The following is a 57,671-nucleotide window of genomic DNA, read 5'->3' on the forward strand; positions in this document are numbered from 1 at the left end:
GTCTTTGTGGAACAGAAAAGACACAGCAAAGAATTCAACACATGTTAACCACAGGTAAACCGTTACGGAATTAACCTTAAAGTTGTAAGGAGGATTATATATGGAAAAAGCATATATTGTAGCAGCATGTAGGACTGCCGTAGGCAAATCAAAGAAAGGGAGTGCCATTGCACATGTCCGCCCGGATGATTTATTAGCGGCAGTATTAAAAGAAGTTGTGAAGCGTTCTGGTATTCCAGCCGAGCGATTTCAGGATTGTATCATCGGCTGTGCGTTCCCTGAAGCCGAAGCAGGGATGAATGTCGGTCGTATTGGTTTGTTAATTGCTGGTGTGCCAGACACTATCTCTGGCGAGACCGTAAATCGTTTTTGCTCTTCGGGATTGGATACGATGGCAATTCTTTCTTCGAAAATTGAGTGCAATATGGTAGATGTAGGTATTGCGGGTGGTGTGGAATCCATGAGTGTGATTCCAATGGGCGGAAACAAAACCTGTCCGAACCCCCGCCTGATTCGTGCAAATCCGCGTGCCTATACCTCTATGGGACAATGTGCAGACAATGTTGCTAATGATTTTGGTATTACCCGCGAAGAATGCGACCAGTGGGCTTTGCGTAGCAATCAATTAGCGGTTAAAGCGATTCAAGAAGGTAAGTTCAAAGAAGAAATTGTTCTCATAGAAGTAAAAGGTTTGGATGGTAAAACCTTTATCTTTGATACAGATGAAGGTCCTCGTCCCGATACAACACTTGAAGGATTAGCCAAGTTGAAATTAGCATTTCAGGGTCCCGCAGGAAAAGGTGTTACAACCGCAGGAAATGCAAGTCAAACCAGTTGCGGTGCGGCTGCAACAGTAATTGTGAGTGAGGATATTGTCAAAGAATTCAACTTAAAACCGCTGGCACGGTTAAGGGGATACGCCGTTGGCGCTGGGGACCCGGGATACTTAGGACCTGCTCAAATTCCTGCAATTCAAGAAGCATGTCGTCAGGCAGGAATTAAACTAGAAGACATTGGTTTAATAGAGTGTAACGAGGCGTTTGCTTCTCAGACACTTTATGTTATTAAGACCCTTGGTTTAAATCCGGATATAATAAATGTCAATGGTGGTGCGATTGCTCTTGGACATCCGTTGGGTTGCACCGGTGCAAAACTTGCCTGCACATTGATATATGAAATGCGCCGTCGTGGCGTGAAATGGGGACTTGAAACGATGTGTATTGGTGGTGGTATGGGTGCTGCTGGTGTCTTTGAATTGTGTGAATAGTTAATACCTAAAAGTCCTTGATTGCCTTCAACCTTTGCCTCGTGTTACGGGGCAAAGGTTGATTTTTTGAAGGTTTAAATAAGCAAGTCGAGAGCTATTCGTCATAAGGTCTTAATGGCCTTGCCCAGCGTTCCATACGCCAATCAGCATTTTTTATTCTCCAGCGTAAAAGTAATGATAGATAATGGGGTATGAGATGTCGGTATTTTTCATCCGCTGCTAAATTATTTAATTCTCCATGAGGAGAAGAAATATCGAAAAGTCGAGGTGATAATTTTTCCTCTCCAAAAAAGACACATTTATATTTTGTATCGCGAACCGCACAAATTAGGCACTTTTCCGCTTCTGTTTTCTCCTGTTCTTCCGGAGTAAGATGGTAGTAATAGTAATACTCGTAAAATAGAGCCTTACGATTGATGGCAGGTATATCATTATGAATACGAGGCAATAAATTTTCCCCCTGAAAAAGAGGATAATTGGGGATATTAAGGTAATTGCAGATTGTAGGTGCTATGTCAATTAATTCGACCAAGTCGTTTATTACCTGTCCCCGAGTAGCATGGGCTTGTTCGGATGGGTCGTGGATTATCAGGGGCACATGATAGGCACTATCAAAATAATGACATTTTCCTGTTAGGAAGTGGTCTCCGAGATGTTCTCCATGGTCAGAAGTAAAGATGAGCAAAGTGTTGTCCCACAAATTATGAGACTTTAAGTAATCAAATAATATTCCTAAATTGAAATCCAATTCGGTTATCATGCCGTAATAAGCAGAACGAAAATCTTGTAGATGTGTTGGGTTAATAAGAGAATTGCAAGTATCTTTCCCTAATCGTTTGAAGTAGGGGTCGTTTTGGTAGTAATTCAAATCGGCTCGTATAGGAGGAGGAAATAAAGTGTCTCTATAAAGTTTAAGGTATAGGTCAGAACATAAATTGGGACTATGAGGTTTTATATAGTTTAAACATAAGAACCAAGGGGTATCTTTTTGACTGTCAATATATTCAATTGCTTTTTCTGTAATGAACCTGCATTCACTATGTTCTGATTTATATCGAGCGGGATAATATTCCGGGAGATGTGCTCCGGGTCCTTCTGGAGGAACATCAGGCTGGCACATATATTCACGATTACACAGTTCTTTGGGATACCCTTTTTCTCTTAGATAGGCATACCATTCAGGTGAATCATATTCATGTTGGAATAAATGATCGAACCCGGGTAAGGCATATTCGTAACTTAATGAAGAACGATGAGGATGATGGGGAGGAAGAATACTTGGGTCTTTGGCATAATCATTGTAGCCAATTAAAGTAGGATTGTAGCCGTAATTTTTCAAATAAAAAGCGATGTTTTCTTCAGCACAGCGTAAAGGGGTCTTATTCCAGACACACCCGTGGGAAAACATGTATCGCCCCGTAAACATACACATACGAGTGGGTGCACAGGGAGTTGCCTGAGCGAAGCAGTTGGAGAAAACAGCACTTTCTTCGCATAGGTTGTCTAAATTCGGTGTTTTTATAATGGGATTTCCTAAATAGCCAATACAATCGGCCCTGAATTCATCACTAATTATCCAAAGAACATTAAATGAGGACATAGACTTCCTTAATAAATTATTTCCCAAAGATGTTTCATAATTCCCTTGTTTTGAATTTGGTTATATTCATAAATTTTTTGCAAAGTTCCTTCTTCATCTTCCATTACTTCACAAGTTTCTATGAGGAGGTTCCAAGCAGGGAGATAGTAAGGGAAACTTTTTATGGCTTCCTCGAGCCTGTTATTTGCTTCTTCCACTTTCCCATTATCAAACAATTGTTCTGCTTCTAATGTAAGTAGTCGTGAGAGTTCGTAATAGTTACTAATTTCTTGGCTTGGAATAGAAATGGCTTGTCGAATCATTTCTATTGCCTGGGAAATTTCTCCTTCGTCTTCATAAATGAAAGAAAGAAAGTTAAAGGGGAAAGGGGAAGTCGGTTTGTCATTTACAATCTCGACAAGGATTTTTTTGTATTCATCAATTTTCCCCGATTTTTTGGAAGTCTGATAAACAAAGTTAAAACTGTCCCATGACCATTGAGATTTCTGTAATATGGATTTCCATTCCTGAAATTTTGTATCAGAAGATAAAGCGGGATTTTTTTCTATAAGGAAACATTGAGGCAGTGCCTTTTTCGTTCTGGAATTAAATGGACTGGAGATAATTTTATTACTTAATATAGTTGCTTCGTTCCAATCCTCTTTCAAGATTGCGTATTTGAGCTTATATTCTGAAATGTCGAGGAAAGCATAATTCTGTTGGAATTTTTGGAGCACATTATCCAACTGAGGATATTTTTTACAATTCAAATAAAAGTCAATGGCAAGGTAATAATAATTTACATTGTTTTCTTTATCTTTTAATAACTTTTCTATTGTCTCTGTTCCTTGTCGAAAAGCTCCTAATATTTTCAAGGTTTCTAAATATTTTATTATAAGTCCCTTAGTTTTATTTTCATCTTTAAAAAAATCGAAATGATGTATGAGGTACTCCATAGTAGAAAAATTAAAATTTCTAGGGGAAAAAGACTCTTTTTTAAAAGAATCAGGTAAGAATCTTTTTTGCATGAGAAGCAAAAAATCAGTCATATCTTTTACTTGACCAGTATCTAAATAATGGAGCAAATGATTGAAATCAGGATTAATCATAAGAAATTTTCCGGGAAATTCATTTTCATTGGATGGAATACCTAAAAGTAATTTTGCTTCGTCATAAGCAAGAATTGGCATAGTATTGAAATTTGTGATATCGGTGAGAGAAAGAGTAGTTGCGTGTTTTATAATACTCTTTAAATAGACATTAGCAGTCAAATAGGCTCCGTAGAAATTAAAATGACATGAATCAATAAACATTTCATTTCCTGGAGCACTTGCAAATGCATTGAAAGCGAGTTCTTGCTCGACAGGCACGAGAAAAACTCTTTTAGACTCTCCATACTCTTTCGTGATTTTTTCTATAGTATCGTTTATAAATTGTTTCGCACGGACAAAGCCAAATCCGTCTTTCTCCCTTGCCTCAATAAAGTTTTTTCGGGCTTCTTTATAATTTTTTTCTGCAATAAAACACCAACCCAACAGAAAGTAAGATAGTGCCGGGGAATTGTCAATATCAATTGCTTTCTTAAAATCCTCTTTTGCTTCTTCAATGTTGTTTCCTAAAAGTTTTTCTATCCCATCGTTAATCTGAGAATCCCATTGAGATACCTGCTCCATGCTAATGTTGGGTTTAAACCAGGAATCTTTGGGAGGCCAGTCGCGGAGATTAGAAGCCATCGTCCCTACGAATACCGGTATTCTTCGGTTTGTAAATGTATCTATAATAGCCTTGAGATTTTTTTCAAAATAATTATTCACTTTGGTCAAGTTGGGATTATCGAAACGAATTAGGTTAGAGGAAGTAAAGGGTTTTTTTAGAAAAGAGGAAATTCGTTTTAGATTTTGTGTGAGGAAAAGATTTTGGAGTTGAATTTGTAGTTGAACAAGCCAGGGAGGTTGAAGAATGGAATTTTTAAAATCATGAAGCAGACCAAAAGTGCCATGGACCTCATTATTGCCCATGTAAATTAATACTATATCGGGCTGTAAAAAGAGGCTGTTTTGTGCAACATAGCGTAATACATGGGAGTTGATTCCGGCGAAGCATAAACTAAAAACTTCCCAATGGTATTGGGGATACATTTGATTTAACATGGCTTCTAGAAATTTCCCGAATCCATACTTTGCATCAGGCCAGCCCAATGCAGCAGACTCACCAAAAACAAAGATGCGGATAGTGCCTTGGGGTTTAGGAAGTCGAATAGATGTGATATAGGGTTCAAATTCGCCCGGATCAACGGGATGTTCAAAAAACTGTTGGTAGAAATCGAGATTCTTGGTATATACCTTCCCTTGTTCCGTTATATGTTCGACCCATGGAGAAAGGTCTCTTCCCCACCCTTCATAGCGTAAAAACAGTTCTATGCCTGAAAGTAAAAGTAGAGGGATAACAACATAGAAAAGAAAAGATTTTAAAAGGAGCCTTATTAAGTTCATATAAGTGTTTTAATTACTTACTTGTATCTGCTTTTGTTTTTTCTATGAAACACAATTTTATTTTGGAATATATGGCTTTTAGTTCTGGAATATTACCATCAGGCAACCATAAGCCAATAATTCGATTTTTATATAAGGTGGCAATTGCGGTTTCGGAAGCGGGAGCCATGATTTGGATTTCTTCCTGCTCTGTTTGATATTCAGCACCCATTTCATCCAGATAATTTTTATAATTCTCCCAACCCTTTTTTGCTGTTTCATTATTATCGAACAATATTATAAATGCTGTGGCATTGCCCTTGCTTGTTTTGAACAAAGCAGTTATACCGCGTGGAAAGAAGTTCTGTGCCAGAACATCTTTGGCTAAATAGCATTCGCTTCTTTCAATTTTCTCAGGAATATTGAGACATTCTAATTCGGGAGAATTGAGTTTTTCTGAGGGTAAAAGTTGAGATATAACTTTTCCAAAAAGTTTAAGGGGCGATGATGAATTTTGTAATTGAATACCGGACAACTTAATAAAGTATTGTGATTGATAGAAAATCGCTTGATTTTGTCCTATTGTTCCGTCATTCCCATAAGGAAAAATTTCTTTGTCTCGGTTCCGATGGACAGAATAGATACCAAAGGCGTCTAATGGTGTTTTCATCTGGTAAATTTGTATTTCAATTTCCTCGTCCGGTTGGTTCTTATTTTTATAAAACACAACGGTTAATTTTTGAAAATTATAGGGGAGATAACGGTCGGCATCGCCATCAATGTAATCAAACAAATTTTCAGGACCAAATTCTAATACTTTGGTATCCTTATACCAATTTTCGATGGTTTCGGGTAGTTTATCTTGAATGAGTAATATTGAATTGCTACCCAAACAAAAAAATAGGAACACTGTTATTAGAAGTATATTAACCATAAAAGTAAACCCTATAATTAAAAAATCATGAACATTTTGTTTATAATATAAGTAAAGGGTGTTTTATTTCATCTTTTAATGGTGGAATTTTCCCTTTGTTATATACGCTGGAACGAAAGGAGTATTTTTATGCTTTATAAGGAATATGGCAAAACAGGTTTGAAAGTATCACGATTAGGTATGGGAGGTATGCGATTTGAGGAACCATATAAGACAGAAAAGATGGCAGAGGTTCTTATCCGTGCGTATGAATTGGGGATTAACTTTTTTGATACGGCTCCTTCTTATTGTGAAGACCAAAGCGAGATAATCTATGGATATGCTTTCAGGCAGATGCAAAAGCCAAGAAATAGTTTTGTTGTATGTTCAAAAACAATGGCGGATAATCCGAAAGAGATACGCGAAGCCTGTATGCGTAGTTTAGACCGATTGGGATTAGACTATATTGATATTTATTATGTATGGTGTTTGGTTCATCCAGAAGATTTGCCCAAACGGAAGAAAAATGGCGTTTTGGATGGATTTCGACAATTAAAAGAAGAGGGATTAATCAAGCATATTTGCGTATCTACCCATCTGGAGCATGGAAAGATAGCAGAGATGTTAGACCAGGGAGAGGGATTTTTCGAGGGAATTTTAATTGGATTGAATGCTGTTAATTTTTCACTTCGTTATCCGGGTGCCGTAGAAGCACATAAGCGGGGTATGGGAGTGGTTACCATGAATAGCCTGGGAGGTGGAATAATAACCCAATATCCGGAACGGTTTTCATTCTTGATTCGAGAAGGAGATAAAAGTATTCTGGACGCTGCCATCCGATTTAATTTGTCTTTGCCAGAGATTACAGTGGCTTTGGTTGGTTTTCGGAATGTGCAAGATGTAGACAGTGCTGTGGAAAGTGTTAAACGATTCCAGCAAATGAAAATGGAAGAGATAGAATTGTTACAAAAACACATAGCCGAGGTACAGCATGATTTCTGTACCCAATGCGGTTATTGTGAAGAAGGATGTCCTGCGGAAATACCGATTGTGCGGTTAATGGATAGTTATAACTATCGGTTGCTTTTTGGACCAGAAAAAGCAATGGACCACTTAAAATGGCATTGGTGGACTGAAGACATTCGTGAAATTGTAAGTAAATGTACTCAATGTCGTCAATGTGAAGAAGAATGCACCCAAAACCTTCCTATCCTTGACCGTTTTAAACAACTATGTGAAGATTATGAAAAAATGAAGAAATAATCTCAATTTATTTTGAAGGTTACGATTTTCCATGATGGAAGAAGGTACAAAAGATTTTCTTAGGTTTTTTTACTGATAAGATAGTGGAAACAAAATATATTGAATCTTGTATTAATTGGTAGGTTCATCTTTCCAATAAGTGGTATATGAAAGAGTATAGGTTTTTCATTTGAAGAAAATATCAGTTTTAGATAGATTATTGGTATTGTTCATAGAATAGTTATGTTATGTGCGTAGAGATTATTTATGATGTTGCAAAAAGATACGCATGTTATGTAAAGATAAATAACCTTGATAAGAAATCGAATGGTTAAGTTTTCTTGCAACAGGAGCATAATTCGTAGTAATATTATATAAACTGAATTTATTGTTTTATGCGGCGTTATATATAGGATTGATTCCTTTTACTATCTTGAATTCGTTTTTTAAATAAAGGTTTTTTTCTTTTGAAAAAATTTTTATCTACGATAATTGTCTATCTTTTTGTTATTACCCTATCTATTTCTGTATATGGGGAGGCATTAAAACCTGTAACTATCCGTTTTCCTGCAATGGGAACGGAGTTTGTGTTTATTATCTATCCTCCATCCGAAGGTATGCTTGAAGAAGATATTCGTAATTTATGTGAGCCTGCTATTAATGCTATTTATAATCTTGAGAAACATATCAGTCATTACTTGCCTGACAATGACCTTGCACGATTAAATCAATCAGCTGGTTCAGGTGTTCTTAAAGTGAACAATGACCTTTTAGAGGTTATCCGTTGTTCAAAACAATATTGGGAACGAACGGATGGAGCCTTCGACCCGAGTATAGGTCCTTTATTAGACCTGTGGGGATTTTATAGAAAAAATAGAGATGACCTTCCTTCGGATGATGAAATTTCTGAAGCACTAAAGAAAGTAGGTATGGATAAAGTAATCATTAATGAGAATGAGCAATCTGTGGGATTGACCGTTCCCGGAATGCGTCTTGATTTTGGTGGAATAGGAAAAGGACTGGCTTTGGACCGTGCAAAGACGATACTAAAAGAACAGGGGATAAAATCGGGTATATTGCACTCAGGGACAAGTTCTATTGTTGCAATTGGTACACCTCCTAATCAGGCAGGTTGGAAAATAGGTATCCGTTCGCCTTATAATAAAAAGGAAACAATCGAAGAATTTTTAATTAATGACGAATCACTTTCTACCTCTTCCGTTTCCGAACAATTTTTGGAACGGAAAGGTAAAAAGTATGGTCATATATTTAACCCGAAAACAGGTCGTCCTGTAGATAATAATATTGTGAGTGCAACTGTTATTTGTAAAACAGCAATAGAAAGTGACGCCTTAAGCACCTCGTTTTTTGTGCTTGGTGTTGATGAAACACAGGAGTATTGTAAAAAATTCCCAAATGTGAAAGTTTTTCTTGTGTCCGAAAGTAATAATAAATTAGATAAACAATATATTAACCTTAAACAAAGCGAGGAATAGCCATGAAATCCAATGTCTCTCGTAGAAATTTTATCAAAACAGCAAGCACTGCCACAGGACTTTTAGTAATGGCAGGAAAAGCCCCGTTCTCCTATGCCCTCAACGACAAGGTGAAGGTTGGTTGTATTGGTTGTGGTGGACAAGGAAGTTATCATATTAAAGATGGTCTGATGGGTGCATCCGATATTGTCATCACTGCGGTATGTGATGCTTATGGTCCCCATCAACGGTTAGCCGTGCAATTAGCCCAGATTTCAAATGCAGGCATAGCACTGGAACCCGGGCAAGGACTAACTGAGGAGCAACGGCAAAAGGCTCTGGCTGCTTTTAAGCCGAAGAGTTATTATGATTATCGGGAAATGTTAGAGAAAGAAGAACTGGACGCTGTTGTTATTGCCACTCCACTTCATACGCACTATCAAATAACCATGGATAGTTTGAGTGCTGGCAAATATGTATTTTGTGAAAAGACGATGTGTTATGAAATTGAACAAGCGCGGGATGTCGTAAAGAAATGTCACGAAACAGGCAAATGGGTTCAGGTAGGACATCAACGGAGATACAATCCTTTGTATAATAAAGCCTTAATGATGATTTGGGAGGAAGGGACTATTGGGCGAATTGTTCATATAGATGCCCAATGGCACCGTAATAATGATTGGCGCCGTCCGATTAACAAAGACCATAAACTCAACTCTCAAGAAGCACGCTTTATTAAAGATTTAGAACGATATATGAACTGGCGTTTGTATAAGGAATCCTCTCGTGGTTTGTTAACGGAATTGGCAACTCACCAATTGGATATCGTAGCCTGGTTCTTAGATGCCATGCCCAAACGAGTTTATGGTTGCGGTAGTTTAGATTACTGGAGAGATGGTCGCGAAATTCATGACAGTATAAATATGATTTATGAATTTGATATTACCCCTGAGAATCGTGGTTATCGGGCTATCAACGCTCGTAGTAGTTATCAAGATAAAATGGCAATCAATCAGCCTTATACAGTCCAGCTGGCATATTCCAGTATTACTGCTAATGCGAAGAAAGGATGTAATGAATTAATACAAGGAGATGAAGGGACTATTGAATTGAGCGAAGAAGGCGGCAGTTTCTATCCCGAAGCAACATCGAAAGTCTCTTGGGGTGAATCGGGCAGTGCCGAACAAACAGCGACAGTTATCACTTCCGGTGGGACTTTGAAGTTGAGCAATAAAGCCCTGCAAGAAGGCAAACCGATTGTTGTAGATAATACGCGTTCCGTTGACCAACTTCAATTTATGCGTTTTGCAAAAGATATAAAAGAAGGTGGCGTTCCGAAGGCGAATCAGATGGTCGGATTACGGGCTACCATTATGGCTCTTTCGGGTTATCAGGCAATAGAGGAAAAGCGGATGGTGGAAATAGACCCGGCTCTCTATACATTCGATTTTCCAACCCCTGACCCATCAACGGTTAGTTAATATTATAAATTTTTATAGAAATAGATTAAAGCAATAAAATTATAAACATATAAAAAGAGAAAGTGATGCCATGAGCAAATCGTGGAGAAGATGTATTCCATTATTAGTATTCACTTTAGGTTTTCTGCCTGTCCTTCCTATTTCGGCAAAGGATTCAACGGAACCTTTACAAAACATTATAGAAAATTATGATAAATATATAGGAAGAGACCTTGTAATTAATAATCGTGCTCCTAACGCAAAAGTCATTCGCACTCTCCCACTTTCGTGCCCTCCCTTCCATTTAAGGGATAAAAACGGGGATATTATCGACCCTACAAAAAATGCAGATGGGACACCTGTTGACCCAAATCTACCGGTTCAACAACAAGGAATTCCCAGAGCGGTAAGCACGAAACAAACCTGTGGAGCTTGCCATCCTTATGACCGAATTACTCATGGCTATCATTTTCAGATGGGAAGAGATGAACTTTATCCGCCTACAGACCCTAATAGTGGAATTCCTAAGGATAAAAGCCCAGGCTTCTTCGGGAAATGGCTCTCACTATATCAGCGGGAATTGGTTGGAAAACATTTTGAAAATCCCGAACAGGTAGATATGACTCCTTTTGACTGGATTGTGAGTTGTGGAGTATGTCATCCGGGTGGTGGACCTGCTGAATATGACCGTTCTGGAAAAAATTATGCAACGGTTAAAAAAACGAGTCCTTTGACAGGGTCTTTTGGTGATGGAGATTACCATGAATCTCCCTGGGAAAAGACAGGTGTGATTGAAGCAGATTGTTTCATTTGCCACCTTGAAGATTATGAATATTCCCTCCGTGCTCAACAGATTAAAAAGTGGAATTTTGAATATGCCGCGACTGCGGCTGCAGGATTTGGTTATGTTTGGGGTTCAACGATTGATGGACAACAACCCAAAGTTTACTATAACAAGAGCCTTTTCCGTGCTGATGGAACGGTTCACTTGCATATTCGCCGTCCAACGGACCGTCAATGTATGTTCTGCCATGATATGTCCAGTGTTCAAAAACGCGGAATTTCATGGCATTCTCCGTATATGCAGGATGTTCATACAGAACAAGGTTTGAAATGTATTGATTGTCACCACGGAGATATTCGCCATAATTTTGCTAAGGGAAGTTCTTCCATACAAACGGTTCGCGATGATTTGGACAATACAACTTTATCTTGTAAGCAGTGTCATGAGAATCAGGAGAAAGGGGCGCCTTATCCTGAACATAAAGGGCTACCTCTACTTCATCTGGAGCGGATAGATTGCACCGCATGCCATATAACACATCGTCCCTTCTTGCCTGTATCCATTATTGACCCATTGACAGGTAAAGCAATGACCTTACCTGAAATTCAGGATATGACTTATTGGGGAGCCTTTGAGTTCGGTGGTTTCTGGGGTTGGTCGCGTAGTAGAGACGATGCGAACCTTATCTTTCCCTATACAAAAGAACAATTACAGCAAGCCAAGGAATATATTATTTCCAGCGAAGATAATATCCGTAAACTGTATAAAGAAGCATTTTTGACAGAACTACCCGAAGGAAATATTAAAGTTGCCGATTTCGTCCAGCAAAAACAGGGACTTGAGAACTCCGAAGCCCGTGGATTAATGCTAATTACATTATCCCAATTAGTTCGTCCTGCAAAAGAAGCCTTTCCTGTTGTCGTTTTCCGCAATCAAGCCTATTCCTATGATGCCGGACAAATACGAGAGTTAAAAGCAACTCCACAACCAAAACGCCCCGGGGCAACCATTATAGAATCTTCATTTGATTTAGGAAGAAGTAAAACCGACGGAAAAATCTATGCTCAAAATACGCAGGTTTCTGCATATTGGGTTTATCTTGAAAAAGAGGAAGTTCGTCCCGTATTGCTTAAAGATATGAAGAAGGCTTATGATTGGTTAACATCAGAGGAATATAGTTTCCGTCTTTATCCAGCACAACCTCAGAATGGACAGGCTTCCCCGGCACTTCCGGAAAATCCTCTCAAGCAGGCACAACAGACACCTACAACGGAAAATACAGGAGCATTACAAGCACAAGTGCCAGCACCCGCCGATACAGCAGACCGAAAAATGACAGCCGAAGAAGCCCGTCAAATAGCAGATATGGAAGAAAAACTGAAATCTGCTATACAGGAAAAAGTAAAAGTATATTCTGCCTCAGATACTCGACCCTTAAAAATTTATGATGATAACAATGATACCTTCCCGGAGGTAAATACGCAGGAAGAAATAGGATTGTTTGCCTGGGCTCTTAAACAGAATGTCCCATCGCTACGCGATAAGGATTTGTATTATCTGAGAGGGACAACTGTTTTCCGCGTTAATGTCAAAGGTGGAGATAATCCCTATGACTGTGAATTTTTAGATATGGACCGTATTGGTGAGAATAAACCTTTCATTGCAATTACAAGATACGAACAGAAAGAGGAACCCGGTGAATATAGTTGGGATAAACCTAAACAAGTCTGGAAACCTGTGGAAATGCGGCTTTGTTCGCCCTATGAAGCAGAAATTGTCCCGATTGACCCCAAAGCATACCCATCAATTATGGCTATGGCAAAGCCATTAGAATGGACTGTTTCTCACGGTGTAGAACCAGCGACTCGTGCGTATGGTGCCAAAGGCTGCACGGATTGCCACTCTGAAAATTCTTCATTCTTTATGGGTAGTATGCTTGTAGACCCATTCTCAGAAAATGGCACTCCAAAATATGTTCCTCTATGGAGTGTTTTAGGTTATGATATTTCTAACTTAAAGTTAGGTGCATGGCGTGAAGGCGTATTGAAAAAATATGCTCCATGGATAGTACTTATACAATTGTTACTAATCCTTATCCATTATGTTCTTATCGGTAGAAAAGAAGGTACTCCTGTTGGAAAACCGAATGTCCTTCGTTTTCGCGGCTATGAACGGATAGCTCATGCAATCGCTATGATTAGTGTTACATTCCTGGCGATTACAGGGTTCTTCTTCCTCTTGGGGCAATACGACCCCTTAGGACCGTGGGCAAGAGTATGGCATACATGGTTCGGCTATGTAGCCTGTGCTGGTGTTGTCTTTATCTTCTTATCCTGGGTAGCCTTTATGTTCCCTGCCAAAGGAGATTTTAGTTGGTTGTTGAAAGCCGGCGGTTATTTAGGCGGTGTTAAAGGACATGTTCCAGCGGGTAAATTTAATGCGGGACAGAAAATCCTGTTCTGGTTAGCCATACTCGCGTCAGGGACTTGTGGAGTAACGGGGGTTGTTATGGCATTAAATCGTGGTGCTCACTTTACAAATCAGGAGATATACTATACCATTCACGATATATCAGCACTTGTTATGATACTGGTACTCATTGCTCATATTTATTTGGCTGCTTTCGTTGTCCCTCATAGTCTACGGGCTATTTTCGGTGGGAAAGTAAGTGATATATGGGCCAAAGAACATCATTCGCTCTGGGCTTTTACTGTTATTGATGATAAACACAATTCATCAGAACACTAATTCCCCTCACAATTAAATCGTATAATATTATTTTCTAAATTAACATGAGGAGTAGAGTATGAAAATCCTGTCTTTATTGGGAAGTCCTAAAAAGAATGGAAATACAGCCTATGCGTTAAACTACCTCGAAGAACAACTAAAAAAACAAAATCATGAGGTAAAACATGTTTATGTTTCTTCCTTATCCATTGAGGGATGTAGAGAATGTTATTGGTGCAAACAGGAAGGGAACTTTTTGTGCTGTAATAACGACGATGCAATTCCTATCTTAAAAGAAATGATTGATGCGGACGCTATTATCTTTTCTGCACCAACTTTTTGTTGGGGATTTCCTGCTCAAATGAAAGCCCTTCTTGACCGTATGTTTTGCCTAATTTCATGGAAGGAAGGGGATACAGAAAGTCAATCCCTACTGGCAGGGAAAACCATGGCACTTATTGTAACCGCTGGTGGTGAAGTAAAAAATAATGCAGAACTATTGGGAATAGCCTTTAACAACATGATTGAATTTATGAATGGTAAGTCTGCAGGAATTGTTTACATTGCTCCCTGTGAAGGTATCCATTCTATCAATGATACAATTAAACAACAATTAGATGAATTATCTAAAAATTTCTAATCCCTTCTATTACAAAGTAGCACTTGTAATATTCTGAAAATATTACTTTATTAATTATGTTTTTCTAAAAAAGACTTTAAAAGAATACTTTCGTCCATTCCAAAACATTTTTTTAAGGGGCAGAAGTCCTTTTACTACCTGAAATCCTTAATTTTCTAATTAGGAAAGATTAATTAGTTGAGCCTTTATTCTATCTATTGTAATAACACTCTATATTACTGTTCTTTTATCTTTTCATATATAACGAAAAGGGCGGAGGGTTTTTCTGGGAGTGTTAGGGGAACACCATAATCCATTAATTCTTTTCCTGTAAGTTCTAAGGTTTTTGCTTCTTTATGAAGTTGGGTAATACGATATTTCGCTTTTAATTCCAAACCGTGTAGGGGTAACCGCATACTTTCTGTGTCGGATTCTTCACGGCGGAACGCCTGTATCATACCCGTGCCTTTGCTTGGTAAATTAAACTGCCATGCTATCCAGGCATTTTTTTCAAGTGAGTAGGGGGTTAGTGGATAATAATCACCGTAATAATTTTCAGCATAAAGTTTTCGTTGTTCTATCATATTCATTAGCCTTTGCCAATCAATATCATCCTGTCTCTGGTCGAAACAGGCTGTAAAACTGGGGCATAGCACACTCATGACTTCATAATCGGATGTTTTAGAGGTGCCTGTGCCAAAAAATGGGAACCACTCAGATAATGCCCAGGTATGACATTGATTTCCGATGGGTTCCATAATGTAATCACTTCGTAGTAAAGGAACAGCCCGTCGTAAAGTTTCTAAATCATTGCGTCTGCCGCCACTGGAACAGGAATCTATCAACATATTGGGATGACGACGCAATAATTCATCCCAGTATGCAAAATAACCTTCTACATGTCGTATCTCTGTAATTCCCTGTCTGTCCGGGGCATCATTTTTTCGCCAGAAGTCCAATGGGTCCATATTAAAATCCTGGCGGTATAAATCAATTCCTTCTTTTGTAAGAATATTGTCTATATGGTTTGTTAACCATTCTCTAGATTGAGTGTTTCCAAGGTTCAACAATCCCCCCTCTTTCCCTCCTAAAATCCATTCTGGATGGGTTTCCGCAAGCCAAGTTCCTGAATGCACACGCTCCGGCTCAAACCATACAAGTATTTTGACCCCTTTATTATGTGCAAAATCGGAAATAGGCTTGAAACCACCGGGAAACCGCGTCTCATCTACAACCCATGTTCCTGTTTTGGGCCATTGACCATCGCAAGGATACCAACCTGCATCCATCCACCAATAATCGAGGGAAAAACCTCGTTGTAAATATTTTTCAATAAACATTAATTGTGTGTCGGTATTTGCATTAACCATTTCTCCGTATTGATGAGAACTACAAGCGAAAAGCATGGGCACCTTGGGAGGTTTTCCATAAGGATGGGGTAAATTATGGGCAATCATCCATTGCCTCCATAAATTCTGTCCGCGTTGTTTATCTCCTAAATAAAATAAAAGCACCACCATAGGTCCACGGACTTCTTCTCCGGGATATAAAGTAAAATGGGTAAGTTCCTGTCCTCCTTGAATAGATAAAGCACCTTCCTTATCTCGATAAAACCGACAGGACCATTGACCTGCCCAACTGATAGCAAAAATAAGTCCAGCATTTTCCCTTTGAAAATTGAAATAGGGGAATGTTGTCTGTGTTGGGCGTCCCCCTGTATTGGCAAGTTTAATTTCGAAGTCCCTATTCATCGGTTCAATTATAGGTTCATAACTATCTGGAGTGCAGTTATCCCCTTTGTTTCGATAAAGCACGGTGCGTTGGTTTTTAAACTCAGGAAATAGAGTATCTATTGTTTTTAAGTTTTGTAATATGGGAGTATTTTTATCCCCACCATTCTTGTAATACGCAGTCCATTCAATTACAGGGAAATGCAGATATTGAATGGCCTTATATTGAACAATCAAACCTGTTTGAGTATGTGTCAACTTCAAAGTGCAGGTTATTTTATCAATAGATTTCTCTTTTGTAATTTCCCGTGTCCATTCATCTGGAATCTGGCTTGTGGGTGTATCGCCAATAAGTAAGGAACCGGGAAAAAAGTCTGCAGGACGGGACACTTGTTCGCCGAACCATCGTTCAAAAGATGTGCTGGCTGAAGATAACTCTTCCGGTAAAGAGGTTGTTTGTGCATATAAAACACAACTTATACTAAGCAGAAAAAAAATCATTGCACATGTTTGTTTCATAAAACAATCCTTTTAATAAGCATGGATAAAATTACATGTAATTTTAAGTTTAGTTATCAAATTGAATATCGTTGGTGATTTCGATAAGGAATTCTACATCCTGTTTTAGAATTTGTCTTTTTTGAGTAATGTCCTCAAAATGTCCCAGGGATTCATCTTCAATACATAGCACACCATCATAATTGGTTTTTTTAAGTTCTGTTAATATTGTCTCTATATTTATGTCCCCTTTGAATATAGGACAAACATAGGTATCATATTCCCAGCCAGTTTCACGGTAAATTTCTTGTGCCGTTTTGGGGTAAGCAATGTTTTTGATATGGGTGTGTTTTGCGTATGGAGCAAGTAATTTTAATATTGCTTCTGTTTCAGATAAGGGGTAGCCACGCCAATAGAAATTACCGAAATCTAATGTTAATCCCAATCGGGGGTCATCAATTGTATGCACCACAGATAAAAGGAAAATGGGATTATTTCCTTCTTTTCCATGATTTTCAATAGCAAATTTTATAGGGGTATCCTCTATTTCAGCAAACAATTCTGAAAAAATATTAGAGAACAATTCAATTTTCTTCCCGAAGGTATATAAATGCTCTTGTTGAAGGAGCGAATCAATACGGATAATCGGAGTTCCTAATGTGCAGGCAATGTTTACTGCATTTTTTAACCAATCTATAGATTGGTTTTCTGTATGCATACTTATATCAAAATCTGTGAGTAATGCTGACACGATGATATTTTGTTCTTGCAATTCTTTTTTTAATGAAAGCAATTCCTCTTCCGATTTTAATGAAATCTTATGGTTTGAATTTAAAGAATAAGATTGAAAATCATTATTTAGATGTAATTCAAACTGATTAAGATTAAGGGAATTAAGTCCTTCTGTAATGCATGGAAAAGATTCCAACAGAATTTCATCACGAATAGCAATTTTCATCCGCTATTTCCTCCCGTTGCTTTTGATGCTACTGTTAAAAATCTTTTGATAAGAAAAATTCTATGTTCTTCTTGAGATAAAGGTCCTATATGATACCTGTTGATATGAACAAAACCATCCTCACTCAAAGGGAAAGAGTCTGTGGAATCTGTTTCGATAGGTGATAGGACACGGATAAGGAATGAGGAATTATTTAAAAGACTTGCTAATGAAGAAGGAGTAAAAAAGTGAAATCTGGTTTTACCTTCTTCAAGGGTTTCGTCCCATGTCCCTTGAAGCAATTTTAGTACATGTCGGTAATATTGCACATTAGGTTCTGCAGTTATAAGGATACCATCATTTTTTAACACACGATGGAGTTCATTAATCGTTTGTGCCAGACTAAAACAGTCTGAAAGGATGTTTTCTCCGATAATAAGCGTGAATGAATTATCCTCAAAAGGAAGTCCTTCTTTCCCCAATGTTGTATAGTGCAGTGAGTCGAATTTGTCTTTATAATGGACATTCTGAATATCGTCGGTCAGTATTCCTTGAAGAGAAGTCTCCTTTTTCTGTTTTACCTATGTAATAAAATTCTCGTCAAAAAAATTAATTGTTAAGACTTTGGAAAAGATATTGGGAAATTGATTAACAATTTCGTCTTTCAAGACATTTTTTATCATTGCGTTTTAGGGTCTTTCCGGGATTTCTTCCCAGTTCATTTTAAATGCTTCCGCAACTGCTTTATAAGTAATTTTACCTTTATATAAGTTTACACCTTTGCGTAGTGCTTTGTCATGTGCAATCGCTTTGTCAATACCTAAATCTGCAATCATCAAACCATACCCTAATGTAACATTGGTTAATGCGTAAGTAGAAGTTCTGGGAACAGCACCGGGCATGTTGGTTACACAGTAATGTATTACATCGTTGACGCGATAGGTAGGGTTATCATGAGTAGTAGGCTTTGAGGTTTCAATACATCCTCCCTGGTCAATGGCAATATCCACTATAGCAGAGTTAGGTTTCATATTCTTTATCATATCTTTTGTAACCAATCATGGTGCTTTTGCACCCGGAACTAAAACAGACCCAATCAATAAATCCGCCTGAGATACTTCTTCCGCAATATTAGCACGATTTGACATTAAAGTTGTTAAGCGTCCCTGCATGATGTCTTGCATATACCTTAATCGTGCCGGGTTAATATCAATAACTGTTACATGAGCGCCCATCCCTACGGCAATAGTGCATGCATTTGAACCTGCTACGCCTGCACCCAGTATAACAACCTTTGCAGGTTTTACCCCGGAAACACCTCCTAATAAAACTCCTATACCTCCCTGAGTGGCTTCTAAACAGCGGGCACCGATTTGGACAGATAAACGACCTGCAACTTCACTCATAGGTGTTAGCAATGGGAGGGAACCATCATCCAATTGAATAGTTTCGTATGCCACACCAATTATCTTTTGTTTCAGCAATCCACGCGTTAATGCTTCGTTTGATGCTAAATGAAGATAGGTATACAAAATTTGTCCTGGACGGCATAGTTTTATTTCATTTTCCAGAGGTTCTTTTACTTTGATTATCATGTCTGCCTGTTCCCAGATTTGTTTCGCAGATGAAATAATTTTTGCTCCTGCATTACGATAATTGTCATCAGATATGCCACTACCTACTCCTGCTCCTTTTTCAACAAGAACAGTATGTCCATGTGCTACAAAGGCAGAAACACCTGAAGGAACGATACCTACTCTTTTTTCACCTGGTTTAATTTCTTTGGGTACTCCAATAATCATAATACTACTCCTTTAATTTTTTGTTTAATAAAAAATTAGAAACATTATATTATACATTTATTTGTTATTCATATTATTGGTTTTTATCATGAAATTCAAGTTTAAAGATATATTTTTTATCTAATTTATGATTAAAAAAGGAGTAATATCACGGATTTCCTTTCGATTCAAATCTTGTTCGTGAAGTGGAAAAGGGCAAATAATTAAGTCTATATATCCTCGTAAGCCTAACCAGATAGATTTCCGTTTGTAGTGAAAAGGTAAGGAGGGGTGAAGAAATACAAATCGTGAAAGAAAAGTTTCAGAACTCCCATTCCATTCCTTCTGAATTTTTTTGTAGTCTTCTATGTCCTGATATTTCCAGAGGATATAATCTTCAAAATAATATTCAAATACATTGCCTAACAATGAGTTACGCGAAAAAGCAAGTTTCCGATACATCCCTTGCATATTTCCCAAACTCCATGGGACAAACTGTTCTGAATGTATCAGTTTTGTTTTTACAATTAAATCGTATAGGTCTATAGTTATATTTTGCATTTATTTTTTGGACAGGTTTAATTGGTTGTTATTCTGATATATTATTATCCTCTTCTTTATCAAGGGTTTCATCAGTATCGGTAGATAATCCATATTTTTGAAGTCGGTAACGGAAAGAACGGGGGGTTAAACCGAGGATTTTGGCAGATTTTTTTTGAGAATATTTTGTATATGCTAAAGCCTGTTCTATCAATCCTCGTTCTATCTTTTCTATAAATTTTTCCAAATCGATTCCTTCAGGAGGTAACTTAATCTGTTCGATATTGTTTATTCCTACTTGTTGTATTGATTTATTCACGAGGATTTGTTTTAGCGAATCAGGAATAAGTTTTAAATCAATTTCCGTTTCATAACATAAAGCGAGAATTCGTTCGATGAAATTAGAGAGTTCTCGAATGTTTCCAGGCCAGGAATAATTTAGAAAAAGTTCAACAACATTGGGGGTAACTTTGGGTGTTGGCAAACCCATCCTTGAGGAATGCATTTTAAGAAAATGATTTATCAATAGAGGGATATCCTCTTTTCGTTCTCGTAGCGGAGGAACAGTAATCGGAATGACATTGAGGCGGAAAAACAGGTCATTTCGGAATAGACCTTTATTTACCATTTCTTCCAAATTCTTATTGGTGGCAGAAATTATGCGTATATCTACTTTTATTTCCTTTGTTCCACCTACGGGTGTCACGAGATTATTATCTAAAACACGCAAAAGTCGAGCCTGCAAACTTACAGGCATTTCACCGATTTCGTCGAGGAAAACTGTCCCACCATTAGCAACAACTAATAACCCTTCTTTATCCTCTATGGCTCCTGTGAAGGCACCGCGTTTATACCCAAATAATTCACTTTCTAATAATGTCTCGGGTATCGAGGCGCAGTTTATTGCAATAAAAGGTTTATCCGCACGGGGGCTTAGACGGTGTATTCCTCGTGCTATTAATTCTTTACCAACCCCGCTTTCACCATAAATAATAACAGTGCTTGGTAGTTGTGCTACACGATATATTGTTTCTCGAATTTTTTTTATGGCAGAACTGGTTCCGATAATTTCTTCAAAGGGTTGCAATAAAGCCCGTTCTGTTCGTAATGCTTTATTTTCGCGGAGTAAATGATATTGTTCGATAGCCTTCTGAACACGCAAACAAACTTCTTCATTACTTTTAAAGGGTTTCTGGATATAATCCGTTGCTCCTGCTTGCATGGCTTCTATGGCGTTTTCAACGCTACCGTATGCCGTAACCATAATAGTTGGTAACTCTGGAATATTTTCTCTTATCCATTTTAAAATTTTCATTCCAGCAAGGGAGTCATTATTCATTACCAAATCTGTAATAACAGCATCGAATGTTTGTTCTTTTAATATTCTTATGGATTCTTCTACGCTTTCAGCCGTTTGACAAAGAAAGCCACCTCTCTCGAGAATAATAGCGATAACCTCACGCATACTCTCTTCATCGTCTATTATCAGAACACGGAATTTATTTGTTGCCATCCCGCCTATCCTTTGTTGTTGATGTATTGGGAAATAATTTGTTAATTATGTATTTTCTATATATCGGGGTAATCGGACAATCATTGTAGTTCCTTTTTTTAAGTTGGATGCCACATGAATGGTGCCATCATGGGCAGATATAATTCGAAGACTTATCGTTAGACCCATACCAATCCCATGTTTTTTCTCCGTATAAAAAGGATTAAAAATTCGTGAGATTTTTTCCGGTGAAATTCCTGTGCCTTCATCTTTGAAATGTATCTCTATAGGTCCTTTATCTTTCTCCCCTGTTAAAAGGATAGTCAATTTTCCTCCTTCGGGCATTGCTTCAATAGCGTTCTGTGCTAAATTTTGAAATACCAGAATTATTTGTTCATCGTCTCCCTTGATTTTGCAATCTTTTGTCTGAGGCTCAATAATTAATTCTACTTTATGTCCTTTATCCTTAGGGATACTATTCTGAAATTGTTCTACAAATCGAGTTAATAATTCGCTCAGATTTATGATTTCTTTATTTTGAGAGGGTTCGCGAGCAAAATTTAGGAAAGATGTAATAATATAGTTTAATCGGTCGCATTCCCGTATAGCAATGGAAGACAAGCGATTGAGTATATCTATGTTGTCTATATTTTTGGGAATTTCTGCGACAGCACCGCGTATAGAAGCCACCGGGTTTCGGATTTCATGGGCTAAACCCGCTAACTGTTCTCCAATAGCCACAAGTCGGTCATGTCGTCGTAAGTCCTGACGAATCTGGTCTAATTCACTTAGGTCCGAACAGGAAGCGATAAGAGCAATTATGCGTCCTTTGGAGTCTAACAATCGGTTTGTAGTTAATCCTATCAATTTTTGTTTTTTACTTGGGGTATATATATAGAATTCATAACTGGTAAAGTCCCGATTTAATCGCAATGCGGTTGTAATGGGACACTCAAACTCAGAGATAGTTTTAATCAACCCTTCTACATGTTTACCTATAATATCTTCTTCATCTACTTCGAAAATCCGACAACCCGCACGGTTCAAACTTCGAACAATCCCATTGGCATCGGTAATAAGGAAGCCACTATTCATATTGTTTAATATATCTTGTTGAAACTGTTTCAGGATGGAGACTCGTTGATTCCAGTAACCACTGATAAAACCTGTAAAAATGAAGGACATTGACTGGATTAGAAAAGAATACCAATATTGGAGAGATGCCAAACTTAAATTCCCTTCCAATGCAAATTGCAAACCCATGAATACCGTTGAAAATAAAGCAAAGAGAAATCCCTGGTAAATTCCTAATAGGAAACCGGCTTCCATAATAACGATGACAAGTAGGAAAGTAAAGGAACTGGCATATCCTTCTGTAATGCTAATGGTGGCACAGACGATACCAAAATCAACAAACATCTGAGCCCATAACAGAAAATTAAGTCGTTGTGACCCTTTATACAGTTCATACAAGTGCCAGATGCTTAATATTAAAGCAACGACATAAATGGGGAGGAAGAAATAGAAGAAAGAAGGGTTCAGGTAAAGATAAAATCCTGCGGTAACAAGAAATAAAACAAAAATCCTACCAATACCGACAATCCATAACCAGCGAACAGGTCCTTCATAAGTTGTTTTTGTGAGAGAAAAAATACGGGTTTTCACCCCGCTGAACCTCCTCGTTCGATAAGATTTAATAATCCTTCTGGATTGGGACTGCGTTTGAAGGCCAGATCTTTTGTAATCAGTCCTCTTCGATATAAACGATATAAGGATTGGTTCATTGTCATCATCCCTTCCCCTTTCCCAATTTCAATCATGGAAGGAATTTGTTCTAATTTTTGAGCCCGAATGAGGGAACGAATAGCGGGATTGGGTACCATTACTTCTGTAGCAAGCACACGGCCCTGCCCGTCAGCACGAGGAATGAGTTGTTGCACAATAACCCCTTCAAGCACGAAGGAAAGTTGGGTTCTCACCTGTTCTTGCTGTTCCTGGGGGAATACATCAACGATACGGTTAATTGTCTGAACGGCGTCGTTTGTGTGCAATGTAGCAAAAGTAAGGTGTCCTGTTTCTGCAACGGTTAACGCTGCCTGAATAGTCTCGGTGTCACGCATTTCACCAATCAAAATTACATCGGGGTCCTGTCGGAGCACGCGTTTTAAAGCACTGGCAAAGGTCTTTGTATCCACATTAACTTCACGCTGATTAATGATAGACCTTCGGTGTGAATGTAGATATTCGATAGGGTCTTCAATAGTTATGATATGCACATCGCGTTCCACATTAATTTTATCAATAAGTGCCGCCAGAGTGGTTGATTTACCGCTGCCTGTGGGACCACATACAAGGATTAGTCCATAAGGACGGTAGGCAAAATCTGCTACAACGCGTGGTATGCCTAATTGTTCAAAGGACATGATTTCATAAGGAATAGCACGGAATGCGGCGACAACAGACCCACGGTCGCGATAGACATTCAGACGGAAACGACTGAGTTTTTCTACTCCAAAGGACATATCTAATTCTTTTTCTTTTTCAAATTCTGCTATCTGGTCTTCATTCATTACGGAGTAAATAAGTTCTTGTGTCATTTCCGGGGAGAGACGAGGGTAGCCCGGCATATATTCCAGCCTACCATGCACGCGAATTACAGGTGGAACACCCACAACAATATGCAAATCGCTTGCCCCTGCTTTTATCATTTTTTCTAAAAGTTCGCGAATATCAAATGCAAGTCTCATAATTTCTCCTTTTTTATGTTGAAATTGTTATGCCCATGTAACAAGCCCTACTTCAAATTTATTTGCAAGATTGGGACAATATGGGAAAACACGGACAGAATAGCCTGATAATCCTGTTTCTTGGCAAGAAATGGTTCCTTTGAAACGAAATACTCGGTCTTCGATCTTCTTTTCAAAATCCATATTAACTGCAGTACCTTCTTTAATAGAGCCATCATGGTTTAGATGACCAACATACGCTTCTACACGCACATCTTTTTCAGAAAGATTGTCGAGATATACATCTGCTTCAATAGGAATTTCTGTTCCTACCGGGATATCGCCATGTAGTTTAGTCTCAACATGAACAAACCGAATATTATTCCATGCAGACCGAACTTTGTTTTTCCATGCGGCTAACTCAATGGCATATTTGCGGTTATCTTTGCGGAAAATGATACGCCGTTCGGAGAACGGAATATAGGCTTTTTCTGCATATTCTTGAACCATTCTATAAGTATTAAAGATTGGACAAATTGTGCGAATGGCTTCTTTCATTCGCAATATCCATTCGCGAGGTAATCCATCCGATCCGCGGTTGTAAAACATAGGAATAATTTCCTGTTCCAGTATTTCATATAGAGCAGAACTTTCTACCCGATCCTGTTCTTCCGTAGATTCGTAAGTTTCACCTTTACCAATAGTCCAGCCGTTATGTCCTAATTCGTTTGCCTCACACCACCAGCCATCAGGAATACTGATATTCAAGGCGCCATTTGCAGCCGCTTTCATTCCACTGGTGCCACTGGCTTCCATAGGTCTGCGGGGTGTGTTGAGCCAACAATCTACACCCTGAACCATATATCGAGCTACATTTATGTCATAATCTTCGAGAAACACGATGTGATTTCGCACTTCAGGATCCATAGCGAAATGAACAATTTGACGAATAAGTTCTTTCCCTTGAATATCCTGGGGGTGGGCTTTACCCGCAATAATTATCTGCACGGGTTTATCTTTATTAAGTAAAATCTTTTTTAGTCGTGCAGGGTCACGGAATAAGAGGGTCACTCGCTTATAGGTAGCAAATCTTCTCGCAAATCCGATAGTTAAACATTCCGGGTCTAAACATTCACTTGCGAAGTTAATTCCAGAAGGAGGAGCCCCACGATTAATTAACTGTTTTTTTAGTCTACGACGCGCAAAATCTACCAACCGTTCTCTACGGCGTTCATGAGTTCGCCATAGTTCCGTTTCAGGTATCTCTTTAACTTGTTCCCATATAGAATGGTCTTCGGGACTATTCAGCCAACCGGGTCCTAAATAACGGTCATAAAGGTCTGCGAGGTCACGAGAAATCCAGGAGCGAATATGAACGCCGTTTGTTATAGAAGTAATAGGAATTTCATGCTGTGGAAGATCTTTCCACACACGGGACCACATTTCACGGGATACAATTCCATGCAACTTACTAACTCCATTTGCACCAGCACACAATTTTAAGGCGAGAACCGTCATGCAGAAAGGTTCACGAGAATCATTGGGGTCTTGCCTGCCTAATGCAAGAAATTCATTTAAACTTATCCCAACATCTTGACAATACTTGCCAAAATATCGCTCAATTAAGCCGGGGTCAAACATATCATTTCCAGCAGGAACGGGGGTATGTGTGGTGAAATAACTCCCCGCCTTGACAGTTTCAACTGCCTGAGCAAAGGTCAGTTTCTCATTCAATACCAATTCTTTAATTCGTTGAAGTACCATGAAAGATGCATGTCCTTCATTCAAATGGAAAATAGTCGGACGTAGTTTTAATGCATGGGCTGCAATAACACCTCCCATGCCTAACATAATTTCCTGTTTGATACGCGTTTCACGGTCACCACCATATAACTGCCCTGTAATAGCACGGTCTGCAGGAGAATTTTCCTCATGGTCTGTATCTAAAAGATATAAAGGAACACGGCCTACCTGACATTTCCATATATATGCCTTGACCATGCGTCCCGGATACTCCACCTCTATAACCATGGATTCCCCTTTTTCATCCTTTACTTTCTGTATAGGCATATTGTAAAAATCATTGGGCGGATAAAGTTCTTGTTGCCAGCCATCTGGATTGAGATACTGATGAAAATATCCCTCACGGTAGAGCATACCTAATCCAACCAGAGGCATGCCCAAATCACTTGCTGCTTTTAGGTGGTCTCCTGCAAGAACACCTAAACCACCCGAATAAATATTTACACTTTCATGAACACCAAATTCCGCGGACATATAAAGAATGCACATATCTTTAGGGGCATCGGGGTTACGCTCGAAGTAAGTATTGGTATTCATATAATCTTGCAATTTTGAATAGACCCGTTCCATGTGAGATAGAAAACTATCGTTCTTTGCCAATTCATCTAATTTTTTCTGACTTATTTTTCCCAATAACATTTTTGGATTTTGTCCACATTCTACCCATAAATCACGGTCCATGCGGAAGAATAAGTCAATCGCTTCCGGGTTCCAGCACCACCAGAGGTTATTTGCAATTTCAAGAAGTTTTTTTATTCGTTCCGGTAAATTAGGAATGACATTAAACTGAAAAATATTATGCATTATTTATAACTCCATTATGGGCTATAATTTTTATAAAAATTATAATTTACAGTTTTAATTTTGACTTATATTGTGGTAATCTATTTTACATGAAGTGAAAATATAATATCACAATTAAAAACCTAAAGTATATAAGGAGGATTTGTTATGAATTCTAAACACACACACTCATCTACTTGCAGTTGCTGCGGTATTTCCCGCAGATGTTTTCTTGCTTCAACTGCTGCCGCAGGTTTGACGATACCTTTAATCACATCCGCACAAATGGAATTCCCAACAGAAAGTGAATTGAAACAACCTATAAATTTAGGAGATTTCCGTCCTAAACCTGCTGTTCGTATTGTCGGTGTGGTTGTTCGCGAGAAACCTCCATATTGGTTAGGCTGGCCCGGGACCTCGTATGATGTAGAAGGAATGAGAAAGCAATTTGAACAGGCTTTTATCAATTCAGCCAACAAAGTCGGCGTTCAGTTTGAAATGCTACCTGACCCTATTGAAGATGATACTGCATTGGAGAAATTTATTAATCAAATGTCAACGGAGAAACCGGAGGCCATTCTTGTTCATGTTCAGCATTTAAATGAATGGGGTAGGGTAGATAAAATCCGTAGTGCTAAGGTTCCAATGATTGTTTGGGCTCCATTGGGCACTGTATTTACGACACAGGTTCATGAATTTGCCCGTAGGGAGGGAGTATGCTTGTTATCTACATTAGATACAAGTTGCCTTGAACAAGCTATGCGTATGGTGCGTGCTAAGAAACAATTTGAGATGTCCCGCATACTGGTGGTGCATGGAAAAGAACGAAAAGATGAAGTGATTGAGCGTTATGGGACAAAGATTCGGCATGTACCTCGAGATATGATGGAGAAAATGTTTGAGCGTGTTCCGATAACAGAAGAAGTAAAAGAAGTTGCAGAAAGTATGAAAAAGAAAGCCCAGAAAGTTGTAGAACCTACGGATGAAGATATGATAAATGCGGCTCGAAGTTATGTCGCGGCGAAACATTTGTTGCGTATGGAAGATGCGAATGCGATAACAACCGATTGCTTAGGGATGGTTACCATGAAAACGGTGCCGACACCTCCGTGTTTAGGTGCTTGTATCTTTCAGGATGAGGGTGTAACTTATGGCTGTGAGGCAGATGTCTATGGTGCTATGTCATTAATGTTAACCAGTTATCTTTTCGATAAGCCCGGTTTTATGAATGACCCTGTTCCCGAAACAATCAAGAATGAACTCATTACAGCCCATTGTGTCTGTGGAACAAAACTAAATGGATTTGATAAACCTTCCGAACCATTTATCATCCGTTCCCATTCCGAGTCGGCTTTAGGTGTGTCCTTACAAGTATTGTGGAAGATAGGGCAAGCAGCGACATTGGTTCGATTGCAAAATCCCAATGAACTTATTTTAGACAATGGAACTGTAACCGCAAACATTGATACACCCCCCGCCGGTGGTTGTAGAACGCATTTTTCCTTGAAAATGGATTACATTGAAGAAGCCAAAGATACATTAGGTTTCCATCAGGTTGTATTTTATGGCAATCATCGCAGAGATGTGAAAAACTTCTGTCAGATGTATGGTATAAAAGTTATTCACTCTCCGTCACAAGCCAATCCTATGATACCGATGGAAGCATAAATAAATTTGTAGCACCTCTCCTTAAATTGTTCGGGTCTGTCGGAAGTATCTGGCAGGCCCGACTTATTTGATGCGTCCAATCTATCTGACTATCTATTGTGATTTTTTAAGAGGTTCGCCAGAGAGATAACGATGAATGGATACGGCAGCAGTTTTTGCCTGTCCCATAGCGCTGATTACAGTTGCGGCGCCAGAAACTATATCGCCCCCTGCGAAAATGCCAGGAACGGAGGTTTCCATTGTTTCTGGGTCTACGACAATAGTGCCGTGTTTGGTAGTTTGTAATTCAGGCATAGATTTAGGGATGAGAGGATTGGGTTGATTGCCAATAGCAATGATGACCGTGTCTACTTCCATAATAAACTCAGACCCTTTAATAGGGACAGGTCTGCGTCTGCCAGAAGCATCCGGTTCACCCAATTCCATTCGGATACATTCCATTCCGACAACACGATGGCGTTCATCGCCAAGGATACGGACAGGATTATTTAAAAGGAGCATTTTTACCCCTTCTTCTTCGGCATGATGAATTTCTTCAGCACGGGCGGGCATTTGTTCACGGGCACGACGATAGACGATACTTACATCTCCGCCCAGACGCAAAGCAGTGCGTGCTGAGTCCATAGCCACATTGCCACCACCAATCACAGCAACTTTATTCCGTTTGATAGGAGGTGTATCGTATTTCGGGAAGAGGTAAGCTTTCATAAGATTAGAACGGGTAAGATATTCGTTTGCAGAATAGACACCTACCAAATTTTCACCAGGAATACCCATAAAAGAAGGGAGACCTGCTCCTGTTCCGATAAATACCGCATGATAACCTTCTTCATCAAACAATTCGCGGATTGTGCAGTTCCGTCCAATGACGAAATCCATTACAAATTCGACACCCAATCGTTTGAGATATTCCACTTCCGCACGGACGATTTCTTTAGGAAGACGAAATTCGGGTATACCATACATAAGCACGCCACCGGGTTCGTGTAAGGCTTCAAAAACAGTAACCTCATACCCTAATTTAATAAGGTCGCCGGCTACAGTAAGTCCTGCGGGACCTGCACCGATTACGGCTACGCGTTTACCCGTTTTGGGTGGAATTTCAGGCAGTTGCACCTGTCCACTGGCTCGTTCGAAATCTGCACAAAACCGTTCTAACCTACCGATGGCTACCGGCTCACCTTTGACACCTAATATACATTTGCTTTCGCATTGTTCTTCCTGCGGGCATACGCGTCCACAAACTGCAGGAAGGGCATTTTGGAGTTTGATACGCTGAGCCGCTTCAATGAATTTGCCCTCTTTGATGAGATGGATGAAACCCGGAATATCAATATGAACAGGACAACCCTCGACACAGCCGGGTTTTTTACATTCGAGACATCGGGATGCTTCTAGCATAGCCAATTCCGGGGTATAACCAAACGGTACTTCTTCAAAATTGTAGCGACGGTCTTCCGGTGCTTGTTCCGGTATGGGTTGGCGTGGAACTTTTTCCTTCTTTTTAGGTTTTGCTTCCTGCGAAGGGTTGTTTTGTGTCTTTATTTCAGAATTTTCGGATTGTGTCATGGTCTATTAACCTCTTTCCATACAAGAACAATGATGGTGATGATGTTCTCCCTGAACGGTTGTAGAAGGCATGGTGAAACTTATGGCTTGAATTTCTTCGGCACTGTAGGCTTCTCTTCGGTCGCGAACCTCATCCCAATCAACCTGGTGTGCATCAAAGAAAGGACCATCAACACATGCAAATTTTGTTTCACCGCCGATACTAATTCGACAGGCACCACACATGCCGGTACCATCTAACATAATGGGGTTTAAGGCACAAACTGCTTTGATACCTGTATTGCGGGTCTCTTCCGCAGTTATCATCATCATAAAAGGACATCCTACAGCGACAATTAGATCTATCTTCTCGCCGGCTTGAAGTAATCGTTTTAATGCATCAATGGCATGTCCCTTTTCGCCTAAGGATGCGTCTATGGTAGTTTGAATAAATTGGTCGCTGACTGCGGAAAGTTCCTTTTCGTAGTATGCAAGATAATGGCTTCGTGCTTCAGAGATTACTATAACTTTATTTCCTTGTTCGCGTAATGAACGCGATAAACGAACCACAGCACCAATACCGTAACATCCCCCTAATATGGCAACGGTTCCATAATGCTGAACTTCAAATGCAGTGCCTAAAGGTCCCACAACATGGGCAAGACATTTACCTTTGGATACAGAAATCATTTTTCGGCTGGACAATCCCTTTTCCTGGATGACTAATGTTATAGTCCCTTTTTCCTCATCCCAATCGCTCAATGTATAAGGAATGCGTTCTGAGTTTTCATCAACCATAACAATAACGAATTGCCCGGGTAGCGCCTTTTTTGCTATAGCAGGAGCATAGATAATAAATTCATAAGTATTGGGAACTAATTCCCTACGGGATAAAACCATAAATGGTTGAAGTTTCTCGGGTAATTTAATTTCTTCTTCTACCAAAGTATCTTCTTTATGGTCTTTGCCATCTTCAAAATTTCTTATGGCTACTAAACCGGTTACATAGTCCTCTATCTTATGTCCTTTGAACCATTTGCGGCGTTCCGTTAAGTTTTGAGACGCTGGTGGTGCAGTTTGTCGGTCAAGGTTTAGTTTGGCTGTATCTAAACCTAACTCACGAGATATTTCCTCGACGGAGGTATATTCCTTCCATGTCTCTGATGAAAGGTTTTTTGCTATTTGTTGGATAATATTCCATTCGGGGATGGCTTCCCCCGGTGGATTACATGCTTTTATTAAAGGTCGCAACTGATTGTTCCTATCCAGAACTGTCCCTGAAACTTCAGCAAAGACAGCCGTTGGATATACCACATCCGCTGATTTTGTCCATTCCGAAGGGAAGATGTCCAAAGAGATAACTACATCGAATTTATTTCGGAATTCCTGTGGGATGAATAAGCCTGTGGTAATAACCGCTTTAACTTCGTCGGGAATGTTTGTAAGTTTTGAAAAACCTTTTTTGTCCGGTACAATCTCAAAGTAATACGGAGATTGCATTATTTCCTGTGTAAATTTTTTAAATATATGTCTATCTTCCAATGTGCTAGATGTATCACAAACAAAGGCAAATGATTTGCCTGTATAATTTTTCAATAATTCGACACATCGCTGTATGGTTTCTTCAGATGTTACAGGTCGCAATACTTTATTAATGCGTATTTGTGGAGTACGAAGACGATTGGGGCTATTCAAAAATTCAGGAATTGCGAAATGTCCTAAAACACATATAGGCAGATGGTCATAAACTCCTTTTGCCATTACAGATTTGTTATTCACCGCATATACCGCTAAAGCACAGGCTTCATCACAATAGATGCAGGTAGTTTCGGTCTTCATATCCGGTCGTCCAAACCACTTTGCATATCGGTCTGATAAAGTGCCTGTAGGACATACATCTATACATGACCCACAAAAAGTACAACCTGCTTCATGTAGGTTTCTTCCAAATGCCTGTCCAATATGGGTTTGACTACTGCGATGAACAAAATCAATAACAGACCTACCTTGATGTAATTTACAAACGCGGACACATCGTCCGCAGAGGATACATAGATTTAGGTCTCGGTCAATAAAAGGCTCAGAACGCTCTATAGGTTTATAATGATATTTAGGAGCGACCATAATTTCTGCCAGACCCAAATCTGCAGATAATTCACGCACTTCACATACTTCTTTGTTGTTGCAGGTATGACAACCTGTTGTGGCTCCTACTTTTTCCGATTTGGGACGGTATTTATCGCACAGTTCGCGTCGTTCGCATACAAGGCAGGCACTGGGATGTTCTAACATCATAAGTCCCAAAATATTTCTGCGTAATAGACGCAGTGCCTCTGTTTGTGTGCGGATAACCATCCCTTCGGCTATAGGTGTGGAACAGGATGTGGGATAACCGCGCATACCTTCCACTTCTACAATACATATACGGCAGGCACCAAAAGGTGGCAAAGCAGGATGTGTGCATAGATGTGGAATAGATATTCCATGTCGTAAAGCACATTCCAATATTGTTTCACCCGCTCGACCTTCAAGTGTTTTTCCATCAATAACTACATTCACAATCAAATCACCTCTTTAATATATAACACTTTAATCTGTTTTCTTCTTTCTTTCTTTAATAGGTTCATAACGAACTCGAGAACCGCTACGCCGATATACGGCTGAATACATAGCAGGGCATACCCGCAGACACTGACCGCAACGGATACATTTTTCCTGGTCAATCACATGGACTTCTTTCCTTTTGCCAGATATGACTTTTACCGGACATGCCTTGGCACACATCGTGCAACCGACGCAACGCTCCGGGTCTATGTGATATGAGATAAGAGGACTGCAAACAAAAGCACGACACTCTTTCGCTTTAATATGCTCTTCGTATTCATGTCTGAAATACCGCAGTGTGGATAATACGGGATTTGGGGCGGTTTGTCCTAATCCGCATAAGGACCCTTGTTTGATAGTTTGTGCAAGTGTTTCTAAACGAATAATATCCGTTAATTCTCCTTTACCTGCGCAAATCCGCTCAAGGATGCCTAACATAGCGCGTGTGCCGACGCGACAGGGGGTGCATTTGCCGCAAGACTCTGCCTGAGTAAATGAAAGAAAATAGCGAGCAATGTCTACCATACAATTGTCTTCATCTAAGACAATCATTCCGCCAGAACCCATGATACTACCCGCTTTTGTCAGGGATTCATAATCAACAGGCAGGTCTAACATTTCCGCCGGAATACATCCTCCTGAAGGTCCTCCGGTCTGGACTGCTTTTACTTCTTTATCATTTAAGATGCCTCCACCAACTTCAAATATTACCTTCCGCAGAGGAATGCCTAAGGGAATTTCGACCAATCCTGTCCGTTTAATTTTTCCTGCTAAAGCAAAGGTTTTTGTCCCTTTACTGTTTTCATTACCATACTGCACATACCAATCGGCACCTCGATGGAGAATCAAAGGCAAATTCGCTAAAGTTTCTACATTCTGTATAATGGTGGGCTTATCCCAGAGTCCGCTGATAGCCGGGAATGGAGGACGCGGACGGGGCATTCCACGATTTCCCTCGATGGACGCAATCAGAGCCGTTTCTTCGCCACATACGAAGGCACCCGCTCCTTTTTTTATAGTGATGTCGAAGGAGAAACCACTCCCTAATATGTTTTCTCCTAATAATCCGTGTTCATACAGTTGTTGGATGGCAATCTCTAATCGTCGTATTGCCAGAGGATATTCCGCACGACAATACACATATCCATAGCGAGCACCGATGGTATAACCTGCTATTAACATTCCCTCCAATACAGAATGGGGATCACCTTCCAGCACCGAACGGTTCATGAAAGCCCCGGGGTCTCCTTCATCCGCATTACAAATGAGATACTTCTCGTCGGCGGGTGTATTTCGTGCATACGACCATTTTTTCCATGTGAAGAAACCGGCTCCTCCACGGCCCCGCAAACCCGATTTTTTTACCTCTTCCAGCACTGCATCCGCACCTATATTTAACGCTTTTAGGAAACCACGATAGCCATTTTGGGCTAAATAATGGTAGAAATTTTCCGGGTCAATCAATCCACAATTGCGAAGTATATTACGCACCTGGTGTGCTAACATGGGATGTCTTGTAATCGGAGGTAATCCCCGAAATTCGTCGGTGCTCATTACCCCGATAAGTTTTTCTTCCCATACCCCTTCTTCTAAAAAAATCCGAGTTACAAACTCTTCAGCATTTTCAGGCTTTATAGGACCATAACATATAGGAATTCCATTCGGAGGTTGAACCATAATAATGGGTTCTAATACACAGGGACCCATACAGCCCACTTCAACAAACATTGCATATTTTTTATTCTGTATCAAAAGTTTTTTTATAATTTCTTCGGTTTCAAGGGCACCTGCGGCTCTACCACAGGTTGCAGCACCTACATAAACCACAGGAAGTGTGTTATTTTCTATTTTTCCCCATTCTTCCTGTGCCCGTTCATATAAAATTTCCATAGTATCATTTGCTATCATTGTTCAACACCTGTTTTAGTATCTTCTTTCTGTCGATATTCTTTAATTACTTCACGAACCTTTTCTTGTGTCATTTGAGCATAAACCTTGCCATTAACAGCCATTACAGGGGCTAATGCACAGCAACCGACACAAGCAACCCGTTCTAATGTAAACAAACCATCTGCTGTGGTATGTCCCGGTTCTATGTTTAATTCTTCACGCAGTGCCTCTAAAACAATAGAAGAAGCACGTACATGACACGCTGTCCCCTGACATATCTGGATAACATATTTACCCGGCGGTGTGAATTTGAACTGCGTATAAAACGATGCTACCCCATAGATTTCCGAGGCAGATACTCCTAAATATTCTGCCATTGCATCTACCGCAGGAGAAGAAACATAGCCATAATGTTCCTGCACCTCCTGAAGCAATGGGATAATGCTACTGCGTTTGGCGGGGTATTTTTGAAATAACTGTTGTAAACCAAAAACTAATTCATTATTTGATATATTCAACGATAAAAATCCTTCTCGTTGTAAGGCGAAAGGCATTAATGAATTGAACCAAAAACGGAACAACAAATTATACCATGATTATGTAAAAAAAGTAAAACTCGTAAACCCTATGTATACCATAGGTGATATATAGTTATTAAGATAAGAGAAAAAATACTGGGGTGACTGATAAAAGAATGAAGATTATTAAGATTTAGGTTATGTGTCTATTATATCGGGAGGGCTTTTGTGCGGAGGTTCTTGTCTGTAAAAGAAGGGTAATAGGAATATGCCCGTAAAAAATCCGCCAATATGTGCCCACCATGCGACCCCTGCAACATCTTCCGAACTTGCCATAACTACCAGTCCATTGAGAAGTTGTAATATAAACCAAAAGCCTCCGAATAACAGTGCGGGCATTTCTACAAAATAGGGGTAAATGATAATTGGAATAACACATAATATTCGGGCTCTGGGGTATAAAACCGTATAGACGCCGAGTATTCCAGAAATGGCACCGGAAGCACCTACGCAAGGGACTTCCGAACCCGATTGGGTTATAGCATGAATTGTTCCAGCAAATACTCCGCAAAGGATGTAGAAAAGTAAAAATCGGAGGTGTCCTAATCTATCTTCAATGTTGTCTCCAAAAATCCATAATGCCCACATATTAGAAACGAGATGCAATAATCCACCATGCAGGAATTGATGGGTAATAAGAGTAATCAAACGAATATGTGCAGGGACAATGCCAAAAAACTGAAATATCAATTCCACTTTCTTTTCGGGCAAATCAAAATATTGAAAGAATACGAGGGTGTTAAAGATAATTATTAGCACAACAACAAATGGAAATCCCCGTCGTGGATTGACATCTCGTAATGGAAACATAAATTATCCTATTTTTATATTTTGATTTGTTAATTTTTTCCCTTTTGATGACGATATTTTTCAACTTCTCCCAGAACCTCTTTTAAGTTTGGGGCTTCTTTTTTGTCCATTACCAATATAACATTATGGGCTACAGCTATAACAAGATTTTCTACTCCTGCAGATACAATAGTAATAGGAAGAGAATTGTCGTTATAAAGGATAGAGTTGACTGTTCGTAGTGAAACAGTATTTCCATGAGTTACATTTCCATTTTCATCTCTGGGCATAATTCGTTCCAATGAAGTCCATGAACCTAAATCATCCCAGTGAAAATTCCCTTTTACCATCACGATGTTTTTACTTTGTTCCATCAGGGCGTAGTCAATAGATATATTGGGCAAATCCTGAAAGATAGTATATAATTTATCCATATTATTATGCTTTATTTCCTCGGACATTTCTATAATGGCATCCCAATAAACGGGATTTGCCTTTTTTATTTCTTCCAGAAAGGTCTGTACTTTCCAGAAGAACATACCACTATTCCAGAAATAAGTACCTGCTTTGAGATACTCATTTGCGACTTGTTCGTTGGGCTTTTCATGAAATTTTTTTACAGAATATATAGGAATATCTTTATCATCACATAATATATTTCCTGCTTCAATGTATCCGAAACCTATTTCAGGTCGGGAGGGAGGAATGCCAATAACTCCCAGTGTATTCTTCTCGGCTACATAATCCATTATGCGGGAAACTGCTTTTACAAAAGCGTCCATAGGTTCTATCAACTGGTCTGCAGTAAGTACAGCTATTGTAATATCTTTTGCGAATTCCCCGTATTTGGCGAGAAGGTGAGCCGTGATATAAGACAAACAACCTGCTGTGTTTTTGCGATATGGTTCCGCGATAATTTGTTCTTCTGATAATAGATGTAATGGAATAAAAATAGATTTAAGTTCTTCGGAGGTTGCCAGCCAGATATTGTCTTGTGGAACTATAGGGAGAATTCGTTCTATAGCATCTTTTAGCAGAATATTATTATTATTCCCTAAGGGTAATAATTGCTTTGGGTGTTCTGATGTAGATAATGGCCAAAATCGTTCGCCAATTCCTCCTGCCATAATTACTGCCCATTTTTTATTTGTTGTAGGAGTATTGGATTGACTGCTTTTTTCCATAAGTTCAATTCCTTATTCCATATTCAGAAATTATTATAACAAATAGGAATAGTAATATCTGGAGGAGTTTTAATTATCAAAATAAGTAGACAATGCTTCTGCTATGGTTTCTGCCATTTTTTGGCGCCATTTGGGGTCGGCTACATTTTGTAAATCAGAAGGGTCTGCCAGATTAGCACATTCAACCAAAACTTTTGTTGAAATATCGGTGTTTCGAAGGACAGCAGGAACATAAGCATTGTATTTTGTCCTTCGGATTATATTTCGAATAGCAGAACCATTTGAATGAACCGTAATATGGTTTTTTTGAGCAGTTTTAATTAGTATTTGTGCAAAAAGTCTGGAGCGGGCTTCTGAATTAATTCGCTCATTTATTGTATATGTCTTCGGTTGATTTTCTTGCCATTCTTTATAGATAGAATAATTGACATCATCCCCAAATTTGGGAAGTTTTTCAATTCCTCGATAATAGTTTGCACCGGGAATATATACCATTAATCCTCGTATAGAGGACTTGTATGTAGCATCGCAATGGATACTAATGAAAATCATCTTTTCACGTGGAATTTTTGCTTTTTTTTCTTTACGAATAATGCTATTTGCCAGTAGCCATCGTAAATGGGCGGATGATACGGAATCTTGAGGATTATGTGGAGGAGTTACCAGAATATATTCATCTGTATCGTGGGTAAAGGTTTTATTCATAGAAGGTGTATAATTTTGGCTTTCATCTTTGAGTGTAACATAAACTCGGGCTTGTGTCTTTTGTTCAAGGTATTCCTTCAAACGACAAGCAATATCGTAATTAATCTCATCTTCCAATATTTTTTCCTTGTATCTCGGTGCTCCGTGGTCTCTACCTCCATGTCCCGGGTCAATAATAACGACCACCCCTTTGAGAGTATTTGTGGTTCCAGTAGTTTTTTTCGTCCTTTTAATTTGCTCAACTTCTTTTTTTACTTCATCTGCGATGCGTCGCTCTTCTTTCCCACTGGGCAGGTATATATCACTAAGCATATCTAAAGGAATTTTAATCATTGTGCCGGGTTTAACTGTGCGTTCATTACTAATCTTATTCCGTTTCTTAACAACTTCGCATACTTTTAATATATCAGCATGATCTGTATAATCTGTAAATCGGACAATAACGGAATATATTGTTTCACCTGCCTTTAATTTGTAAGTAGCATATTCCCCTAAGGTGTCCTTGCCATATTGGAGTTCTTTTGAAAGAACAGTTCCGTTAGTGGATGTTTTGATATCTCCCCAATCCTCATCAATGGCATCCATCGGTTCTAAAGGATTTTGTTCTGTTTCTTCAGCTGTTCTTGCTTTTTTAGTTAATTGTTCCTTTAACTCAGGACTAAAAATAGATGACGGAAAAAATATTTGATTACCTCCTGATAAAGGTAATTTTTTCCCTGAATTTTTAGGGTGTTTCATTATATCTACTTTTTTTGTAGTATCACCTGAGAGTGCTATTATCCATAAATTAATTGCATTATCATCCAACCGATAGCCCTGTGGAACTGTATGTCTCCAGCCTTCTGGGGTTATATTGTCCTGATTAAATATTAACATGAAAATCTGGAGGTATAATGATGTGCGAACTCTGTTTAATGGAATAGCAACAGCACGAAGATTTTTATACTTTTGGACTTCCGTTGGGTCTGATAATACGGAACTTAAAGTTTGATTGATAGATTTGCCATGTGATATAGAACATTCAAGAAAAATCTGGTAAGAAGGTCTACAAACTATTGTAATACCGGGTTGTAATTCTGCCCGTATTGTGCCTGTTTGAGCATAAGTAGAAAAGGATAAAACCAACAGAATACAACTTATTGTGGTAAAAATAACAACGAACCTATTAAATCGTATTCTTACTTCTAACAACATCAATCCTAACAAGTATTTGGTTAATTCTGTTTTTTGTTAAAGATAATACACGACATTGCCTCTGATATTCACATTAGAAGAGGGGTAAGGTAAATACTTGCAGAAATAGTATCCGAAAAAAACGAATTAGAAAGAAGGGAGTTGTTTCCTTTGAATGCGATGGTGATAAAGACGGAAGGATAGCCATGCCGTTGTAAAATAAAGGAAATTTAATGCCCATAATGTAAACCATTCCCAGCGGACTTCGTAAAGAGAAGCACCCATTTGGTTCATACGAACAAAACCTGCGGAACCACTCGTGCTGGGAAACAAAAGGGAGACAATCCTCAACCATTGAGGCAGGGTTTCTAATGGCCATGCAAAACCTATTAATAATACTGCTGGCATTGATGTGAAAATTAGGGCGGGTATAGAAATTTCCCTGCTTACAAACAAAGTGCAAAGGGAAAAGCCTAAAAAAATAATAGAAGAAACATACGGAATTAGGAAAATCATAAGTTCAAAAAGGTTGCCCAGTTGAGGCAAATTGTAAACTCGATAGATTACGGAAATATAAAATAAGGGGAAGAAAATATACATGCTGAAATAGGCAAAACCTCGTGCCAGAATAATGCAGAAAAAGATAGGTTTGTTTGTTTTTTCTGATACGGGTAAAGGTTCATACTGTTCCTGCCTTGTTCCAGTCAATATGCCGATACCAATAAGTAATGTTTGCTGCAATATCAGTATAAGCACCCCAGGGACTACATAAGTAGCATATCCACCTGCAGGATTGAATAAAGCACGAACATCCGTATTTAAAATGTTCCATTTCATCTTTGCATAGGGTTCTGTCAATCCTTCTGCCGTCATGCGACGAATTTCTACTCCTGCAGACATTGTGGCGGTGGCTTTATATACCCCTGTGAAAACCTGCCGATATATAAGGAAATAGGCGGCATCTGCAAATAATTGCACTACGGATTTTTGACGCGTCAGTATTTTCCTTTCAAAATCATCTGGGATAACGACGATGGCATTGGCTTTGCCCGAGATTACAAGATTTTTTGCTTCTTAAAAGTCAGACACACGATAAATAAGATTTACTTCCTCTGTAGCATCTATCCATCGTAAAAGTTTTCTACTAAGAGAAGTGTTATCTTTATCTACAGCAACAACATCTACTTCTTTTAACACTTCTCGTGAATAAGGTAAAGGATAAACCATCGTATAGACTGCTAATCCTGCGATTATAATTAATAAAATGCCCGGGTCACTAAAAATAGCAATGTATTCTTCTTTTAATATTTGCCAGAAGTATTTCATATTTTTCCCCAATATTCCGGACATTTAGCGAACCGTTCCCACTTTGGAGCAAAAAGTATAAGAGGAAAAAAGAAAAAAGCAAAAAGAATAAGCATGTTTGGAACAGAAACCCATGTGGGGACACCACGAATGGCTTGTTCTAAAATTATTTTTAAATAATGGGTAATGGGTAAAGAATAACTCCATGCTTTTGCAAACAAGGGCATTCCAATTACAGGATAGGTTATTCCCGCAAAAGCAAATGCCGGACCCGCATAAAATCCACCGAGACTGTTTGCCATTCGTAAGTTGGATGTTAAAGATACAAAGGCAAAACCAATACTTTGATAGGCAAGGACAAATAATATACTTGAAACAATGACAAAACTTAAATTCCCATTAAAGGGCACATTGGCTCCATACACCAATAATGTGAGCATGAAAAGAGTTAATATAGAGAAACCAATGGTATAGGGAAGGGATTTGCCTATAATTGCAATCCAGTAATTTCCACCTGCCTTTTCCATAAATTCTTTAACAGTTCCGTGTTTCAATTCGGAACCAAATGCACGTATCATGACCATGATAATAAATGCCTGCATCATAGTTGGTAAAAGGGCAGGCAATAGGAAAAAACGGTAATTTAAATTCGGATTGTATAAAGGTTGAGCATCCAGAGCAATGGGAGTAGCATATTGGGGGATATTTTTTATCGGGTCTCCTCGTTGGGAACGGAAGAGAAATTCCTCCTGATAGGTAATTTTCCCGACAACTTCGCGTAAAGAACGGCTAATAAGACTGCTGGTTAACATCCATTGATTATTGTAGTATGCAACAACAGCCTCGTTTTTATCTCCTTTCAATTTTTGTTCTAAATCATCGGGGATATAGAGTAAAGCATAGGCTCTTCCCTCACGGAGCCATTGGGTCCCTTCATTGAAATTGGGAGTGATAAGCCCAACGCTAAGGGAAGGAGATGCTTCTGTAGAACGAATAATCTGTCGGGCTAAATCGGAATTATCTCTATTGCAAATAACTACAGGTAAATCTCGTGGTATTTCCTGATAGAAAATCGAATACATAATCAGAAAACTGATAATGGGTAAAACGAAGGTAAAAAGATAATAGAAAGGGCTATGGGCGATGATATGGAGTTCCCTTCGTAAAACTCTCATCAGGGAGGTAGCCATTAAGAACTTCCCCTTCTGGAAACAAATCTTTTTATTAGATTATCAATTTTTCCACGAATAAAAATTACCCAATCGGCTTCTTTATCAGGGCGTTCCCATGGAACAACGATACTCATTCCAGGGCGAAGTCCCTCTGGCTTTTGTAGGGGTTTGGCACGAACTTCAAAGGTTCGTAAATCAAATCCTCCTGAAGCACTGGTGGCACGCCATGTGGCAAACTCACCTAATGGGGATATGTAATATATCTCCATTTCGAGAACGCGACGATTTAACGCAGGAATCATTCCCGCAATGACCTGTCCAATGTGTAATCCATTCATCTGGTCTTCCCGAATATTAAAGGTAATCCAGATTTTATCGGGATTTAACATCGTTACAATGGGCATACCCGCAGAAGCAATTTCGCCGGGGTAAACAATATGTTCTAATATTTCTCCATCAATAGGGGCAGTAACATGAACTTCATCGATTAACGATTCTACTTCTTGCACAGCACCGGAGGCTTGTTGAACCAATGCCTCTGCCGCTTTTTTGTCTTCCTCTCGTGTGCCATTAATAGCCATGTCATACTGAGCTTTTGCAGTTGCTTCCAGACGGCACGCCATTTTATATTGTGCCTCTACTTCATCTCGCTTTTGAGCAGGAACAACTCCTTCTTCAAATAATTTTTGTATCCTTTGAAAACTTTTTTCTGCCAACTCTTTTCCTGCCTGTGCTTGAAGCCATTGATTATATGCCATACGGATTTGTTCTTCTCGGGCTCCTTTTTCGGCTTTCTCAAACTGTGCCTGTGCTGCTTTTTGAGCACTTTCTGCCTGCTTCTTCTTTGCTTCCAATTGAGGACGGTCTAAAATAGCAACTGTATCCCCCTTTTTAACACGCTGTCCCTCTTCTGCAATAATTTCAAGCACGCGTCCTGGAACTTTGGCAGAAACATTTATCTTGTCGGTCTCGACTTCTCCCTGAAGGTAAAAAGGTTGGGGCTGAATGAAAATGTAAGAGAGAAAGGAAACTACAAAAAGGCTTATCATGAAAATAAAGAAAGCCACTAATCTTGGATGACGCATTTTTTTACATCCCTTCTGAGTATAATTAACGATAATGTAATTACTAATTTACGGTTGCGAAGGAGTTTTTTCCTCATTGGCTTCTACAATCTGAATCTGATTCATAAACTCCTGCCAACGGGACGATTGCCCACTTGCCTCCAATAGTTGAAATAAGGCAACATCGTAATCATAAGCGGATTTAAGCCGTCCCAGTTGTGCACGGGAATGTTGATACACAGCATCTACAACCTCAATAGAAGTGCTAACACCTTCTTCAAAGGCTTTAGTTCGAACACGCAAGTTCTCCGCCGTTAACTGTAATGTGGTATCAAAACTTTCCCACTGTTCCCGTGCTTTTTTCATCTCTTCATATCTTTTAACAACAAGACTTTCTAAGTCTTTTTTTACCTTTACTCGCATATATTCCGCTTTGCGGACCAATGCCTTTGCCGAAGCGGTTTTATGCTTCCCTTGAAAACCATCAAAAAATGTGTAATTCAGACCAATTCCTACAGCCCAGGTTGGGTCTAATAAGGTTAAATCATCTTCAAAAATTTCATGCATACCAAAAAGATACACCGTAGGGCGGTTTGCTCCTTTTTCCGCCTTAACACCTGCATTGGCTTGTTCAACCTTTGAAGATATAATGGATATAGCGGGATGTGTTTCGTTCAAGCTCTCTTTAAATGTGTCAATAGGCGGGTCACTGTTTAAGAGGAATAATTCGGAATTGGGTTCCCATAGATTGTTTTCAAAAAGGATATTAATGAGACCTTCCTGGATTATAGAAATGTCTCTTTGTGCCGCATCTTCTTCCTGCTTTGCTTTTGCCAATTCGACTTGAGCATGAAGTAATTCTACTTTTGCAATAATTCCTTCACGGAATAGCCGTTCTGCTCGGTCTACATGTTTTTCCATCAGTTCTCTTTTTAATGTTTGAACTTTATAATTCTGTTTTGCAAGCACCAACCCATAATACCGCTGAGCAAGTTCTGTTAGTAACTGAAATCGAGTCCATTCCTTTTGTGCTGTCGCCTCTGTTTTACGATGTTTAGAAACTTCATTGGCGGCTGAAATACGCCCCCCTGTGTAAACAGGCAAACTCAATTTAATTTGTCCCTTAGTAAATTGTTTTTCCTGGACTTCATAAGAAAAAGGTATCGGGTCTATGCTTATGTCAATAGGGGAATCTAAAAAGGTTTGCTTTATTTCCAATTCCCCTTTCGGATAGCGAAGTCCTTTCGCAGATTTCAATTCCTCTTCCTTTTGGCGAATTTCCTCATCTGCAGAGGAAAGAGCAGGATTGTTTGCTTCCATTTTTGCTACGGCATCTGTAAAACTGAGTGGTTCCGCAGAAGAAATCGGAGCCAACAACCCATATAGAATTATTATGAAAATAGAAAATCTACCCATTACCTTTAATCACTCATGTTTTGTCTGGAATAGACATTGTTTATTTGTTTTTTGTGTCATATATCATAACAAAATTTCAGGATTATTTACTATAAAAGCAATAAAAACAAAAATAAAACTTCAAAATAATTAATATAATAAAAACATTATACCTAATAACTACTTATATAAAGGATAGTACATTTTAAAAGGTATTTATGTATTTTTTTCTTTTAGAAACTTAATTGTGCTTACCAGAATCTAATTTCATTATAATGAACATTTACGAATAAACAAAGCATGATGAGGAGTTCGTATGAGTTTCCCTTTAAGTTTATTTTTTTGTTGTTTGTTACATATAGTAGGGCAGGGAATACCCGATGTCCCCTATGAACATTATTTTCATAATCCATTCCCCTTAAAGGATACAAATCTTTATACCGACTCGGCTTTCTTACCTATATGCATTAAGAAAGAAGAAGAAAACATAGTCTTATATCTGGGGACAGAAAAAGGATTATTCCAAATCTTATCTTTAAATAGTCCCAATTGGGAAAATGTTCCAGACAATGTTATAGAAAATGGGCATATTTTTGATATGGAAGTGGATTCAAAAGGGAAAATTTATTTAGGTGCATGGAATGGGTTATATTTTATTGAAAATGAGAAAATGGAACGAATTGCAGATGTCGGTGATATTCCAATTTCAGTAATAAAAATTACAGGAGAAAAAATTATTGCTGGAAGTCCGGAAGGAATCTGGATAAATGACGGAGATGGACAGTGGGAAAAAATAGAGTTAATATTTCCCCGAAGTATTCGGGATATTGCTGTTGATAATGAGGAGAATATCTGGATGGCTACGGAAGGAGGCTTAATTCGTATAAATGATGGAAAGGAAATAAGACACTATAAACACAAAGAAGACTTATTTGATGAAGGAGACCCGGAAAAAGAACTGATTTCTAATAATTTGCTTACGGTATGTGTCGTAAAAGACGATGAAATCTGGACAGGAGGATTAGGTGGTATTACTGTTTTAAAAAATGGTAGGGTAGTAAGAAAATACACGCATACAGATTTTCCCGGAGCAACAATTACAAAAATTGTATATGATAATATTTCTGACAAAGTATGGATTGGAACCAATAATGGTTTGGTATGTTTCCCGAATGGGGATAATAAAAATAAATTGGTTTTTCGGAGTAAACGATGGTTATTAGATGATAATGTCCGTGATATTTTTATGGATAAGGATGTAGTCTACATCAGTACCGTTAAGGGCGTAAGTCAGTTATCAGTACAGAAAAAAACATTAGCCGATAAGGCGAATTACTTTGAAAAGATAACACAGGAAAGACATACAAGGGAGCCGGGTATTGTAGAACATTGTAAATTGCGCGTTCCCGGTGACCTTTCGACCTGGGAACCTCTGGATGATGATAATGATGGTGGTTATACAAACATGTATCTTGCCAGTCTAGCTCTTCGATATGCAGTTACGAAAGATGAGGAAGTCCGACAACGAGCAAAACAGATTTTTAAAGCCATTTTATTTCTGGAAGAAGTAACAGAATTGCCGGGTTTTATTGCAAGGACAGTAGTCCCTGCGGATTGGACACAAGTTAATGACCCTAATGAGGAAATAAGCCCACAAAGAAAAGCAATGATGAGAGTATTAGACCCCAGATACAAACCTGTTGAGATTCGCTGGCGTAAATCCCGAGATGGAAAATGGCTCTGGAAAGGAGACACAAGTAGTGATGAAATTACGGCTCATTTCTTTGGGTGGGCAATTTATTATGATTTGTGTGCGGACGAAGAAGATAAACAATTACTAAAAGCCCTTGTTTCTCGTGTAATGGATAAAATCATTGCTGACGGATTTGTCCTTAAAGATATTGATGGAACACATACTCGTTGGGGTGTATGGGCTCCCGAACAACTTAAACATGACCCCGATTGGGCAAATGAAAGGGGAATTAATGCATTAGAAATTTTATCTTATCTGAAGACTTCATACCATATTACAGGCAACGAAAAGTATCAAAAGGAATATGAGCACTTGTTGATAGAGGAAGATTACGCTTCTCTTATAAAAAAGGCCAAAAATTATGGTCCTTCTTCTCGAACTCATATAGATGATGAATTGTTAGCCTTTACCTATCCGTCTTTGTTCCGATATGAAGAAGATGAACAGTGGTTAAAGATTTATCGAGATAGTATTCAGCATTGGTATAAGGGTATAGAAAATGAGGATAGCCCATTGTTTAATTTTATTTATGCCTGGTGTATGGGAAATGACCCAAATTTGGAAATGTCCGTAAAAACATTAAGAGAAATTCCTTATGACCTTATTAATTGGACAGTAGATAACAGGTTTCGGGAAGATATTCGCCTTGTTCGCGAATCAATTTTGGAAGTAATACAAACATCCCGACTCCTTCCGCCGGGAGAAACAGCGGTAATTCGCTGGGACAAAAATCGTTGGGAAGCAGTTCAAGGAGATGGCGGAAGAACAGAAAGAGCTGCTACCTTCTATTTATTCCCTTATTGGTTAGGGAAGTATTTAGGTCTAATTGAATGAATATTTCTGCATATAGTTTCGTATTGATTAACATCTTCCTATGATTTTTTGTAGAAATAATTTACGGATTTGTCATACAAGTTTTAATACTTTGTTGATTTTCATTTAGAATACACACATATTTTCCCCTGTTTTTTTTCTTATAGTTTAGCAATTATTTTCTAAGGTGTTGTTATATGATAGATTTTTCTGATTGGAACTTTATCTGGCAAACGGTGGGTGTTATAGGTGCTGTCATTTTTTTTGGACGATTTTATATACAGTGGATATGGTCTGAAAAGTTGGGGCGTAGTGTTATTCCCATCATATTCTGGTATATGAGTTCTGTGGGTTCCATCTTACTATTGGGATATGGAGTTTATATTCTTTCTCCTGTAGGTGTAGTTAGTTACGGTTTTAATTTACTGGTATATGCTCGCAATTTAATTCATATCTGGCGTAAACAAAATAAACTTACTCCTTTTCGTTATTATCTTACACATGGACTTGTTCTACTCGCTTTTATTGTATCAACAGTTGTCGTTTGTTATGTTTTCTATCAGAAGTTTTTTCATGTTCGTGAGATGGCAAAACCCCATGCAGTTCGGTATAGTTTCTGGATTTTTCTTGGATTAATGGGGCAAATACTCTTTGCTTTTCGTTTCTTAATTCAATGGTTGACTACAGAGGTAAAAAAACAGAGTGTCATTCCTCCCATATTCTGGTATCTTAGTCTTCTGGCTTCGTTCTTACAAATTATTTCCTATTCATTTCAGAAAGAATGGTTATATGCTATAGGTTTATTGACAACTCTCTTTGTATATTTCCGAAATATTTGGCTACTTAAAAAAGGAACAAAAGTTTTGTCTGCCAATGGGGAATAATAAAAATATAAATTAAAAGTATTGAAGGGAGATATTATGAATCACCTGTTTTTAAGATAGATAAACAGGAACTGGATGAATTTGAAAAAGGGTTCCCTTATAAAGAAAAACACATAACCCCAACTCAGTTAAGACATGAATAGGCATAAAAAAAACAATGGTGGAGTCGAGGAGGATCGAACTCCCGACCTCATGACTGCCAGTCATGCGCTCTCCCAACTGAGCTACGACCCCACGAGAATTGTTATTATAAACTAATTTACCTGTTGTTGTAAAGTAGAGAAATGCATTAGAATTTTATAATTTATTAGAATTAGAAATGTTTTTCTCTAAAATTAAAGGGATAAATTAAAATGAAAAAATATTTTTCAAAAAAGCCCCGTATCAATTCTGTTGTGTTCTTTTTATTTCTGATATGTGTTGTCTCTTTCTTTTCCTATGCACAATCGGACAAAAAAGAAGCCACAGCAATTCTAAGACCTCCATACTTATTAGATGAGTTTGGGCGAATTATTATTTATCATGGGATTACTGTTTCTAACTCTGCAAAAAGTGCAGAAGATTTTCTGCCATGGCAAAAAAAGGAAGATTTTGCACGATTAAAAGAATGGGGATTTAATTTAGTTCGATATTTAATTTTTTGGGAGGCAATAGAACCTGTTTCAGGTAAATACAACGATAAATATATGCAAGATACCCTTGAACGATTAAAATGGTTGGAGGAATTAGGAATTGATGTTCTTCTATGTATTCATCAAGACCTATTTCATCGGCGTTTTGGGGGTAGTGGTTTTCCTGACTGGGCTGTACATGATGGCGGATATCCAGTTACTCCAGTTTCGCCTCCTTATAAGAATTATTTTACAAAACCTGTAATGAGTTGTTTTGATTATTTCTGGCGGAGTGATTTATTAAAAAATAGTTATATAGATATGGTTAAATATGTCCTTTCTAATGTAGATAAACTTCCTCATCTGATAGGGATTGAGGTATTTGATGAACCTTGGCCCCATATAGGACCTGGTTTTGAAGCAACCATACTTACAGATTTCTATAAGCGTATAGAGAAGATGAAAATTGACAATAACTTTAAAACAACACTTTACTTCCAGCCTATGTTAATTTCCAGTGTTGTTATGCCAACAGGATTGCAATTCCAGCCAACAGGGTTCGCCGTATATGCCGTCCGTTACTTTGACCCCTTCTATGAAAACGAAAACAGTACTTATGGAAAAACAAATAACTGGATTATGTCAACTACCATTTCTCAAAGAGTCCGCGAGTCCCGCCGATGGGGAATTCCTATGCTAATAACCGATTTTGGTGTAGCACTAAATCCTGCAGAAGCAATGAGGTTCTTAGATGATTGGTTCTTACTTATGGACCAGTATCATTTAGGCTGGGTATATAATTCTTTTGATCGAGATACGGTGAACCCTTATGGAATATTAGATAGTGAAGGAAATTCCAAGCCTGTATTGGGCAAATTAATCCAAACCTATCCTCAAAGAATTGCGGGGAAAAACCCAACATGGTATACCAAGGGAAACTTATTTAAACTTAGTTATAAACCAGATGGAAATGTTGCTCCGACGGTTATTTTTATTCCTCGAAGTGATGTAGCAAGACAGGTAGTTGTAAATACAAAACCTTATCCCTATGACCCATTTAAGGACTTGCGTTTTGAATATAAAGCCAGTCCCAATGAAAAGACTGTAAATATTGTTGTCCAATGGTAAAGACATAAAATTTATTGACTCTTTAAATTACTCTTTAAAAAATAACTGTGTTCACTAATACATTAAAGAATTATTTTCGAGAATATTCAAAATATCCTCTTGTTCAAACTTGTGAAGGGGTTATTCGTTTTGGAGAGGTATGGGAAAAATCGGATAGATATATTAAGAGTTTGTCAGTTTTTGAAGGTAAACGCATAGGTCTTGTATCTGTTCCTTCACCAGAAACTTTGATACTTATCTGTGCTTTGATGAGACTAAATCCCAAAATAATTCTATTTTCACCCTTTGAACCATCGTCATTAATTTATAGATATATACAAGAAACCCAACCATTAGCTCTTCTTTGTGATGATAATTATGCCTCTAAATATACAGCATCTCCTGTTCCTGTTGTATCGTATAGAAAAATTGAAGAAGTAAAACAGTTGAGAATATCGGGTGCCTTAGATAAGCTCCAAATAGGAGAGGAGTGTATATTTATCATAATGACTTCAGGGAGTTCTGCTGCCCCTAAGAAAGTTGTTTTGACAGGGAGCAATTTATTAAACAATGCCTATTACAGTAATAGAAATCTTATTTTTCAGCCAGGGGATGTTTGGCTTTTGTCGTTACCTTTGTTTCATGTTTCGGGCTTATCTGTTTTATTTCGTTCAATAGAAAGTGGAGGTAGTATTTATATCCCGTCTGAAAATATCCGTTGGTGGGAAATGGATTTGCCGCCTGAGGTAACCCATATTTCCGTGGTTAGCACAATTATGAAAAGATTACTGGATAAAGAGAATTATTTTTTAAGGAAAAGGATACAAGGTATATTATTAGGAGGAGGCCCCATCCCCGAAGGGATAGTTCGTAGATGTTATGATATGGGTTTGCCTCTATATACAACTTATGGTTTATCGGAAATGTCTTCGCAAGTAACAACAACATGCCCAGATGATACTTTATCTCATTTATTAACCAGTGGAAAACCTCTTGTCCCTGATACAGTAAAAATAGGTAAAGATGGGGATATTTTCGTTCGCGGTCCATGTAGATTTCAGGGATATTTGCGAGAAAATACAGTGGAACAACCGTTTGATGAGGAAGGTTGGTTTGTTACTCAGGATATAGGAAAATGGACTTCGGATGGTTACCTTCAAATATTAGGTAGGAAGGATAATGTTTTTATATGTGGGGGTGAAAATATCCAGCCAGAAGAGATTGAAAATCAAATTATGTCCAGTGGCTTTGTGGATAAAGTTATGGTTGTTCCTAAGAAAGATGAGGAATATGGATATGTTCCTGTTGCTTTTGTCGACTTTTCCGAGGACAATAAGGAAAAGGCTTTGAATGAATATCTCCAAGAGCGAATATCCGGTATAAAAATACCCAAGTGTTATTTGCCTTTCCCTTCGGAATTTGAGGAAAAAGGAATAAAAATATCTCGAAAGAAATTAACAGAATGGGTATGTAATAACATAAAACAAAAAGGAAAATAACATGAAAATAGTCAAGAAAATAATTGTTTTATCGTTCCTTCTTTTGTTGTTTCTTTCTTGTGATATTTTTTCTACAGAGCGTTCTATAGAAATTCCCATGAGTGATGGGATAAAACTTAAAGCAGAATTATGGCTTCCAGACCTTGTGGGTTCCTTCCCTGTTTTATTAGAACGAACTCCTTATAATCGCAAAGAAATAATTAAAATGCACCGACATCTTGTTGATAGTGGTTATGCTGTTTTGGTTCAAAATTTACGGGGAACGGTAGGGTCAGAAGGGAAATGGGAAGTATTTGGTAGTGATAGTTGGGGAGGTCCCGGTAAGCAAGATGGAATAGATACCGTAGAGTGGATAAAACAGCAAAAATGGTGCAATGGTAAAATTGGTTTGATGGGTTTTTCTGCTTCTGCCATATCTGCCCAATTGCTATTAGCCTCCCGTCCCGAAGGTGTGCAGTGTGCGTATTTAGTAGCCGGTTCAGACAATTTTTATGAAACCATATTTCCCAATGGTTGTTATCGAAAAAATACCATCGAAGAATGGGGACCAGCAAAAGAATATCTCCCGGAGATTATAAAACACCCTTCGTATGATGAATTTTGGGAAAGACGTAATGCTCGAGAACGAGCAGGACAGATAAATGTCCCTGTATTTATTGTTGGCGGATGGTTCGATTTATTTCAGCGTAGTTCCACTGAATTTTTCAGACTATTGAACATGAACACAAACTCTCCGACATTCGGAAAATGCAAATTGATTATGCACCCACTATCTCATGCGGCAAACTCCGGAGAACTTGTCCTCGAAGACCGTAATAAAACAAATCTTGATGAGAAAGTGGGAAGTATGCAAGAATGGTTTAACTATTGGCTAAAAGAGATAGATAATGGTTTGTATAATAAATCTGCGGTAGGAATGTATATCATCGGAGATGGTCAAAATCCGGGAGAAATAGGGAATACTTACCAATTTTATAATAACCTGCCCTGGAGTTCTAATCCTGTTAAAATGTTTTTAATTTCAGGAGGAAACCTCTCATTGAAAACACCAACTGAAGAGGGCAATTTCTCCTCCTATATCTATGACCCACTTGACCCAACTCCATCAAAAGGAGGAAACAATCTTATTCCGCCGTCAGGTCCTCATGACCAAAGAGAAATTGAACAAAGAAACGATTTGCTTATTTTCACATCACCACCCTTAAAAAAACACTTAACCCTAATAGGTCCTATAAAAGTCCATCTATATGCTTCTACGAATGTAAAAGATACCGATTTCGGAGTGCGGTTTTGTGATGTTTATCCCGATGGCAGGTCTATGTTAATGAATGAGGGTATGGTCAAAGCACGCTATCGGGAAAATATTCGTGAGGAAAAATTTATTGAACCCGGGAAAATATATGAATACGAAATTGACCTTTGGGATACGGCATTAGTTCTTGCACCGGAACATCGAATACGAATAACTATTATTTCTGCAAGTAATCCGCGCTATGAACCCAATCCCAATACAGGTGAGCCTTTCCGTCAACATACCCAAACACTAAATGCCACCCAACAGATTTATCATGATAAATCTCATCCCTCATACATACTTTTGCCTTGTATTGATACCAGCGATGTATTACACGATTTGTTTTAATCTTTATTGGAATAGTTTTAAAAAATATGTCGAATATCTTCCCAATAATTAGAGATGAAAGATAGCGATAAACTAATATAGATTAAATTGAAATGAAATAGATTAATTAAATCTTTATTTAACAAAGGAGAAAACTATGAATATAAGCAAAAAAAGTATTAGTTTAATGAGTTTCATGTTTTTATTTCTTCTTGTCCCATTTGCAGAAGGTGCCTCGATGACTATATATGTCTCCCCGCAGGAAGGGCAACAAGGGAATGGAACAAATCTTTCTCCTTTTACTTCCTTACTACAAGTTAGAGATTATATACGCTCTATAAAACAGACAAAAGGACTTCCTGATGGAGGTATAGAGGTTATACTCAAAGAAGGAGAATATAAATTAAATGATACACTTGTTTTCACAAAGGAAGATAGTGGAACACCCCAAGCACCAATTATTTACCGCGGGGAAGAAAATGTGTATGTATCTTTTAACGGTGGTATTCGATTGGAAGGATTTAAAAAGGTAGAAAACGAAACAGGTTCGGAACGACTTCATGCAGAAGTAAAAGATAAAATTTATGTTATTGATTTAAAAAAATATGGAATAAAAGAATTGCCTCCTTTAGAACTGGCAGGTTTTGGGAGTGCAAAAGTGCGTTCAAAAGATAGAAGTTATAACAACTATAATACATGCCCTTGCCCCGAACTGTTTTTCAATAAATTACCAATGACTTTATCTCGCTTTCCTAATGAAGGTTTTTTGAAGGTAGCGGCTGTTCAAGGTGAAAAAGTAGAGCCGGAAAATCCAAATGCTTATTTAATGAAAAATGTCCGATTAAAGTTAGATGGGTGCAACTTGGCAGAATGGTCAAAAGAAACCAATATTTTACTTTATGGTTATTGGTATTACGATTGGGCAGATTCGTATGAGACGGTAATTTCTGTTGATAAAGAAAAGGGAGAGGTGCAATTAGCAGGTCCGGGTTCTGCGTATGGCTATCGAGAAGGAGCCCGATATTATGCAATCAATTTATTATGTGGATTAGACCAACCCGGAGAGTGGTGTATAGACAGAGAACATCTCTTATTGTATTTCTATCCACCTACTTCTCTGGATGGTGCTATTGTGGAATTATCCTTATTTGACAAACCTATGGTTATTTTTGATAAAGCGGAATATATTTCTTTTGAGCGAGTTCATTTCCGTTTAGGAGCAAGTAATCTGGTGCAGATATTCGATGGAGAAGCCATTCAAATATTAGGTTGTAGTTTTCGAGAATCAGCAGGTTATGGTTTAACTATTAATATGGGGAAAGGTCATCGTGTTCAGTCCTGCGATTTTCATTACTTAGGGAAAGGGGGAATATATATGAATGGTGGAGACCGTAAAACATTAACACCCAGTGGTTTTATTGTTGATAATTGCTACTTTTCGAACCTGGCGCGTATTGACCACACTTATAATCCAGCAGTGTATATGAATGGTGTAGGACATAAAATCTCCCACAATTTAGTTCATCATATACCCAGTAGTGCTTTCAGAACAGATGTGAATGATTCCATTATTGAATTTAACGAAGTATTTAATGTCTTATTAGAATCAGATGACCAGGGTGGAGCCGATATGTGGGGAAATCCAACCTATCGAGGATTAGTATTCCGTTATAATTACTGGCACCATATTGGAAGTTGGCGAGAAGGAACCGAACAACTCGCCTGTGGTCAAGCAGGTATTCGTTTAGATGATGCCATTAGCGGCGTTCATATCTACGGGAATATTTTCTATCATAGTTCAGCAGGTAATTTCGGAGGTGTTCAGATACACGGAGGCAAAGATAATCTTGTTGAGAACTGTATTTTTGCCAATTGCCGAATTGGAATTAGTTGTAGTCCTTGGACACGGGAACGTTGGCTTAATTTTGTAAAAGATGCCCTTGATAATCCAGCAATAGATAAAGAATTGTATTTAACCCGTTATCCGGATTTAAAAAATCTTTTGGAAGACAATAACAAAAACTCTGCACAGAAAAATATCTTCTGGAATTGTGGGCAAATTGTGTTGCGAAAACCCTCTAATTTTATATATGAAAATAATTTAGAAATAAAAGAACCCCAATTATTCCCCAAAATAGAGTTCGGAGATTTTACAACAAATTCAGAATTTTTGAAAACTCAAAATTTTGAATTTGAGCCTATTCCTTTTGAGAAAATTGGACTTTACATAGACCAATATCGCAAAAAATTACCTTTAGATGTTATTCAATCAGGGAGAAGGCAAAATTAAATACACACAATAAACAGTAGATTAATAGCAATCCTATTCTACCTAAGGTATATTTTTTAAAGCCAAATCATTCAAAAGAATTTTTAAAAACGGCTTGTATTTTGTTAAAAAATTATAAAAATCTTAATAATTGAATTTATGGAATTTAGCCCTTGAATAACAGAATTTACTTATATTATGGCAAAAAAAATAAAATTTTTTAAAATTTTTCTAAAGTTTTTTCTAAAGTTGCCGATAAAATAGATGTAAAGCGGTAAAAGACACAGTTGAATATGGAAAACAAAAGGGTGTCCGAAGACATCGAAAGGAGGTGACACCAAGGAATGTCAGTTCGGACCAGAGTAGTAAACAAAATTGAATATAAATGCTAAGGTATGTCGTAGGGACGCGACAAAAAACCGAAGCATATTTGTTGTTTTGATTAAGGGACAATCGAAACAACACAAAAGCAAGGACGCAAAAATAACATTAACTCATGGAGGAATTTGTTATGGGTCTTAGAATTAACACCAATATTCCGTCGCTAAATGCGGCACGAGTTTTACGGCGTTCAACGCTGGATTTGAACAAAACCTTAGAACGGCTTTCGAGCGGGTTAAGAATCAACCGTGCAGCCGATGATGCGGCAGGTCTTGCAATTGCGGAAGCGTTTCGTTCTATTGTTCGTGGTTCTAATGTGGCACAGCGGAATGCTCAGGACGGTATTAGTCTGGTTCAGACCGCAGAAGGTGCATTAAGCGAAACCACGAACATATTGCAACGGATACGCGAATTAGCAGTGCAGGCAGCAAATGGCACTCAGAGCGATACTAACCGTGCAGCTATTAACACAGAAGTACAACAATTATTAGAGCAAATTGACAAGATTGCTACTAATACGGAATTTAATGGGATTTATGTACTGAGTGCTACCCAGTCCGTTATCTTGCAAGTTGGTGCCTTCAGTGGTCAGGTATTGGCAATAACTGTTACGGGTGCGAAGACAAACGATCTTTCTATTAATTCAGTAAATGTATCTACAATGGCGGGTGCAGTTTCTGCATTGTCATTAGTAGATAACGCATTAAAGAGTGTTAATTCGCTCCGCGCTACTCTGGGTGCTTATCAGAATCGTCTTGAATTTACAATTAATACACTGGCGATTCAGGAAGAAAATTCCGCTTCATCGGAAAGTGCTATTCGCGATGCAGACATTGCACAGGAGACAATACGGTTTACCCGCAACCAGATATTGGTGAATGCGGGTACCTCTGTACTTGCCCAATCGAATGTTGTTCCGCAGACGGCATTGCAACTGTTAAGATAACAAAACTTAAACAGTAAAAGGTGTGTAACAATGAACCAATTATGGGCAGGGAAAGCCCAAAAAAAATAAGTAACTCAAGGAGGAATAACTATGGGACTTCGTATTAACACCAATGTATCAGCGTTAAACGCTGCTCGTGTGTTACGGCGTAGCACACTGGATTTAAACAAAACTTTAGAGCAATTGTCCAGTGGCTTAAGAATTAATCGTGCTGCGGATGATGCAGCGGGACTGGCTATTGCAGAAAATTTCCGAGCTCAAGTTCGTGGAACACAAGTTGCCCAACGCAATGTTCAGGATGGTATAAGTTTGGTTCAAACTGCAGAAGGTGCGTTGAGCGAAACGACAAACATCCTTCAACGGATTCGTGAACTAGCCGTACAGGCAGCCAATGGAACACAAAGTGATACGAATCGTGCAGCAATTCAGACCGAAGTGGATCAACTTGTCGGTCAAATTGATAAAATTGCAACAGACACAGAGTTCAATGGTATCAAAGTTCTAACCGGTGCTCAATCCGTTGTGATGCAGGCAGGGTATTTACAAGGACAAACGCTAAGTCTAACTATCAGTGGAGCCACAGCAGCGATACTGAGTGTGAACAATTTAGCGGTGTCCTCTCGTGCTCTTGCAGAATCGGCTATTACACTAGTTGATAATGCTTTGAAATCCGTAAATACCTTACGGGCAACGCTGGGTGCTTATCAGAACCGTATGGAGTTTACTATTAATACCTTAGCAATACAGCAAGAAAACTCGGCAGCGTCTGAAAGTGCTATTCGCGATGCGGATATTGCTCAGGTAACCATTCGGTTTACCCGGAACCAGATACTTGTAAATGCAGGAACTTCTGTATTAGCCCAAGCTAATGTCGTTCCACAAACAGCGTTACAGTTATTAAGATAATTTGTGGAAAACATTAAGTTTGATTAAATTTGAATTATTATTGGACAAAAAGTACATGGATGGAATAACTATAACTCATGGAGGAATTTAGTTATGGGTTTAAGGATTAACACAAACATACCGGCCATCAATGCAAGCCGCGTACTCCGTAGAACGACAGGAGATTTAAACAAAACGCTGGAACAGTTATCCAGTGGTTTGCGTATCAATCGTGCTGCGGATGATGCTGCAGGACTTGCTATCGCTGAGGCGTTTCGTTCTCAAGTATTGGGAACCGGTGTAGCTCAGCGGAATGCGCAAGATGGCATTAGCCTTGTTCAGACAGCAGAAGGCGCATTAAGTGAAACGACAAACATTCTGCAACGAATGCGTGAACTGGCTGTTCAAGCGGCAAACGGCACACAAAGCGATAATAATCGGTTGGCAATACAAGGTGAAATTAATCAATTAATTCAGCAAATTAATGCAATTGCCACAGATACAGAGTTTAATGGCATAGCCGTTTTAAACACAACCAGTGCTATTCAGATTCAGGCTGGAGTTTATTCCGGGCAAACCCTTGCTTTGAGTATGGCTTCGGCAACGGCAGCAGCACTGGGTGTCAGTTTAGTAAGTGTTGTTTCCGCTGTATTAGCCGCTTCCGCAATTAGTGTAATTGATGCGGCTTTAGGCACTGTAAATACCCTGCGGGCCAGATTGGGTGCTTATCAAAATCGTTTAGAGTTTACGATAAATACCCTTGCGATTCAGCAGGAGAATGCCTCCGCATCAGAAAGCGCTATTCGTGATGCAGATATAGCCCAGGTGACGATACGCTTTACCCGGAACCAAATTTTACTGAACGCTGGAACATCCGTATTAGCACAAGCGAATGTTGTTCCCCAAACAGCATTACAGTTGTTGAGGTAAAGTTACTCCCGGAGGCAGGGCTAATCCCCTGCCTCCATCTTGAACATATATTATCAGTATGAACTTTTGA

Annotated in this window: 38 protein-coding genes, 1 tRNA gene and 2 pseudogenes; 16 read left to right on the plus strand and 25 right to left on the minus strand. The window is 38.6% G+C overall.

What is annotated here, in order from left to right; translation table 11 throughout:
- The first annotated feature begins 100 nt into the window (after positions 1–100).
- The gene (locus PLA12_04480; protein ID HOQ31755.1) at positions 101–1,267 is read left to right on the plus strand and encodes a thiolase family protein; all 1,167 of its coding nucleotides are present in this window, start codon (positions 101–103) and stop codon (positions 1,265–1,267) included.
- 94 nt (positions 1,268–1,361) lie between these two features.
- Here PLA12_04480 and PLA12_04485 read toward each other — a convergent pair whose 3' ends face one another.
- Genes PLA12_04485 through PLA12_04495 form a run of 3 tightly spaced genes read right to left on the minus strand, consistent with a single transcriptional unit; the run spans position 1,362 to position 6,251 of the window.
- The gene (locus PLA12_04485) at positions 1,362–2,867 is read right to left on the minus strand and encodes an alkaline phosphatase family protein (protein HOQ31756.1); all 1,506 of its coding nucleotides are present in this window, start codon (positions 2,865–2,867) and stop codon (positions 1,362–1,364) included.
- A gap of 8 nt (positions 2,868–2,875) precedes the next feature.
- The gene (locus PLA12_04490; protein HOQ31757.1) at positions 2,876–5,338 is read right to left on the minus strand and encodes a hypothetical protein; all 2,463 of its coding nucleotides are present in this window, start codon (positions 5,336–5,338) and stop codon (positions 2,876–2,878) included.
- A gap of 13 nt (positions 5,339–5,351) precedes the next feature.
- Positions 5,352–6,251 (minus strand): hypothetical protein, encoded by a 900-nt coding sequence (locus PLA12_04495; GenBank protein HOQ31758.1) that lies wholly within the window; start codon positions 6,249–6,251, stop codon positions 5,352–5,354.
- A 129-nt stretch (positions 6,252–6,380) separates the two neighbouring features.
- Between PLA12_04495 and PLA12_04500 the strand changes: the two genes are divergently transcribed.
- The 5 genes from PLA12_04500 to PLA12_04520 all read left to right on the plus strand — a co-directional run bounded on the left by PLA12_04500 (position 6,381) and on the right by PLA12_04520 (position 14,558).
- Positions 6,381–7,493 carry an aldo/keto reductase gene (locus PLA12_04500; GenBank protein ID HOQ31759.1) on the plus strand — a complete coding sequence of 371 codons (1,113 nt, stop codon included), beginning with the start codon at positions 6,381–6,383 and terminating at the stop codon, positions 7,491–7,493.
- A 446-nt stretch (positions 7,494–7,939) separates the two neighbouring features.
- Positions 7,940–8,968 carry an FAD:protein FMN transferase gene (locus PLA12_04505; protein ID HOQ31760.1) on the plus strand — a complete coding sequence of 343 codons (1,029 nt, stop codon included), beginning with the start codon at positions 7,940–7,942 and terminating at the stop codon, positions 8,966–8,968.
- Between the two features lie 2 nt (positions 8,969–8,970).
- The gene (locus PLA12_04510; GenBank protein HOQ31761.1) at positions 8,971–10,428 is read left to right on the plus strand and encodes a Gfo/Idh/MocA family oxidoreductase; all 1,458 of its coding nucleotides are present in this window, start codon (positions 8,971–8,973) and stop codon (positions 10,426–10,428) included.
- A 70-nt stretch (positions 10,429–10,498) separates the two neighbouring features.
- Complete coding sequence (locus tag PLA12_04515) at positions 10,499–13,939, plus strand: formate dehydrogenase subunit gamma (GenBank protein ID HOQ31762.1); 3,441 nt, start codon at positions 10,499–10,501, stop codon at positions 13,937–13,939.
- A 58-nt stretch (positions 13,940–13,997) separates the two neighbouring features.
- Positions 13,998–14,558 carry a flavodoxin family protein gene (locus tag PLA12_04520; protein HOQ31763.1) on the plus strand — a complete coding sequence of 187 codons (561 nt, stop codon included), beginning with the start codon at positions 13,998–14,000 and terminating at the stop codon, positions 14,556–14,558.
- A gap of 215 nt (positions 14,559–14,773) precedes the next feature.
- Here PLA12_04520 and PLA12_04525 read toward each other — a convergent pair whose 3' ends face one another.
- From PLA12_04525 to glgP, 9 genes and pseudogenes are all read right to left on the minus strand, one after another.
- Positions 14,774–16,786: an alpha-galactosidase gene (locus PLA12_04525; GenBank protein ID HOQ31764.1), complete on the minus strand. Its 2,013-nt coding sequence runs from the start codon at positions 16,784–16,786 to the stop codon at positions 14,774–14,776.
- Positions 16,787–16,835: 49 nt separating this feature from the next.
- Positions 16,836–17,723, minus strand: coding sequence for a sugar phosphate isomerase/epimerase family protein (locus PLA12_04530; GenBank protein ID HOQ31765.1), 888 nt, complete (start codon positions 17,721–17,723; stop codon positions 16,836–16,838).
- Positions 17,720–18,184 carry a methyltransferase domain-containing protein gene (locus PLA12_04535; GenBank protein ID HOQ31766.1) on the minus strand — a complete coding sequence of 155 codons (465 nt, stop codon included), beginning with the start codon at positions 18,182–18,184 and terminating at the stop codon, positions 17,720–17,722. Before PLA12_04535 ends, PLA12_04530 begins: the two co-directional genes overlap by 4 nt.
- Positions 18,185–18,391: 207 nt before the next feature.
- Positions 18,392–19,504, minus strand: a pseudogene (gene ald / locus PLA12_04540) (alanine dehydrogenase).
- Between the two features lie 120 nt (positions 19,505–19,624).
- Complete coding sequence (locus PLA12_04545) at positions 19,625–20,044, minus strand: hypothetical protein (GenBank protein HOQ31767.1); 420 nt, start codon at positions 20,042–20,044, stop codon at positions 19,625–19,627.
- Positions 20,045–20,072: 28 nt separating this feature from the next.
- The gene (locus PLA12_04550; GenBank protein ID HOQ31768.1) at positions 20,073–21,536 is read right to left on the minus strand and encodes a sigma-54 dependent transcriptional regulator; all 1,464 of its coding nucleotides are present in this window, start codon (positions 21,534–21,536) and stop codon (positions 20,073–20,075) included.
- A gap of 45 nt (positions 21,537–21,581) precedes the next feature.
- Positions 21,582–23,180 carry an ATP-binding protein gene (locus PLA12_04555; protein ID HOQ31769.1) on the minus strand — a complete coding sequence of 533 codons (1,599 nt, stop codon included), beginning with the start codon at positions 23,178–23,180 and terminating at the stop codon, positions 21,582–21,584.
- The gene (locus PLA12_04560) at positions 23,177–24,262 is read right to left on the minus strand and encodes a type IV pilus twitching motility protein PilT (GenBank protein HOQ31770.1); all 1,086 of its coding nucleotides are present in this window, start codon (positions 24,260–24,262) and stop codon (positions 23,177–23,179) included. Before PLA12_04560 ends, PLA12_04555 begins: the two co-directional genes overlap by 4 nt.
- Positions 24,263–24,289: 27 nt before the next feature.
- The gene (gene glgP, locus PLA12_04565) at positions 24,290–26,848 is read right to left on the minus strand and encodes an alpha-glucan family phosphorylase (GenBank protein HOQ31771.1); all 2,559 of its coding nucleotides are present in this window, start codon (positions 26,846–26,848) and stop codon (positions 24,290–24,292) included.
- 147 nt (positions 26,849–26,995) lie between these two features.
- On the opposite strand from glgP, the gene PLA12_04570 reads away from it, so the two are divergent.
- Complete coding sequence (locus tag PLA12_04570; GenBank protein HOQ31772.1) at positions 26,996–28,495, plus strand: hypothetical protein; 1,500 nt, start codon at positions 26,996–26,998, stop codon at positions 28,493–28,495.
- Between the two features lie 93 nt (positions 28,496–28,588).
- Here the strand turns inward: PLA12_04570 and gltA are convergent, their stop codons facing one another.
- From gltA to PLA12_04630, 12 genes and pseudogenes are all read right to left on the minus strand, one after another.
- Positions 28,589–30,064, minus strand: coding sequence for an NADPH-dependent glutamate synthase (gene gltA, locus PLA12_04575; protein HOQ31773.1), 1,476 nt, complete (start codon positions 30,062–30,064; stop codon positions 28,589–28,591).
- A gap of 6 nt (positions 30,065–30,070) precedes the next feature.
- Positions 30,071–32,602, minus strand: coding sequence for a sulfide/dihydroorotate dehydrogenase-like FAD/NAD-binding protein (locus PLA12_04580; GenBank protein ID HOQ31774.1), 2,532 nt, complete (start codon positions 32,600–32,602; stop codon positions 30,071–30,073).
- 30 nt (positions 32,603–32,632) lie between these two features.
- Positions 32,633–34,555 carry an NADH-quinone oxidoreductase subunit NuoF gene (locus PLA12_04585; protein ID HOQ31775.1) on the minus strand — a complete coding sequence of 641 codons (1,923 nt, stop codon included), beginning with the start codon at positions 34,553–34,555 and terminating at the stop codon, positions 32,633–32,635.
- Complete coding sequence (gene nuoE, locus PLA12_04590) at positions 34,552–35,055, minus strand: NADH-quinone oxidoreductase subunit NuoE (protein HOQ31776.1); 504 nt, start codon at positions 35,053–35,055, stop codon at positions 34,552–34,554. Before nuoE ends, PLA12_04585 begins: the two co-directional genes overlap by 4 nt.
- A 198-nt stretch (positions 35,056–35,253) precedes the next feature.
- Positions 35,254–35,925, minus strand: coding sequence for a rhomboid family intramembrane serine protease (locus tag PLA12_04595; protein HOQ31777.1), 672 nt, complete (start codon positions 35,923–35,925; stop codon positions 35,254–35,256).
- A gap of 29 nt (positions 35,926–35,954) precedes the next feature.
- Entirely contained in the window at positions 35,955–37,088 is a 1,134-nt protein-coding gene (locus PLA12_04600; protein HOQ31778.1) for a sugar phosphate nucleotidyltransferase, read from the minus strand.
- A gap of 69 nt (positions 37,089–37,157) precedes the next feature.
- Positions 37,158–38,987, minus strand: coding sequence for an N-acetylmuramoyl-L-alanine amidase (locus tag PLA12_04605; protein HOQ31779.1), 1,830 nt, complete (start codon positions 38,985–38,987; stop codon positions 37,158–37,160).
- A 126-nt stretch (positions 38,988–39,113) separates the two neighbouring features.
- Positions 39,114–40,025 (minus strand): annotated as a pseudogene (locus PLA12_04610) (ABC transporter permease).
- A 15-nt stretch (positions 40,026–40,040) separates the two neighbouring features.
- Entirely contained in the window at positions 40,041–40,292 is a 252-nt protein-coding gene (locus PLA12_04615) for a hypothetical protein (GenBank protein ID HOQ31780.1), read from the minus strand.
- Positions 40,289–41,461, minus strand: a complete 1,173-nt coding sequence (locus PLA12_04620) for an ABC transporter permease (protein HOQ31781.1) — start codon at positions 41,459–41,461, stop codon at positions 40,289–40,291. The genes PLA12_04615 and PLA12_04620 overlap by 4 nt, the downstream gene beginning before the upstream one ends.
- Positions 41,461–42,528, minus strand: a complete 1,068-nt coding sequence (locus PLA12_04625; GenBank protein ID HOQ31782.1) for an efflux RND transporter periplasmic adaptor subunit — start codon at positions 42,526–42,528, stop codon at positions 41,461–41,463. Before PLA12_04625 ends, PLA12_04620 begins: the two co-directional genes overlap by 1 nt.
- 48 nt (positions 42,529–42,576) lie before the next feature.
- On the minus strand, positions 42,577–43,923 hold the full coding sequence (locus PLA12_04630; GenBank protein HOQ31783.1) for a TolC family protein: 1,347 nt from the start codon (positions 43,921–43,923) through the stop codon (positions 42,577–42,579).
- Between the two features lie 295 nt (positions 43,924–44,218).
- On the opposite strand from PLA12_04630, the gene PLA12_04635 reads away from it, so the two are divergent.
- Both PLA12_04635 and PLA12_04640 read left to right on the plus strand, forming a co-directional pair.
- Positions 44,219–46,489, plus strand: coding sequence for a hypothetical protein (locus PLA12_04635; protein HOQ31784.1), 2,271 nt, complete (start codon positions 44,219–44,221; stop codon positions 46,487–46,489).
- 176 nt (positions 46,490–46,665) lie between these two features.
- Positions 46,666–47,352: a lipid-A-disaccharide synthase N-terminal domain-containing protein gene (locus PLA12_04640; protein ID HOQ31785.1), complete on the plus strand. Its 687-nt coding sequence runs from the start codon at positions 46,666–46,668 to the stop codon at positions 47,350–47,352.
- A gap of 158 nt (positions 47,353–47,510) precedes the next feature.
- Here the strand turns inward: PLA12_04640 and PLA12_04645 are convergent.
- Positions 47,511–47,586 (minus strand) — tRNA-Ala (locus PLA12_04645).
- A 119-nt stretch (positions 47,587–47,705) separates the two neighbouring features.
- Here PLA12_04645 and PLA12_04650 point away from each other — a divergent pair.
- The 7 genes from PLA12_04650 (at position 47,706) to PLA12_04680 (ending at position 57,601) form a co-directional block, all read left to right on the plus strand.
- A complete protein-coding gene (locus PLA12_04650; protein ID HOQ31786.1) occupies positions 47,706–49,091 on the plus strand; it encodes a cellulase family glycosylhydrolase in 1,386 nt (461 codons plus the stop codon).
- Positions 49,092–49,138: 47 nt separating this feature from the next.
- The gene (gene menE / locus PLA12_04655) at positions 49,139–50,569 is read left to right on the plus strand and encodes an o-succinylbenzoate--CoA ligase (protein ID HOQ31787.1); all 1,431 of its coding nucleotides are present in this window, start codon (positions 49,139–49,141) and stop codon (positions 50,567–50,569) included.
- A gap of 1 nt (position 50,570) precedes the next feature.
- Positions 50,571–52,211, plus strand: coding sequence for a CocE/NonD family hydrolase (locus PLA12_04660; protein HOQ31788.1), 1,641 nt, complete (start codon positions 50,571–50,573; stop codon positions 52,209–52,211).
- A 136-nt stretch (positions 52,212–52,347) separates the two neighbouring features.
- Complete coding sequence (locus PLA12_04665) at positions 52,348–54,480, plus strand: right-handed parallel beta-helix repeat-containing protein (protein ID HOQ31789.1); 2,133 nt, start codon at positions 52,348–52,350, stop codon at positions 54,478–54,480.
- Between the two features lie 490 nt (positions 54,481–54,970).
- Positions 54,971–55,786: a flagellin gene (locus tag PLA12_04670; protein HOQ31790.1), complete on the plus strand. Its 816-nt coding sequence runs from the start codon at positions 54,971–54,973 to the stop codon at positions 55,784–55,786.
- A 90-nt stretch (positions 55,787–55,876) separates the two neighbouring features.
- On the plus strand, positions 55,877–56,692 hold the full coding sequence (locus PLA12_04675) for a flagellin (protein HOQ31791.1): 816 nt from the start codon (positions 55,877–55,879) through the stop codon (positions 56,690–56,692).
- Between the two features lie 93 nt (positions 56,693–56,785).
- On the plus strand, positions 56,786–57,601 hold the full coding sequence (locus PLA12_04680; protein ID HOQ31792.1) for a flagellin: 816 nt from the start codon (positions 56,786–56,788) through the stop codon (positions 57,599–57,601).
- The last annotated feature ends 70 nt before the right edge of the window (positions 57,602–57,671 follow it).

It is taken from the genome of Candidatus Hydrogenedens sp., assembly GCA_035378955.1.
Lineage (GTDB): Bacteria > Hydrogenedentota > Hydrogenedentia > Hydrogenedentales > Hydrogenedentaceae > Hydrogenedens.

Coding starts and splice junctions, on each gene's coding strand:
- PLA12_04480 (HOQ31755.1), top strand. CDS start 101: ATGGAAAAAGCATATATTGTAGCAGCATGTAGGACTGCCGTAGGCAAA.
- PLA12_04485 (HOQ31756.1), bottom strand. CDS start 2,867: ATGTCCTCATTTAATGTTCTTTGGATAATTAGTGATGAATTCAGGGCC.
- PLA12_04490 (HOQ31757.1), bottom strand. CDS start 5,338: ATGAACTTAATAAGGCTCCTTTTAAAATCTTTTCTTTTCTATGTTGTT.
- PLA12_04495 (HOQ31758.1), bottom strand. CDS start 6,251: ATGGTTAATATACTTCTAATAACAGTGTTCCTATTTTTTTGTTTGGGT.
- PLA12_04500 (HOQ31759.1), top strand. CDS start 6,381: ATGCTTTATAAGGAATATGGCAAAACAGGTTTGAAAGTATCACGATTA.
- PLA12_04510 (HOQ31761.1), top strand. CDS start 8,971: ATGAAATCCAATGTCTCTCGTAGAAATTTTATCAAAACAGCAAGCACT.
- PLA12_04515 (HOQ31762.1), top strand. CDS start 10,499: ATGAGCAAATCGTGGAGAAGATGTATTCCATTATTAGTATTCACTTTA.
- PLA12_04520 (HOQ31763.1), top strand. CDS start 13,998: ATGAAAATCCTGTCTTTATTGGGAAGTCCTAAAAAGAATGGAAATACA.
- PLA12_04525 (HOQ31764.1), bottom strand. CDS start 16,786: ATGAAACAAACATGTGCAATGATTTTTTTTCTGCTTAGTATAAGTTGT.
- PLA12_04530 (HOQ31765.1), bottom strand. CDS start 17,723: ATGAAAATTGCTATTCGTGATGAAATTCTGTTGGAATCTTTTCCATGC.
- PLA12_04545 (HOQ31767.1), bottom strand. CDS start 20,044: ATGCAAAATATAACTATAGACCTATACGATTTAATTGTAAAAACAAAA.
- PLA12_04550 (HOQ31768.1), bottom strand. CDS start 21,536: ATGGCAACAAATAAATTCCGTGTTCTGATAATAGACGATGAAGAGAGT.
- PLA12_04560 (HOQ31770.1), bottom strand. CDS start 24,262: ATGAGACTTGCATTTGATATTCGCGAACTTTTAGAAAAAATGATAAAA.
- glgP (HOQ31771.1), bottom strand. CDS start 26,848: ATGCATAATATTTTTCAGTTTAATGTCATTCCTAATTTACCGGAACGA.
- PLA12_04570 (HOQ31772.1), top strand. CDS start 26,996: ATGAATTCTAAACACACACACTCATCTACTTGCAGTTGCTGCGGTATT.
- gltA (HOQ31773.1), bottom strand. CDS start 30,064: ATGACACAATCCGAAAATTCTGAAATAAAGACACAAAACAACCCTTCG.
- PLA12_04585 (HOQ31775.1), bottom strand. CDS start 34,555: ATGATAGCAAATGATACTATGGAAATTTTATATGAACGGGCACAGGAA.
- PLA12_04595 (HOQ31777.1), bottom strand. CDS start 35,925: ATGTTTCCATTACGAGATGTCAATCCACGACGGGGATTTCCATTTGTT.
- PLA12_04600 (HOQ31778.1), bottom strand. CDS start 37,088: ATGGAAAAAAGCAGTCAATCCAATACTCCTACAACAAATAAAAAATGG.
- PLA12_04605 (HOQ31779.1), bottom strand. CDS start 38,987: ATGTTGTTAGAAGTAAGAATACGATTTAATAGGTTCGTTGTTATTTTT.
- PLA12_04615 (HOQ31780.1), bottom strand. CDS start 40,292: ATGAAATACTTCTGGCAAATATTAAAAGAAGAATACATTGCTATTTTT.
- PLA12_04620 (HOQ31781.1), bottom strand. CDS start 41,461: ATGGCTACCTCCCTGATGAGAGTTTTACGAAGGGAACTCCATATCATC.
- PLA12_04625 (HOQ31782.1), bottom strand. CDS start 42,528: ATGCGTCATCCAAGATTAGTGGCTTTCTTTATTTTCATGATAAGCCTT.
- PLA12_04630 (HOQ31783.1), bottom strand. CDS start 43,923: ATGGGTAGATTTTCTATTTTCATAATAATTCTATATGGGTTGTTGGCT.
- PLA12_04635 (HOQ31784.1), top strand. CDS start 44,219: ATGAGTTTCCCTTTAAGTTTATTTTTTTGTTGTTTGTTACATATAGTA.
- PLA12_04640 (HOQ31785.1), top strand. CDS start 46,666: ATGATAGATTTTTCTGATTGGAACTTTATCTGGCAAACGGTGGGTGTT.
- PLA12_04650 (HOQ31786.1), top strand. CDS start 47,706: ATGAAAAAATATTTTTCAAAAAAGCCCCGTATCAATTCTGTTGTGTTC.
- PLA12_04660 (HOQ31788.1), top strand. CDS start 50,571: ATGAAAATAGTCAAGAAAATAATTGTTTTATCGTTCCTTCTTTTGTTG.
- PLA12_04665 (HOQ31789.1), top strand. CDS start 52,348: ATGAATATAAGCAAAAAAAGTATTAGTTTAATGAGTTTCATGTTTTTA.
- PLA12_04670 (HOQ31790.1), top strand. CDS start 54,971: ATGGGTCTTAGAATTAACACCAATATTCCGTCGCTAAATGCGGCACGA.
- PLA12_04675 (HOQ31791.1), top strand. CDS start 55,877: ATGGGACTTCGTATTAACACCAATGTATCAGCGTTAAACGCTGCTCGT.
- PLA12_04680 (HOQ31792.1), top strand. CDS start 56,786: ATGGGTTTAAGGATTAACACAAACATACCGGCCATCAATGCAAGCCGC.